43 protein-coding genes and 2 pseudogenes (1 of these 45 running past the window's edge) are annotated in these 57,671 nt (G+C 55.2%); 31 read left to right on the forward strand and 14 right to left on the reverse strand.

Translation table 11 applies throughout. From position 1 onward, the window contains the following. From NYE74_RS32555 to NYE74_RS32570, 4 genes and pseudogenes are all read left to right on the forward strand, one after another. Window positions 1–233: pseudogene (locus tag NYE74_RS32555) on the forward strand (hypothetical protein); the annotation flags it as partial. A gap of 463 nt (window positions 234–696) precedes the next feature. Further along, window positions 697–2,808 carry an amylo-alpha-1,6-glucosidase gene (locus NYE74_RS32560; RefSeq protein WP_082207952.1) on the forward strand — a complete coding sequence of 704 codons (2,112 nt, stop codon included), beginning with the start codon at window positions 697–699 and terminating at the stop codon, window positions 2,806–2,808. A gap of 6 nt (window positions 2,809–2,814) precedes the next feature. Beyond that, on the forward strand, window positions 2,815–4,776 hold the full coding sequence (pulA, locus tag NYE74_RS32565) for a type I pullulanase (RefSeq protein WP_036626562.1): 1,962 nt from the start codon (window positions 2,815–2,817) through the stop codon (window positions 4,774–4,776). Between the two features lie 390 nt (window positions 4,777–5,166). Further along, the gene (locus NYE74_RS32570) at window positions 5,167–6,525 is read left to right on the forward strand and encodes an MATE family efflux transporter (RefSeq protein ID WP_124332808.1); all 1,359 of its coding nucleotides are present in this window, start codon (window positions 5,167–5,169) and stop codon (window positions 6,523–6,525) included. A 97-nt stretch (window positions 6,526–6,622) separates the two neighbouring features. Here the strand turns inward: NYE74_RS32570 and NYE74_RS32575 are convergent, their stop codons facing one another. From NYE74_RS32575 to NYE74_RS32590, 4 genes are all read right to left on the reverse strand, one after another. After that, entirely contained in the window at window positions 6,623–8,950 is a 2,328-nt protein-coding gene (locus NYE74_RS32575) for a glycoside hydrolase family 65 protein (protein WP_036626559.1), read from the reverse strand. Window positions 8,951–8,973: 23 nt separating this feature from the next. Continuing rightward, window positions 8,974–9,624, reverse strand: coding sequence for a beta-phosphoglucomutase (pgmB, locus tag NYE74_RS32580; RefSeq protein ID WP_036626557.1), 651 nt, complete (start codon window positions 9,622–9,624; stop codon window positions 8,974–8,976). 94 nt (window positions 9,625–9,718) lie between these two features. Further along, on the reverse strand, window positions 9,719–10,753 hold the full coding sequence (locus tag NYE74_RS32585; RefSeq protein ID WP_036626553.1) for a LacI family DNA-binding transcriptional regulator: 1,035 nt from the start codon (window positions 10,751–10,753) through the stop codon (window positions 9,719–9,721). A gap of 599 nt (window positions 10,754–11,352) precedes the next feature. Further along, window positions 11,353–13,098, reverse strand: coding sequence for an alpha-glycosidase (locus NYE74_RS32590; protein WP_124332807.1), 1,746 nt, complete (start codon window positions 13,096–13,098; stop codon window positions 11,353–11,355). Window positions 13,099–13,837: 739 nt separating this feature from the next. Between NYE74_RS32590 and NYE74_RS32595 the strand changes: the two genes are divergently transcribed. The 11 genes from NYE74_RS32595 (at window position 13,838) to NYE74_RS32645 (ending at window position 29,581) form a co-directional block, all read left to right on the forward strand. Continuing rightward, window positions 13,838–15,151, forward strand: coding sequence for a sugar ABC transporter substrate-binding protein (locus tag NYE74_RS32595; RefSeq protein WP_036626551.1), 1,314 nt, complete (start codon window positions 13,838–13,840; stop codon window positions 15,149–15,151). A gap of 97 nt (window positions 15,152–15,248) precedes the next feature. Continuing rightward, the gene (locus NYE74_RS32600; RefSeq protein WP_036626550.1) at window positions 15,249–16,550 is read left to right on the forward strand and encodes a carbohydrate ABC transporter permease; all 1,302 of its coding nucleotides are present in this window, start codon (window positions 15,249–15,251) and stop codon (window positions 16,548–16,550) included. Continuing rightward, a complete protein-coding gene (locus tag NYE74_RS32605) occupies window positions 16,547–17,392 on the forward strand; it encodes a sugar ABC transporter permease (protein WP_124332806.1) in 846 nt (281 codons plus the stop codon). The genes NYE74_RS32600 and NYE74_RS32605 overlap by 4 nt, the downstream gene beginning before the upstream one ends. A gap of 203 nt (window positions 17,393–17,595) precedes the next feature. Further along, window positions 17,596–18,744, forward strand: a complete 1,149-nt coding sequence (locus tag NYE74_RS32610) for a DUF1611 domain-containing protein (protein ID WP_036626548.1) — start codon at window positions 17,596–17,598, stop codon at window positions 18,742–18,744. A 22-nt stretch (window positions 18,745–18,766) separates the two neighbouring features. Beyond that, entirely contained in the window at window positions 18,767–19,912 is a 1,146-nt protein-coding gene (locus NYE74_RS32615) for a DUF1611 domain-containing protein (protein WP_036626547.1), read from the forward strand. A 125-nt stretch (window positions 19,913–20,037) separates the two neighbouring features. Then, window positions 20,038–21,270 carry a Coenzyme F420 hydrogenase/dehydrogenase, beta subunit C-terminal domain gene (locus tag NYE74_RS32620; RefSeq protein ID WP_227872870.1) on the forward strand — a complete coding sequence of 411 codons (1,233 nt, stop codon included), beginning with the start codon at window positions 20,038–20,040 and terminating at the stop codon, window positions 21,268–21,270. Continuing rightward, a complete protein-coding gene (aroA, locus tag NYE74_RS32625; RefSeq protein ID WP_227872869.1) occupies window positions 21,233–22,615 on the forward strand; it encodes a 3-phosphoshikimate 1-carboxyvinyltransferase in 1,383 nt (460 codons plus the stop codon). The genes NYE74_RS32620 and aroA overlap by 38 nt, the downstream gene beginning before the upstream one ends. Window positions 22,616–22,699: 84 nt before the next feature. Continuing rightward, complete coding sequence (locus NYE74_RS32630) at window positions 22,700–24,073, forward strand: MATE family efflux transporter (RefSeq protein ID WP_036626544.1); 1,374 nt, start codon at window positions 22,700–22,702, stop codon at window positions 24,071–24,073. A gap of 252 nt (window positions 24,074–24,325) precedes the next feature. Continuing rightward, window positions 24,326–25,717: an L-cystine transporter gene (locus NYE74_RS32635; RefSeq protein WP_036626541.1), complete on the forward strand. Its 1,392-nt coding sequence runs from the start codon at window positions 24,326–24,328 to the stop codon at window positions 25,715–25,717. A gap of 294 nt (window positions 25,718–26,011) precedes the next feature. Further along, the gene (locus NYE74_RS32640) at window positions 26,012–27,673 is read left to right on the forward strand and encodes a GspE/PulE family protein (protein WP_124332805.1); all 1,662 of its coding nucleotides are present in this window, start codon (window positions 26,012–26,014) and stop codon (window positions 27,671–27,673) included. Window positions 27,674–28,936: 1,263 nt separating this feature from the next. Beyond that, window positions 28,937–29,581, forward strand: a complete 645-nt coding sequence (locus tag NYE74_RS32645) for a prepilin peptidase (protein ID WP_316560891.1) — start codon at window positions 28,937–28,939, stop codon at window positions 29,579–29,581. Window positions 29,582–30,168: 587 nt separating this feature from the next. On the opposite strand, the gene NYE74_RS32650 is transcribed toward NYE74_RS32645, so the two are convergent. Beyond that, entirely contained in the window at window positions 30,169–31,110 is a 942-nt protein-coding gene (locus NYE74_RS32650; protein WP_036626539.1) for a helix-turn-helix transcriptional regulator, read from the reverse strand. A 93-nt stretch (window positions 31,111–31,203) separates the two neighbouring features. On the opposite strand from NYE74_RS32650, the gene NYE74_RS32655 reads away from it, so the two are divergent. The 4 genes from NYE74_RS32655 to NYE74_RS32670 all read left to right on the forward strand — a co-directional run bounded on the left by NYE74_RS32655 (window position 31,204) and on the right by NYE74_RS32670 (window position 35,402). Further along, window positions 31,204–33,474 (forward strand): ATP-binding cassette domain-containing protein, encoded by a 2,271-nt coding sequence (locus tag NYE74_RS32655; RefSeq protein WP_036626538.1) that lies wholly within the window; start codon window positions 31,204–31,206, stop codon window positions 33,472–33,474. Between the two features lie 172 nt (window positions 33,475–33,646). Then, entirely contained in the window at window positions 33,647–34,081 is a 435-nt protein-coding gene (locus NYE74_RS32660) for an NfeD family protein (protein WP_316560892.1), read from the forward strand. Next, a complete protein-coding gene (locus tag NYE74_RS32665; RefSeq protein ID WP_036626536.1) occupies window positions 34,081–35,016 on the forward strand; it encodes an SPFH domain-containing protein in 936 nt (311 codons plus the stop codon). Before NYE74_RS32660 ends, NYE74_RS32665 begins: the two co-directional genes overlap by 1 nt. Window positions 35,017–35,018: 2 nt before the next feature. After that, a complete protein-coding gene (locus NYE74_RS32670) occupies window positions 35,019–35,402 on the forward strand; it encodes a hypothetical protein (RefSeq protein WP_278739810.1) in 384 nt (127 codons plus the stop codon). Window positions 35,403–35,407: 5 nt separating this feature from the next. Here NYE74_RS32670 and NYE74_RS32675 read toward each other — a convergent pair whose 3' ends face one another. Further along, a complete protein-coding gene (locus tag NYE74_RS32675) occupies window positions 35,408–36,085 on the reverse strand; it encodes a PspA/IM30 family protein (RefSeq protein WP_278739809.1) in 678 nt (225 codons plus the stop codon). Window positions 36,086–36,114: 29 nt separating this feature from the next. Then, on the reverse strand, window positions 36,115–36,339 hold the full coding sequence (locus tag NYE74_RS32680; protein WP_036628883.1) for a PspC domain-containing protein: 225 nt from the start codon (window positions 36,337–36,339) through the stop codon (window positions 36,115–36,117). A 407-nt stretch (window positions 36,340–36,746) separates the two neighbouring features. On the opposite strand from NYE74_RS32680, the gene NYE74_RS32685 reads away from it, so the two are divergent. The 3 genes from NYE74_RS32685 (at window position 36,747) to NYE74_RS32695 (ending at window position 39,747) form a co-directional block, all read left to right on the forward strand. After that, window positions 36,747–37,301: a flavodoxin family protein gene (locus NYE74_RS32685; RefSeq protein ID WP_036626530.1), complete on the forward strand. Its 555-nt coding sequence runs from the start codon at window positions 36,747–36,749 to the stop codon at window positions 37,299–37,301. A gap of 466 nt (window positions 37,302–37,767) precedes the next feature. Beyond that, entirely contained in the window at window positions 37,768–38,496 is a 729-nt protein-coding gene (locus tag NYE74_RS32690) for a glycerophosphodiester phosphodiesterase (protein WP_036626528.1), read from the forward strand. Between the two features lie 12 nt (window positions 38,497–38,508). Then, on the forward strand, window positions 38,509–39,747 hold the full coding sequence (locus tag NYE74_RS32695) for an SLC45 family MFS transporter (protein ID WP_036626527.1): 1,239 nt from the start codon (window positions 38,509–38,511) through the stop codon (window positions 39,745–39,747). A gap of 93 nt (window positions 39,748–39,840) precedes the next feature. On the opposite strand, the pseudogene NYE74_RS32700 reads toward NYE74_RS32695, so the two are convergent. The 4 genes and pseudogenes from NYE74_RS32700 to NYE74_RS32715 form a co-directional block, all read right to left on the reverse strand. Next, window positions 39,841–41,075: pseudogene (locus NYE74_RS32700) on the reverse strand (MFS transporter); the annotation flags it as partial. 95 nt (window positions 41,076–41,170) lie between these two features. Beyond that, window positions 41,171–41,329: a hypothetical protein gene (locus NYE74_RS32705; protein WP_155621402.1), complete on the reverse strand. Its 159-nt coding sequence runs from the start codon at window positions 41,327–41,329 to the stop codon at window positions 41,171–41,173. Window positions 41,330–41,444: 115 nt separating this feature from the next. Next, on the reverse strand, window positions 41,445–42,245 hold the full coding sequence (locus NYE74_RS32710) for a YcnI family copper-binding membrane protein (RefSeq protein ID WP_036626525.1): 801 nt from the start codon (window positions 42,243–42,245) through the stop codon (window positions 41,445–41,447). Between the two features lie 43 nt (window positions 42,246–42,288). Next, on the reverse strand, window positions 42,289–44,106 hold the full coding sequence (locus NYE74_RS32715) for a copper resistance CopC/CopD family protein (protein WP_164815283.1): 1,818 nt from the start codon (window positions 44,104–44,106) through the stop codon (window positions 42,289–42,291). 824 nt (window positions 44,107–44,930) lie between these two features. Here NYE74_RS32715 and NYE74_RS32720 point away from each other — a divergent pair. From NYE74_RS32720 to NYE74_RS32755, 8 genes are all read left to right on the forward strand, one after another. After that, window positions 44,931–45,908 carry a diaminopimelate dehydrogenase gene (locus NYE74_RS32720; RefSeq protein WP_124332802.1) on the forward strand — a complete coding sequence of 326 codons (978 nt, stop codon included), beginning with the start codon at window positions 44,931–44,933 and terminating at the stop codon, window positions 45,906–45,908. 460 nt (window positions 45,909–46,368) lie between these two features. Next, window positions 46,369–47,331: a cytochrome aa3 quinol oxidase subunit II gene (gene qoxA / locus NYE74_RS32725; protein ID WP_036626519.1), complete on the forward strand. Its 963-nt coding sequence runs from the start codon at window positions 46,369–46,371 to the stop codon at window positions 47,329–47,331. Window positions 47,332–47,355: 24 nt separating this feature from the next. After that, window positions 47,356–49,326: a cytochrome aa3 quinol oxidase subunit I gene (gene qoxB, locus NYE74_RS32730; RefSeq protein WP_036626517.1), complete on the forward strand. Its 1,971-nt coding sequence runs from the start codon at window positions 47,356–47,358 to the stop codon at window positions 49,324–49,326. After that, the gene (gene qoxC, locus NYE74_RS32735; protein ID WP_036626515.1) at window positions 49,323–49,919 is read left to right on the forward strand and encodes a cytochrome aa3 quinol oxidase subunit III; all 597 of its coding nucleotides are present in this window, start codon (window positions 49,323–49,325) and stop codon (window positions 49,917–49,919) included. The genes qoxB and qoxC overlap by 4 nt, the downstream gene beginning before the upstream one ends. A 1-nt stretch (window position 49,920) precedes the next feature. Continuing rightward, complete coding sequence (gene qoxD / locus NYE74_RS32740) at window positions 49,921–50,205, forward strand: cytochrome aa3 quinol oxidase subunit IV (protein ID WP_036626514.1); 285 nt, start codon at window positions 49,921–49,923, stop codon at window positions 50,203–50,205. A 593-nt stretch (window positions 50,206–50,798) separates the two neighbouring features. After that, a complete protein-coding gene (locus tag NYE74_RS32745) occupies window positions 50,799–51,170 on the forward strand; it encodes a metal-sensitive transcriptional regulator (protein ID WP_036626513.1) in 372 nt (123 codons plus the stop codon). 28 nt (window positions 51,171–51,198) lie between these two features. Further along, window positions 51,199–51,399, forward strand: a complete 201-nt coding sequence (gene copZ, locus NYE74_RS32750; protein WP_036626512.1) for a copper chaperone CopZ — start codon at window positions 51,199–51,201, stop codon at window positions 51,397–51,399. Window positions 51,400–51,554: 155 nt separating this feature from the next. Continuing rightward, a complete protein-coding gene (locus NYE74_RS32755; RefSeq protein ID WP_124332800.1) occupies window positions 51,555–53,780 on the forward strand; it encodes a heavy metal translocating P-type ATPase in 2,226 nt (741 codons plus the stop codon). A 277-nt stretch (window positions 53,781–54,057) separates the two neighbouring features. On the opposite strand, the gene NYE74_RS32760 is transcribed toward NYE74_RS32755, so the two are convergent. Genes NYE74_RS32760 through NYE74_RS32770 form a run of 3 tightly spaced genes read right to left on the reverse strand, consistent with a single transcriptional unit; the run spans window position 54,058 to window position 55,712 of the window. Continuing rightward, window positions 54,058–54,660, reverse strand: coding sequence for a hypothetical protein (locus NYE74_RS32760; protein ID WP_124332799.1), 603 nt, complete (start codon window positions 54,658–54,660; stop codon window positions 54,058–54,060). Continuing rightward, the gene (locus NYE74_RS32765; RefSeq protein ID WP_036626509.1) at window positions 54,647–54,841 is read right to left on the reverse strand and encodes a hypothetical protein; all 195 of its coding nucleotides are present in this window, start codon (window positions 54,839–54,841) and stop codon (window positions 54,647–54,649) included. Before NYE74_RS32765 ends, NYE74_RS32760 begins: the two co-directional genes overlap by 14 nt. A 16-nt stretch (window positions 54,842–54,857) precedes the next feature. Beyond that, window positions 54,858–55,712 (reverse strand): SPFH domain-containing protein, encoded by an 855-nt coding sequence (locus NYE74_RS32770; protein ID WP_036626508.1) that lies wholly within the window; start codon window positions 55,710–55,712, stop codon window positions 54,858–54,860. A gap of 686 nt (window positions 55,713–56,398) precedes the next feature. Here NYE74_RS32770 and NYE74_RS32775 point away from each other — a divergent pair. After that, window positions 56,399–57,671, forward strand: the 5' portion of a protein-coding gene (locus NYE74_RS32775; protein WP_051985739.1) for a cache domain-containing sensor histidine kinase. The gene runs 566 nt beyond the window's last position; only the first 1,273 of its 1,839 coding nucleotides appear in the window; its start codon is at window positions 56,399–56,401; the stop codon falls past the right edge of the window.

Consider the following 57,671-nt stretch of genomic DNA (forward strand, 5'->3'; position numbering starts at 1 on the left):
GAGAGGCGTGGGAATCGCTGAAGAGTACGTATGGAGCCTTGGGACTGAAGCATCTGCAGGCGTATCTGAACGAATACACCGGACGCCGCCGACTGCGCCTGCAAGGAGGACTGCCTGAAATGGAAGAAACGATGCGGCAGAAGTTGCTGCGCATGTGTGTGGCGATACCGGCGATTCCTTACCGCCGGCTGATCGCGCGCCAACCGAACCAGCCCCTTGCGGCTGCGGCCTAATCGTGGAGCTGGAACGGTAGGGGTTACTTGATACGGATCAACTTGATTTATGTGGGTTAGCATGAATGGTAGGGGCGTTGCTGCAGATGGAAGAGTTCAGGCTACAGCAAAATCACAGTCTTTTCGTTTCCCTCTCCGCTAAATATTTTTTTCTCTCGAGTTTGTCTTTCTCTCAGCTACCTGATTAAACGGGATAATCGTGCAAAGTCTCCGGACAGCGAGTGTTGATCTGCCGCCCCTCCCCCCCACTTCTCTATCCTCAAGCGTTCAATACCCTTCCGCGTTTCTTGCCACGATCGGTTTTCGATTTGACTGGTAAGGCATTTTTGTGCAAACGATTGCCTCCCTTAGATTTCGATGATATAATCCAGCACATAAAGATAAGGTAAACGTTTAAGCAACCGCGCAGCGGGAATAACGGGGCGGGAGGCTAAACGAAAGCGAGGCGGAAGGAGAAATCGGGATGAGTCAGGTTCGAGAGCAGGTGCAGGTACAGGTACAGGCAAAAGACAGAGGCGCTGCGGACAGAGCTTATATCCTGGGACGGAGCGCCTGGCGCACTCTTGAGGAGGGCAATGAGAAGGAGTGGCTGATCGGCAACGGGATCGGCGGATATGCCAACCATTCCGTCCCTGGCGGCGGCTTTCGGATGTCGCACGGATATTTGGTTGCGTCGGCCAGAGCGCCGGTGAACCGCATGCTGGTGTTTACCCGCATCCAGGAGCAGGTGTGTATGGGCGGGCAAACCTATGAGCTTGCCTCCCAGCAGTATATCAACTGGCGAAAAGACGGACACCGATATTTGCGGCGGTTCAAGCTGGACACGGTGCCCGAATACGACTATCAGGTCGAGGACGTGAATATCCGCAAAACGATTTCTCTGGAGTATGGGCATAATACGGCGGCGGTCTGCTACGAGATTGCCGGCGGGAAAGAGCCCGCGGAAATCAAGCTGGTCCCGCTGTTTAACTACCGCTCTCCCGGGGACGTTTCGGAAAAAGGGAGTCTGCGTTTCGAAACTAAGCTGGAGGGCAATGTACTGCGGCTGACGCCGGAGAGCGGGCCGGACGTAACGATATCGTTCATGGCGTCGGCGGGCGAATATCTGGACCGTTCCGCGCTGCCGGTAACGATGGCAACGCCGTCTCATATGTACGAGGAAGGGCATTTTTACGCTTTCGAGAACCGGAACGGTTTTTTGGGCGTGGATTGTCATTATACCCCTTATGAAATCAATGTAACGATCGAGCCTTACGAGCGGAAAGCCTTTTATTTCAAATGTTCGACGGAGCCGCTTGACGGCAAGGACGGCTTCGCTATCGTTCGCGAATACAAGGAGCGGATGAACAAACTGGTGGCGGCGGCCGGTTACGGCGACAGACTCGCGGACCGTCTGGTTGAAGCGGCGGACCATTTTATCGTGGACCGGGAGTCAACCGGACTGAAAACGGTGCTGGCCGGTTATCCGTGGTTCACCGATTGGGGCCGGGATACGATGATCGCGTTGCCCGGACTGGCTTTGGCCACCCGCAGATTCGCGGAGGCGCGCGAAATTCTGGAATCGTTTTCGCGTTATGTCCGCGGCGGGCTGATTCCGAACATGTTCCCGGACGATGGCCAAGAGCCCCTGTACAACACGGTGGACGCTTCGCTTTGGTATGTTCACGCCGTCTATGAATATTTGAAACATACCGGTGGGGAAGATGATTACAGGTTCATTCGCGCGGCGGTCTATCCAACGTTAAAAGAAATCGTCGCCGCCTACCGCGGCGGAACCGATTTTTCGATCGGGATGGACGAGGACGGGCTGATTCATGCGGGCGGCGGCCTGGATCAGGTCACCTGGATGGACGTGCGGGTAGGCGATTGGGTCGTGACCCCGCGGCACGGCAAGCCGGTGGAGATCAACGCCTTGTGGTACAACGCGCTGTGCATTATGGCCCGGCTGGCGGAACGTTTCGGGGAAACGGAGCCATATGATGAATTGGCGCGGAAAGTGCGGGAATCTTTCCGCAGCCGTTTTTGGAACGAGGCGGACCAATGTCTGTACGATGTTGTTGATGTGCCCCAAAAGGACGGGGGATTCAACAATGATCCTTCGATTCGGCCGAACCAGATTTGGGCGGTGTCGCTGCCGTTTACGATGCTGCCGCCCAACCAGGAGAAGGCCGTCGTCGGCACGGTATATAAGCATTTGTACACGCCTTACGGGCTGCGGTCGCTTTCCTTCCAGGACCCGCGCTTCCGGCCCCGCTATACCGGCAAATTGATCGACCGGGACGGCGCTTATCACATGGGGACGGTTTGGGCTTTTCCGCTAGGGGCGTTCATCACGGCCTATTGCAAAGTGAACGGGTACAGCCAACGGGCCGTCCTGGCGGCGAAAGAAATGTGCGCCGTGTTTGAGGATCACCTCCAAGATGGGGGCATCGGCGGAATCGCCGAAATTTTTGACGGGGAATTTGCCTGCACCGGGCGCGGCTGTTTTACGCAGGCCTGGAGTGTGGGGGAAATATTGCGCGCATATACGGAAGATGTGCTTCCGCATTTACGGAATTTGCGGGGAAAGGAGTGAAGCCGTTTGTCCGTTCAAAAAAAATTCGAAGGTACGATAGATTACGGCGATTTGGCGGTTACCGGGGGAATTTCCGTATTCGACGCGGAATTCGACGCGAAGTTTTATTATGAGGGCGACGACTTGGGGGCCGTCTATACGCCGGAGCAAACCCGCTTCCGCTTGTGGGCCCCTACGGCTTCGGAAGTGCGGGTCGTCCTGTACGAAACCTGGGACGGCGCGCCGGTCAAAGAACTGGCGATGCAGCGGGATGCGCAGGGGACGTGGACGCTCTTGATCCCGGAGGATTGCCATGGATTGCTGTACACTTACCGCGTAAAAGTGGGGGAGCAATGGAACGAAGCCGCCGATCCTTACGCCAAGGCGGTAGGCGTCAACGGGGATAAAGCGGCGATCCTTGATCTGCGGAGCACCGATCCGGAAGGGTGGGACGAAGACGTGAAGCCGCCGCTGGCTTCAGAGACCGACGCGGTGATCTATGAGCTGCATGTCCGCGATCTGTCGGTTCACCCGCGGAGCGGCATTCGCGAGAAAGGCAAATTCCTGGGTCTGGCCGAAGAAGGAACCCGGGGGCCGGACGGCATACCGACGGGACTCGACCATATCGCCGGGCTTGGCGTTACGCATGTGCAGCTGCTGCCGGTGTTCGACTACTCCAGGGAGAGCGTGGATGAACGCCGTTTGAATGAACCCCATTACAACTGGGGTTACGATCCGAAAAACTACAATGTGCCGGAAGGCTCCTATGCCACGGACCCTTACGATCCGGCCGCGCGCATCGCCGAACTGAAACGCCTTGTGCAAACGTTGCACGTCCGGGGACTCCGGGTCATCATGGACGTGGTTTACAACCATGTGTTCGACGGGTACCTGATTCATTTCACCAAGCTGGTGCCGGGTTATTACTTGCGCTACAAGGCGGACGGCACCTTCTCGGACGGGGCGTTCTGCGGCAACGAATGCGCCTCGGAGCGGCCGATGATGAAGAAATATATCGTCGACTCGGTGCTGCATTGGGTACGTGAATATCATATCGACGGTTTCCGGTTCGATCTGATGGGCTTGCTCGATGTCGATACGATGAACGAAATCCGCCGCCGGTTGGATGAGATCGATCCTTCCCTAATCATGGTGGGCGAAGGCTGGATGATGGACACCGTGCTGCCCGCGGAGCGGCGGGCCAATCAGGCCAACGCCGCGCGGATGCCGCGCATCGGCATGTTCAACGACGGGCTGCGGGACGCGGTCAAGGGAGATATTTTTCATCCTGAAAAAAGAGGCTTCATCAGCGGCAGCGACGGCTTCGAGAACGGAGTGAAACGGGGCGTTGCCGGGGGCATCGATTACGGCGGGGAATTCCGCCAGTTTGCCGCGGAGCCGGCGCAGTCGGTCAACTACGTGGAGTGCCACGACAATCACACGCTATGGGACAAAATCATGCTGTCCACGGACGGAGAGGCGGACGAGCGGCGGCGCGCCATGCACCGGCTGGCCTCGGCGATCGTGCTGACCAGTCAGGGCATCCCGTTTGTCCATGCCGGGCAGGAGTTCATGCGAACAAAGGGCGGCGTGGAGAACAGCTACAACGCTCCCGTCGAGATCAACTGGCTCGATTGGGAGCGCTGCGCGGCTCATCGGGATGACGTGGCCTATATGCGGAGCCTGATCGCGCTTCGCCGCGAGCACCCGGCGTTTCGCCTGCGCACGGCCCGGGACATTCGAACGCATCTGCGCTTCGAGGCGGCGCCGCCGCATACGGTGGCGTATACGCTGCGCGAGCACGCCGGCGGCGATCCGGACCGCCATCTGTACGTCTTGTACAACGCCAATCCCGGCGCGGTGACGCTCGAACTGCCTGCGCTGGGGGCGTGGGAGGTACGTTTCGGCGGCGAGTACGTTCAATCGCTGGGAGACGGCAAACTTGCCGCTAACGGCATCGGCCTGATCGTGCTGGGCGTTCGGGCTTAGCAAAGGGCTTCTAGAACGTGGAGGCGAAGCAAAAAGCGCTGGATAACTGCGCATATATTTTGTACGTTTGGCAACGCCGAAGAGGATACAAAGGCGAGCTTTCGTGACTAATCTGAAATAAGCTACAAGAGGCCCACGTAATTGCACATGGGCCTGTTTTTTAGATGCAAGCGAAGCGGAAACAAGGGAGATTCCCTGAAAGACTTGATTTTCAGTCATTTTGTGAAAATGAAGAAAGTGTTCGACAAGATTTTCCTTACTTTTACAAAAATCAGTGATATGATGGGTTTAAATGATCTGCGCAAACGTTTGAACAAATTATAATCCTGACTTTACGCTGCTTCGTTATTTAAAAGCGGTATGAGCGAGGGAAAAGAGGTATCGCAAAGGATGAACCGGCCATCAAAAGACTTCTATAAAAACGTATATCAAATCGCTCTTCCGGTCACGCTGCAAAGTCTGATTATGGCTTTGTTTACGTTGGCGGACCAGCTGATGGTCGGTCAATTGGGCGAAGTGGCCATCGCTTCGGTCGGAATGGCCGGGAAAATTTACGCGGTGATTTCCGTCGTGCTGGCCGGCCTTGCCGCAGGAGTATCCATTTACGTGGCCCAGTTCTGGGGAAAGCGGGACGGCAAGAACATCTCCCGCTTGCTGGGTATCGGGCTGATGGCGGGGTTTACGCTCTCTTTCCTGTTTACCCTGCTCGTATTTCTCAATCCGCAGCTTTGCCTTGGCGTGTTCACTACGGATAAGCGGGTCATCGGCGAGGGGGGCGTTTTTCTGCAAATCGTATCCCTCAGTTACGTTCCGGTCATGCTGACTATGCTGTATTCCGCCGTATTGCGGAGCACGACGCATGTAAAATTGCCGATGTCCGTCAGCCTGTTTGCGGTAGGCCTTAACATCTTGTTGAACTATATGCTGATTTTTGGGAAATGGGGCTTTCCGGAATTGGGGTTAGAAGGAGCGGCGATTGCGACATCGCTCTCTAGAGCGGTAGAGTGCGTAATGATCGTTGGAGCGGTATATTTGTTCAAGCTTCCGGGCCGGGCGCGCTTTGGCGATTTATTCGAAGGTTCGGGGGTTTTGTTGAAAAATTTTATTAAAACGACGTATCCCATTGTTTTGACTGAATTGATTTGGGTACTGGGGGAAACGGTGTACGCAGTCATTTACAGCCGGATGGGCACCACCGAAATGACGGCCATGACGATCACTTTTCCCTTGCAAGGGATATGTATAGGACTGCTGTCAGGTCTTTCCGGTGCAGGCGGGGTCATGGTCGGCAACAAGCTTGGAGCCGGAGAGGAGGAGACCGCGATGCAGTATGCGCTGCGCTTCCTCAAGCTGGGAACGATCGTTTCCGTTGCGGTCGGACTCCTGATCGCGGCGATATCCCCTTGGTATGTGTCAGCCTTTAATCTTTCCGGGGAAGCGCATCGTCTGGGCGTTTATCTGGTATGGGTTTTCGCGGCTTTCCTTTGGGCTAAGGTGGGAAATATGATTATGGCCGGAGGGATTTTAAATAGCGGCGGAGACAGCAAATTCGTATTTGTCATGGAATCGGCGGCAACGTGGTTGATCGGAGTGCCTTCGGGCTTGATACTTTCCTTCGTGTTCAAGCAGCCGATTTACCTGGTATACTTCGCTTTGTCTTTGGAGGAAGTCGTTCGGTTCGGCTTCGGCATCGCGCGAATCCGGTCGAGGAAATGGCTTAGAAATTTGGTGCATGACATCGCCGCATGATGGACGCATGATGACCCGGAAAAGCCCAAAAAGCTGCTCACCACGGCGTTTACGCCGGGGAGCAGCTTTTTGGGCATGGCTTGCTGGAGGTGGATCATCAGCTCAGCGCTGCCGGAGCGGCCGAACGCTGCGCTTGCACCTCGCCCATAGCGCCGACCGTAAAGCTTTGATCGTAAATCCGAATAGCCGCCGGCACATCCGTTTCGTTAACGACGATGATGCTGTCTTCGGTAACGTTCACCTGGAGGCGGGAGCCGCGGAACATCACTTTGAACGAAAACGACTTCCAATGGGACGGAATGAACGGGCGCAGCACCAGTTCGCCGCTTTGCACGCGCAGCCCGCCGAACCCTTGGACGATCGACATCCACGTCCCGGCCATGCTCGTAATATGGCAGCCGTCCTCAGTATCGTTATTGTAGTTGTCGAGATCGAGGCGGGCGGTGCGCAGGTACATTTCGTACGCTTTCTCCTGGTATCCCAGCTCGCAGGCGATGATCGCGTGCAGGCAGGGGGATAGGGAGGATTCGTGCACCGTGATCGGCTCGTAGAAATCGAAGTTGCGTTTTTTCGTTTCCAGGTCGTAGCGGTCGCCTAGGAAGTATAGGCCCTGGAGAACATCGGCCTGTTTGATGTAGCAGGAGCGCAAAATCCGGTCCCACGACCAATTCTGGTTCAGCGGCAGGTGCTCCGGAGCCAGTTCATTAACCGGAACGATCTCCTTGTCAAGGAAGCCGTCCTGCTGCAAAAATACGTCGCGTTCTTCATCGTACGGGTAGTACATGTTATCGATAATATGCTGCCATTTTTGGGCTTCCTCATCCTGCAGATTCAGCTTGCCCGCCAAGGCTTCATAGTGGTCGGGCTCGTTGTTTTTCAAATCGTTCAGCACTTCCAGCGTATATTCCAGCGTCCAAGCGGCAATCCGGTTCGTGTACCAGTTGTTGTTGACGTTGTTTTCGTATTCGTTCGGGCCGGTCACCCCAAGAATGACGTATTTGCCTTTGGCCGCCGAGAAGTTGACGCGCTCCGCCCAGAAGCGGGAGATTTCCGCCAGCACTTCAAAACCGTATTGACTGAGGTATGATTTATCCCCTGTATAATTCACGTAATTAAAAATAGCGTAAGCAATGGCGCCGTTGCGGTGGATCTCTTCAAACGTAATTTCCCATTCGTTATGGCATTCCTCGCCGTTCATCGTCACCATCGGATATAGCGCGCCTTTGGAGAAGCCCAGCTTCCGCGCGTTTTCCTTCGCTTTTTCCAGGTGCTTGTAACGGTAGATCAACAGATTGCGGGCGATGCCGGAATCGGCCGTGCTGAGGTAGAACGGCACGCAGTAGGCCTCCGTGTCCCAGTAGGTGCTGCCGCCGTATTTTTCCCCGGTGAAGCCTTTCGGACCGATGTTGAGCCGGTCGTCGTCCCCGCTGTAGGTTTGATTGAGCTGAAAAATGTTAAAGCGGATCGCCTGCTGCGCCGATACGTCGCCTTCGATGATGATGTCGCTCGTTTGCCATTTTTCCGCCCAGGCTTCGGCCTGCTCGCGCAGCAAAACGTCAAAGCCAGCCTCTTTCGCCGCCAGCAGCAGTTTTGTCCCGGCCGGGGCCAGCGCGGCCAGCCCGTGATCGCGGGAGGTCACGTTCGCGACGTATTTATAAAGCGTTACGGCTTCGCCTTGACCGGCCTGAACGGCCACCTCGGCGGCCACATATTTCTCCCGCTCGCTGAGCGCCGGGGAAAGCTCCAGCGTTTGCCCGTCCTTCAACACATCAAAAGCCATGGCGGACGTCACATGGAAGTCCAGCTTTTTCGTCTTGACCGTCAGGTAGGATAGGTCGGCCGCGGCCTTTTTTTCCACTTCGACCCAAAACTTCTCTTCATAGTTGGAATCCTTGTTTTTTACGTCGCCGTCCAGGTAAGGCATAAAACGCAGCTCCCCGCTGAAATTGAGCGGAGTTACCGTATAGCGGATCGCGCCGATTTCATGGCGGACGACGCTGACGAACCGCTTGGCCTCCACGGCGACTTCCTTTCCGCCCTCCAAAACGGCGGTAAAGCGCCGTGAGAGCCAGCCTTCCTTCATGTTCAATTCGCGGACGAAATCCTTCACTTCGCAAGCGGCCAGGTCAAGGGCGGCGCCATCCACCCAAACGTCGATCCCGATCCAGTTGGTGCTGTTCAGGACTTTGGCAAAATATTCGGGATATCCGTTTTTCCACCAGCCTACGCGGGTTTTGTCCGGATAATAGACGCCCGCCATATAACTGCCCTGCAGGGATGGGCCGCCGTACCGTTCCTCGAAATTGGCCCGCTGCCCCATATATCCGTTTCCGATGCTGAAAATGCTTTCGGAAATCTCGTGGTTTGCCGGATCGAACCCTTCCTCGATGATCGACCAAGCATCTTCTTTTAAATATTGTTTCACTATAACCGGCTCCTTTGGACATACTAATTTTGAAAGTGAAGGTTTAGCGACACGTCCCCCAGCGAAGGGACGACGAGATCGGCCGCGCCGAGCGTATCCGGCGATCCGATGCCGACGCAGCGCATGCCGGCGCGGCGCGCCGCCTCGATCCCGGCCTCGGCGTCCTCAAAGACGACGCACGCCTCCGGCGGGACGCCAAGCTCCTCCGCGCCGAGCAGGAATACCTCGGGATCGGGTTTGGCGCTGGAAGTCCGGGTGCCGTCGATAATCGCGTCAAAATACGGCGTCAGCCCCGTATTCTGCAAAATGACCGAGGCGTTTTTGCTGGCGGAGCCGAGCGCGGTTTTCAGGCCCCGCTCCCGGCATTGCTTCAAGAAATCGAGCGCGCCCGGCAAAATTTCCGAAGCGTCCATTTTGGAGATGTATTCGACATACCAGCCGTTTTTGCGTTCGGCCAGTTCCCGCTTCACGCCGTCTTCCAATTCCAGCCCGCCGACCTTCAGCAAAATATCGAGCGATGCCATGCGGCTGACGCCCTTGAGCTTCTCATTGTCCTGTGCGGTGAACTCGAAACCGAGCTCGGCGGCCAGCCGTTTCCAGGCCAGAAAATGATATTTGGCGGTGTCGACCAGTACGCCGTCCAGGTCGAATAAACATGCCTTGATTGAATCCACAAACATTCCTCCTTTGTAGCGCAAACGTTTGAATAAAACTCGAAAAATAAAAGAAGCGGTGAGCTTCCGTTATTTTTCGAAGGCGTTTCTGGTTTTACTTTTTGGGCACCGAATACATCGACGAGTCGCGGACGATCAGACGGTGCGGAATGATCTGCCGCTTCGGATACACTTTGTCGCTGCTGCCCTGAACCGCCTGGATCAACACCTGGGAAGCGGTGTAGCCCATGTTGTAAATGCCGATATCCATGCTGCTGAGCGGCGGCGTCGAGAGTTCCGACAGCGGAATATTGTTAAAGCTGACCAGACACAAATCTTCGGGAACCTTGTATTTCAGCTCGTGCAAGCCGCGAAGCACGCCGAACGCCACGACGTCGTCGATCGTGACGAGGGCCGTGGGGCGATCCGGGAGATTCATGAAAAACGACATGGCCCGATACCCGCTGTCCTGCAAAAACTCACCTTCGACAATCCATTCGGGCCGGCTTTCCAGTCCTGAATCCTTCAGCGCGTCCTGGTACCCCTTCATCCGATCCTTGGACACGACAAGCTCCGGCGGCCCGCTGACGAACCCGATGCGCTCGTGCCCCAGCGCGATCAAATGCTTCGTGGCGTCGTACGATGCCTGGATGTTATCATTATCCACCGATAAAATATCGGGATATTCCTCGCTGCGCCCGATCACAACAAACGGATGTCCGCCATTATGGAGAAAATCGATCACAGGATCGTTTTGCCGCGAATACAGCAAAATGACTCCGTCCACCCGGCGTCCGTTGATCAGTCTGGAGACGTTTTCGACTTCCTCTTTCTCGTTGGCGCCGGAGCTGATGAGCACGTCGTAACCGAGGCGGCTGGCCTGCGTCACGATCCCGCGGATCAGTTCCATGAAGAAGAAGTTGGAGAACAGTTCTTCAGCGGACTTCGGCAGCATGATGCATATGCTGTTTGTCGTTTTGGAAACCAGGCTTTTGGCCATAATGTTGGGATGATAGCCAAGCTGGTCCATAATGAGTTTTACTTTCCGCGATGTTTCCGCGCTGATTCTGGGATGATTGGACAGCACCCGGGACACGGTAGAGGGCGATACTCCGGCCTTTTTTGCAACATCCTTGATGGTGACAGCCATATAAACCTCCTCTGTGGAACCGTTTGCTTTACACTGTAATATTAATCGAAACGCAGCGGAAAGTAAATAGAAAGCGGCGCGGACAAGGCTTACCCATTACAATAGCGAGAATATAAACTTGTTGGGTGAAAAAAGAATACAGAGTTTAAAAGATAAAAAATTCGCCATGAAGCCGCGTTTTTTCTCGGATCAAAGGGAACCGCAAACGTTTTACTCGCAGAGCTGTTCATACTGTCCGGAGTGTTGCCAACTTCCGGATTTTTGCTCAGCTGACGGAAATAAGGGAATAAAAGGGCGTTATTTTCGCGGTGGTAAGGGTTCTTCGGAGAATAGAGTCCTTTTATGCCGCTATTTTGGCGCGTGCACGGTGAAAAGAAGCTTTTTCCGCGGAGGCGAGTGAAATAGGGACAAAATTTACCGTTATTTCCCCCGAAGGCTAGAAAAGCACCCGAATAACGCCCAAAAATTTCGCTATTTACTTGCCTTCTAAGTCTACACGGAGGGTCAAGGCGTGAGCATGTGCCCGGAATGAGGGCGGAAACGAGCCGGGGCCGGCCCGCCCATCCCCAAGGACAAGCCGGCCCCAATTTTATGCACAGCTATTTGTTTTCCGTAAGCACCGCGTACCCGTAGGCGGGCAGTTTCACGGTCAGCTTTCCGCTCTCCGTTTTGTAGGTTTGCCCGCTCATCCGGTCCTCCCAGGAGGCTCCGGCCGCGCTGACCTCAAACGTTTGACCGGCATCGTAATTGTTGAGCAGCACGAGCACCGTCTCCCCGTCGAGCTTGCGCTCGTAAGCCAGCTTGCTGCCGCCCGCCTCGGCAATCAGGAACCGGATCGAGCCGGTGCGGAGCGGGGCCAGCACTTTGCGGACGGCAATCAGCTCGCGGTAGAACTTAAACAGCTCCCGGTCCTGTTTGTCCGCATCCCATTCCATGCATTTGCGGGAGTCCGGGTCCATTGCTCCGTCGAGACCGATCTCGTCTCCGTAGTAAATGCAGGGCGTACCGGCGTATGTGAACTGGAACAGGGCGGCCAGCTTCATTTTGGCTTTGTTGCCTTCGCAAAGCGTCAGCAAGCGCGGCGTATCGTGGCTGTCCAGGAGATTGAAGGCGACCTCGCTTGCCTGCTGCGGATAACGGGACAGCTGCTTGCCGATCGCATGAGCGAATCCGGCGGCATCCAGCGTGCCGCGGACGACGAAATCAAGCACGGCTTCGGTGAACGGATAGTTCATGACGGCGTCGAATTGGTCGCCCTGCAGCCAGCCGGAGGATTCATGCCAAATTTCGCCGAGGATGTAAGCGTCCGGGTTCGCGGCTTTGACCGTTTTGCGGAAATCGCGCCAAAAGTGATGATCCACTTCGTTCGCCACGTCCAGCCGCCAGCCGTCGATCCCGACTTCCTTGATCCAGAACTCCGCCACCTTCAGCAAATACTCCTTGACTTCCGGGTTCTCCGTGTTGAGCTTTGGCATCAGCGGCTCAAAAGCGAACGTATCGTAGGTCGGCACCCCGTCCTTGACCTGCAGCGGATATTCGCGGACGTGAAACCAGTCTTTATAGCGGGATTTTTCGCCTTTTTCCAGCACGTCGACAAACGGGGCGAACGTTTTCCCCGAATGGTTGAACACGGCGTCGAACAGCACGCGGATTCCCCGTTCATGGCAGGCGTTGACGAGCTTCTTGACCGTGGCGATGTCGCCGAAGTGCGGATCGATTTTCATATAGTCCGCCGTATCGTATTTATGGTTGGTCGTCGCTTCAAACAGCGGCGTAAAATATATGCCCGTGATTCCAAGCTCGCTCAAATGGTCGAGATGATCGATGACGCCCTGCAAATCGCCGCCGAAAAAGTTGGTGCGCTCCGGCTTGCCGCCCCAGGGAAGAACTCCCTTCGGACTTATGCTCGGGTCGCCGTTGGCGAAGCGTTCCGGGAAGATCTGATAGAAGACCGCGTCTTTCACCCAAGCCGGAGGGGCAAACACATCGATCGGGTTAATGAACGGAAATTCAAACAAGCGTTCCGGCCCGGCAGGGCGCTCCCGGGTAAATTCGCTTTCGGTCATCCAGATTTGCTCGTCGCCGGATTTCAGCAAAAAGCCGTATCTTGTTCTGCGCAGCGGCGGCTGATAAGCGCATTCCCAGTAATCGAACAGCTCGTCGCTGACCATGCGGGACATGGGAATCAGCTCCTTGCTTTGATCCCACATGTATTTATCCCCGACAAAAGCATAAACCTCAGTAAGATCGTTTTTTTTCGAGCGCAGGCGCAGATGGAGCGTACGATAGTCGTAAGCATAGGCCCAATTGAGTTTCGGACGATGATAAATCGCTTCAAGCAGCATAAGATTCCTCCTAAAAGTTTTGTGAGCATCACTACGTCAGCACAAGCTTCGTACAAAATTGCATCGGAAGCATAAGCTCAGTTTTGTGAGCATCGCTACGTCAGCACAAGCTTCGTACAAAACCGCATCGGAAGCATAAGCTCAGTTTTGTAAGGCACGTTTCATTGACCCTGCTTCGTACAAAACCGCCTCGGAAGCAAAAAAAGCACATCCGGGCCGGAAAAAAGGGCCGAGGATGTACCTTTCGATAGCAGAGCCTTCGAATTATGAATGATGGAAAGAGGGAACAGACGTAGTATTCGTCTCATCGTCCCAGATTATAACACTGTTCAAACCGTTGCACAAGACAAAAATAAAACGCTTTAAACAAGGCGGATTCGCGCATACAAAATCCTTTGAGTGAAATGAAAAAACCCTTGATTTTAAGGGTGAAGTAGGTACGAGCAAGTACGGAATCGGGAATCAAGAAGAAATTTCGAAGAGATATTTTGTGATAACGAGAGAAAAATAAAGAAAATTAAAGATATTGGTGCATTTGCATTTAAAAATGACCTGTGCAAACGTTTTTGCAGTATCTATACCTTGTTGTATGATGATCCCTGAATAAAGCGCTTCCGAAAAGGGAAAATCTGAAATTTACCAGTTGGAAAGAGGGGATCATAAAAATTTCAGCATTTTTCAGAAAACGTTTGCGCAAGATTTATGACGGTATTCCACTAAAATTTTAGGAGGGGTTAATGTGACGAAGTCCAAAAAGATATTGACTTTGATTGCCGCGTTGACGCTGGCCGTCTCCATCACCGCTTGCGGACCAAGCAATAACGGGGGCACGGCTGCACCGCCAAACCAAACCGGAAATACGGGAAATACGGGCGCTGGCGAAAATGTGACGGCCGATACAATCGTTCCGGAAGATGGCGCCGAGCTTGTCATTTGGGAAAGTAAGGAAGAGCTGGCGTTCACGGAGGAAATCGCCAAGCAATTCACCGAAAAATACGGTGTTAACATAAAAATCGAGGAAGTGGCTCCGACCGACCAAATCGGTAAACTGACGCAGGACGGACCCGCCGGGCTGGCCGCCGACGTGCTCATTGTACCGCATGATCATTTGGGCAACGCCGCAACCTCCGGGCTTATATTGGCCAATGACGTGTTCGGCGAAGAAACGGCACAGAGCAATACGGAAGTTGCGGTTCAAGGCGCCACCTATGACGGCGTGCTTTACGGCTATCCGAGAGCGGCGGAAACGATGGCGCTGTATTATAACAAGTCGCTGGTTCCCGAAGCGCCGAAAGATTTCAAAGATGTTCTGGCCTTTGGTAAAACGTTTACGGACAAGGCAAAAAATAAATTCGCAATCATGTGGGAAACCGGCAACATGTATTTCAACTATCCGTTTATTGCCAGCGGGGGCGGTTACCTGTTCGGCGAGGGCGGCACGAACCCGGATGATATCGGATTGGCCAAAGACGGCGCGATCGAAGGCTTGAAAGTATTCCAAAGCCTGAGAGAAATTTTGCCGATCAACAGCGGGGACATCAACGCGGACGTCAAACGCAGTTTGTTTTCTGCAGGCGATATAGCCATGGATATCAACGGTCCTTGGGAACTGGCCGGATACAAAGCGGCGCTTGGCGACAATCTTGGCGTGGCTCTGTACCCGACGGTGGACGGCAAAACCGCCATTACGTTCTCCGGAGCGAAGGTATGGGTCGTCAATTCGTTTACCCAATATCCGAACGCGGCTAAGATGTTCGCGCATTTTGCTTCCACGAAGGATGCCCAGCTTCTGCTGTACGAAAAAGTAGGCGCGGTTCCGACGAATCTCGAAGCCCTGGCAAGCGATCAAATCAAAAACGATCCGTACGTGTCCGTCTTTGCGGAACAAGCGAAAAACTCGCAGCCGATGCCGTCCATTCCGGAAATGTCTAATGTTTGGGCTCCGATGAACGCGGCGCTCCCGGAAATCTGGAACAACAATGCCGACCCGAAAACGACGATGGAAAAAACGGTTGCTCAAATTACGGACTTGAACAAAGGTGTGGCCCAATAAGTCCGGGATGCTTTGGACAATGAAACCGGAACGGCCCGCCGTTTAACAGGCGGCGGACCGCTCCGGCGGTTTCTCGAGGAGAGGAGAAGGAAGGTTAATGGACCGACACAAGAGAAACGCAAGCGTACTGTCGATCGTTTGCATGGGACTTGGGCAACTCTATAACCGCCAATATATCAAGGGCTTGCTATTTTTGGCGGTGGAGGCGCTGGGACTCGCTTATTTGATCAAAAATTTGGGAACGGCGATTTGGGGGATTATTACGCTCGGTGAAGTGCCCAGAATGCTCGTGAAAGGAAAATGGGTGGACGGGGACCATTCCATTTTCATTATGATTCAAAGCTTGATTACGCTGCTGTTTCTGGCGGTTTTTATCATTGTTTATATATTGAACGTGAAGGACGCCCGTAACATTGGACAGGAAAGAGAGCGGGGCAAGAAGCCGAACAATTTCAAACAATCGGTTCGGTACGTGCTCGATTATAAATTCGCCGTCGCCTTTTTAAGTATTCCCGCCGCAGGCATTTTATTTTTTACCGTGATGCCGATCATTTTCATGGTTATGCTTGCGTTCACCAACTACTCGGCTCCCAAACACATCCCGCCGGCGATGCTTGTCGATTGGGTCGGATTCGGGACGTTTAAAGAATTGGTTGTCCTTAAAACCTGGAGCCATACTTTTTACGGCGTATTGACCTGGACGATCATCTGGGCGGTATTGTCCACGATAACCACCTATTTTGGCGGTTTGCTCGTGGCTTTGCTGATCAATCAGAAGGGCATCCGCTTTAAAGGGGTGTGGAGAACGATTTTAATTCTTCCTTATGCGGTTCCGCAGCTCATATCGCTGCTTGTTATGAAAAATATGTTTAACGGCCAGTTCGGGCCGATCAATCAGTATCTCGGTTATTTCGGACTTGGGGGATTGCCGTGGCTGACCGATCCGTTCTGGGCCAAAGTCACCGTTATCGTCGTCAACATGTGGGTAGGGATCCCGGTGTCCATGCTGCTGATTTTGGGCGTGCTGACCACCATCCCGAAAGATTTGTATGAAGCAGCCGAGGTGGACGGGGCTACCGGATTCCAAAAATTCAAGATCGTCACGCTGCCGATGATTCTGTTCACGACGGCGCCGACCTTGATCGCGCAGTTTGCCGGAAACATCAACAACTTTAACGCCATCTTCCTGCTGACGGGGGGAGATCCGGTGAAGGGCGACTATCAATACGCCGGGGCAACCGACCTGCTCGTGACTTGGCTCTATAAGCTGACGCTGAACCAGAATAAGTACAACATGGCCTCTGCTATCGGGATCATTATTTTCGTCATTATCGCCTCGTTCTCGATATACAACTACCGCAGAACCAAGTCGTTTAAAGAGGAGGATATGATCCAATGAGCACACGGAAAATAAGAAACGGGATTCGGCTTGGCGCCAGCTATCTAGTGCTTGTCCTGCTGTGTATCGCCGCGGTATACCCCGTGCTCTGGGTCGTATTCGGCTCGTTGCGGCCGGGCAAATCGCTCTACAGCAAAACGCTGATTCCGGAAAAATTTACATTAGTTCATTATGCTGAGCTCTTTACTTCGAAAACGTATCTGTTCGGCACCTGGTATTTGAACACGTTGAAAATTGCCGCCTGCTCCATGGTGCTGGGTGTGCTTCTGGTATTGCTGACCAGCTACGCGCTGTCCCGCTTCCGCTTCCGCGGCCGCAAAACGGCGCTGTCCGGCCTGCTCGTGCTCGGCATGTTCCCGGGATTCATGAGCATGATTGCGATTTATCTGCTGCTGCGGGAGCTGCATCTGCTCGATACGCATTTTGCATTGATTATCGTGTACGCGGCGGGGGCGCCGCTCGGCGGGACGTTTATCGCCAAAGGATTCCTCGATACGATTCCCCGCTCGCTGGACGAAGCGGCGCGGATCGACGGGGCCAGCAATTTTACCATTTTCTCACGCATCATTCTACCGCTGTCCAAGCCAATGCTGACGTACATTGCGTTGACTCAGTTCGTCGGTCCTTGGGTCGATTTTATCTTTGCCCGGCTCGTTTTGCGGACGAAGGAAAACTGGACGCTGGCCGTAGGGATGTGGGACATGGTAAGCAGCATCCAAAATAGCAATTTCACGCTGTTTGCCGCGGGCGCGGTTCTGATCGCGCTCCCGATCACAATATTGTTTATGTTCCTGCAGCGGCTGCTTGTCGACGGCTTGACTTCGGGCGCCAGCAAAGGGTAACGGCGTTTATCTTCTTACGAATATCGACACCTGGGTATAGCCTCAGTTTTTTTCTGAGCGTCTGTACCTTTTTTTGTATCGGGTTTTCCAATAAAAGGCGTTGCATCCATGAAATTTCATGCCCGAAATCGGCCAAACTCAGTCAGCGTGAACTATCCATGAAATAACATCAATAGAAAATTAAATTAAAAGGAGGAAAAAACGTGAAAAAAGTTGCGCTGTATCCGTACAACAAAATTACGCAAGGCATTGTGAGATTTAGGGATTTAACCGATTTTTCGATCCAGGCCGTCATTGACTTTGTTGTTCACCGCGGTGAAGATGTCGGCCAGGTCATGGAAGGGAAACCGTACGGTATTCCGATCACGGACAATTTGGAACAGGCCCTTGGTTCCGTCAGCACGCTGATTTTGAACGACCCCGGGACTGCCTTCGGGAACAACGAGGGGGTTTACAGCCGGTATAATCTGAAGGATCTTTGGAAACTTCTGGTGCAAACGGCTTACGAGAACAACATCCGGGTGGTTAGTGTTCACGAGATTATCGACCAGGACACTCTGGCCTGGCTGAAAGAAAAACAAATTAACATCCATGTTGACCCGCAAATTCCCGCTTCTTTGGAACAACGCCTCGATGAAGAATACGCTATTCCTCCAAACGATGAGGTTTCCGTCTATTTAAACTACTTTGCTCTCGATCACAAAATATTGAATTTTAACCGGAACATATGCAAGATCGGCATTTTTGCCACCAGGGGCTGCTTGGGCAAATTTACGACTCAGATGACCCTGCTTCGCGAATTGCGGCGGCTGGGCCAAAAGACAAAAGCCATGATCACCGAGCCGACCGCGACGCTGTTCAATCAGCCGGGCGGCGATATTATGAAATTCATCGCCAAGCGCCGCCTGGCGCAATATCCCTACTACATCCACGCCGCCGTTCGCGAGGCGGAGCTGGCGGGAAACGACTTCTTTCTGCTGGCCGGGCAAGGTTCGCTGCTTCCGAACGAGAATTTCGTCATTGCCTCCACAAAAGTCTCTTATTTACGGGCCTTCCAGCCGGATGCGGCCCTCTTGATCGCAGGTTATGACGATGACGAGCAAATCCGGGATTGTATGGATCTGCTCCGTATCTACGGAAACGGGTCCCGGCCTTTTGCCCTGTTGATTCCCAATAAGGTTGAAGTTGGTTATGACAAATATCTGGTCAAGACGGAAGAGGAGATTTCCCTGCGCAAGGAACAACTCAAGCGCAAATTCGGGATTGAGCATGTCGAATGCGTGCTGGACGCCCATAAATTGGCGGGGCCATTGATACAATTCCGTGCGTTGTCCGAAGCCAAAAGCCGTTAGCGGCACGAAAGGAGGTAGCTCCATGAAAAAGGTCGCCTTGTACCCTTTTAACAAAATTACGCAAGGGCTGATCCGTTTCCGCGATTTATTGGACTTCCAAATTGTGTCCGTAATCGATTTCGTGTTTCATTCCGGTGAAGACGCGGGCCAGGTTGTGGAAGGGCAGGCTTGCGGCATTCCTATTCATCGTTCTATGGAAGAGGGGTTGGATCAGGCCGACACCTTGATCCTGAATGATCCGGGGACCTCCTTTGGGGGGAACAAAGGCGTGTTGGAGGAGCATAACCTGGCGGTGCGGTGGAGGGAACTCGTGCGCAGCGCTGCCGCCAAAGGGATTAAGGTCGTCAGCGTCCACGAAATTTACGATGCCGATACCATTGACTGGATCCATGATCAACGGATCAGCATTGAAGTAGGGGATGGCTTTAGCCGGCAGCTTTTAGACGAGCTCGACCGCAAATTCGACACCAGCGGTACGCGGATCGAAAATTATTTGAAGCAGTTCAAGAATGAAGCGCTGATGTTTGCCGCGCCGAAGCGGATTAAGCGCGTTGGCGTTTTTGCTACGAGAGGCTGTATCGGCAAGTTTACGGCGCAGATGAATTTATACCGGGAATTCAGAAAATCCGGGATTCCTGCCGCGGCTCTGATCACCGAACCGACAGGTTTTCTCTTCGGGCAGCCGGAAGGGGATATTTTCAAATTTTTGGCGCATCAATCTTTGGAGAAATACCCGTATTACATCGATGCGGTGGCGCATCAGGCGGAGCGGGACGGGATGGAATGGATCGTCATGGCCGGGCAAAGCTCGATTTTGCCGACGACGAATCTCGTCTTTAACTCGGTACGCTTTGCGATGCTGCAGGCCTTTGATCCGCAATACAATTTGCTGATTGTCGGTTACGAAGACGATGCGCAAATCGAAGCGGCGATCCAGCTTTTGTCGATTTACTCCACTCCCCCCGCAGCCCTGCTGCTGCCGGACAAAATGGAGACATCCTACGGGCGGTACCAAGTGTTCGACCGGGAATTACGGGAGCGGCGCAAGGACGGCCTGCGGAGCAAATTCGCCGTTTGGACGGAGTTCATCGAGGATGCGGCCCGAATCAAAGAATGGCTGCTGAAGTTGGACAGAGCGAGGGGTCAATGGGAACATGCCGGATTTTGAAACCAATAAACAGTTTGGCGTAAAGCGCCTTCGTCCAACCCGAGCGGATTGCCGCGAAAATATCCGGAGATGGTCGTCCGCTCACCTTTTTGTGCAAACGTTTGCTGGTTATAGGAGGAATGTACATGGCATCATTCTTAAATTTAAAGGAGAACATTCTCGATCAGGATCTGTGCACCTCATGCAGCCTTTGCGTCGCGGCGTGTCCCCGTGAACTGCTGGCCATGAGCGATAGCGCCGCTCCCCTGCCCGTATTCCGGGCGAATCCGGGGGAGGCCGCGGACATTTGCCGGGATTGCAATTTATGCTCCGAGGTTTGCCCGGGATACGACACCGGGACGAAGCAATCGGAGCTGCGGATTTTCGGAAGAAACCGGACGGAGGAGGAGCGCTGGGTAGGCATTCATCAAGGAGTCTACCAGTTGGCTGCGACTGACCGCGAGATCGTCGGCAAAGCGGCGGCCGGGGGAGCGGGAACTGTACTGGCCATTACGGCTTTGGAAGAGCGGCTGGCGGATGCGGTAATTGTTGCGGGACGGGACGAAGAGCGTCCCTGGATCCCAAAGGCATATATTACGGATTCGATAGACAAGGTGCTCGAATGCGCCCAGTCCAGTTACTGCTTGACTCCTAACCTCGAGCTATTGAAGGACCCGCGATTCGAAAAAATCGGCGTGATCGGAATGCCTTGCCAGATCCAGGGGGTGCAAAAATTGCTGAATCTCGAAGGGAATGCGGAGGCCGCCCGGCTGGCCGGCAAAATCGCCTTCACGCTGGAATTGGGTTGCGCATCCAGCACGACCAGGGCCGGTACCGAACATCTGATCACCGACATATTGAACCTGGATTTGGAGGACGTGGTTTACATGCGTTACCGCGACGGCGAATATCCGGGGAAATTCGTCGTGAAGACCAAAGACGGGACAACGCATGCTTTGCCGTTTTACCGGCTTGTGGAAGAGTTTAAGAAATTTAAAACCTTCCGGTGCCTGACCTGTCCGGATTGGTGGTCGGGGATCGCCGACATTTCGATTGCCGATGGAGATCCCAATATATTCGATTCCAGCAAAACGGGGAAACCTTCAAAACCGGCCTCGACGGTCATGATTCGCACGGAAACGGGGAGCAGGCTGATTCGGCTGGCGCGGGAGAAAAGCTATATCGAACTGTATCCTTACGTTTTCGAGAATAATCTGGGCCTTGAACGCAAACGCCAGCGCTACCGCAGCTACGCGGCAACGAGTACCCGCATCATCCCCTTGCCCTCCGGAGCGGATGCCGGATACTCCAAAATCATGTCGGACGATGAGGTGATCGCGCGTGGGATCGGAATGGAAAATGCCAATCGGCTTAAATAAGTATCCGCGAAACTTCGATATTCGGGTCAAGTCCAACCGCAAGCGGCAAGATTTTGTATTTGCCAAGCTGCCGGGCGACAAGTCGATTTCCCAGCGGGCCATCGTTTTAAACGCTATAGCCGAGGGCAGAGGAGTGGTCCGCAATATATTAAGGTCGGCCGATACATGGAGCTGTATACGTGCCTTGCGGCTTCTCGGCGTGAAGCTGGTCTGGGACGGTGAAGACTTGTGGATTGACGGCGTGGGGTTGACCGGCTTGCGGCCGCCGGGCGGGAAACTTGATATCGGCAATACGGCTACGTCGGCGCGATTATTAATGTCGCTGCTTGCAGGCAGCGCATTTTCGGCGGAATTGTCGGGGAACCGGCTGCTGTCAAAGCGGCCGATGGATTGGGTGGTGAAACCTCTGATGGAGATGGGGGCTGAAATCAAATATCTCGAGCGGGAGGGAACCCTTCCGATCAAAATTACCGGAACCTATCCTTTAAGAGCGATCGAAGTTGACGCAACCGTGCCAAGCGCTCAGGAAAAATCCGCCGTTCTGTTCGCCGGCCTGTTTGCCGACGGAACGACCCAGTATCGGCAGCAATGCCAAAGCCGCGACCATACGGAGAGACTGATGCGGTATTTCGGCATCGATATCGTCACCAATGGTCAGGTTACCTCCATTACGGGCGGTAGGCCTTTTGCCGGCAAGGAGGTGCAGGTCCCCGGGGACATTTCGTCAGCCGCTTACTTATTAACCGCCTATGCAATCCGCCGGAATGAGGAGAAGGGGGACTTGAAGATCAACGATGTCGGAGCAAACCCGACCAGGCTGGGCTATGTGAACGTTCTAAGGGAGCGAGGAGTTCATGTAACCCTGGAGAACTGCCGGATGCTGGCTTCAAATGAGCCTGTGGCCGATATTTGCTGCCGTCCGGGGCCCCTCCCCGCTGCGGGACAAACCGAAGGAGTGGAGCTCATCCAAAGCCTGATCGATGAAGTGCCCTTGCTGGCGGCCATTTCCGCCTTTGCCTCCGGGGTCTCCATCATTAAGGATTGCGGCGACTTAAAGGATAAAGATACCAACCGGCTGGATACTACAGCCAAAGCCTTGGTGCAATTTGGAGTGGACGCCGCGTCTGACCGCGATCAAATCAAGGTGGTCGGGGCCGGGAGCGGGCCGCTGCAGCCAGCGGTCGTGGACAGCTGTGGAGACCATCGCATCGCGATGATGGCGGCGGTGTTGGCCAGCAGTCTGGAAGCACCCTCCGTCATCCGGAATTGCGGCTGCATTTCCGTTTCTTATCCAAGCTTCTTGAAGGACTTGTCCCAATTTGCCGACATCGAGATACTGGTTTAGCCGAGAGAACGTTTGGGGTTCGGCAGCCTGGCTCGTACGATCGGATTATGAATACATTCAATGCGAAAGACGCGGGTGAGAGGGTTGGAGAAGAAGAAAGCAAACAAGCTTACGTTATTTGCTTTGACCTGGCCTATTTTTATCGAAATGCTGCTCGGCATGCTGATGGGGAACATCGATACGTTGATGCTGAGCCGGTTTTCCGAAGAAGCGATGACGGCTGTCGGCGTGGCGAATCAAATTCTGTTTTTTGTGAATTTGATGTTCAATGTTGTGTCCGCGGGTACGAGCGTGCTGATCTCCCAGAGCCTGGGGGCGGGCCGGAATAAGTCCGCGCTGGAGGTGGTTTCGGTAGCCATCGTGCTCAATTTGCTGTTTGGGCTGCTGGTCAGTTTGCTGCTGCTGGGAGGCGGCCGCCTGATCTTTGGATGGATGAATCTCCCGAAGGAGCTTGCGCCTTCGGCATGGACGTACCTGATGATCACCGGAGGATTTGTGTTTGCCGAGGCGGTCCGGCTCACTTTATCGACCATTATGCGGAGCTACGGATTTACGCGCGTCACCATGTACGTCGCCTTGGGAGTGAACGCCGTTAATTTGGGCGGAAATTTCGCCGTCCTGTACGGCTCCCTCGGCTCGCCTTTTTCGGGAGTTTCGGGGGTAGCCTTGTCAACTGTGCTGTCGCGGATGGCCGGCCTGGCGCTTCTCTTCATCATGTTAAAGGCCAGGACGGATTTCAAGTGGCGGATAAAGGGAATGCGGATAGAGGACGTTCGGGCACATGCCGGAGGATTGTTTAAAATCGGCATCCCGACGGCGGGGGAAAGCTTCTTTTCCACCATGGCGCAAATCTGCATCACTTCGTTTATCGCCCTTTTGGGAACCCAGGCCTTATCGGCCAAAATATACGCGCAAAATCTCGGGATGTTCAACAATTTGTTTACGTTGTCTTTGGCTTTAGGCACGGAGATCATGATCGGCAGATACATCGGCGGCAAGCTTTATGATGAAGCCTACAAACGCGGAAAAAATTACGCCTGGCTCGCTGCGCTCGTTTCCGCGGGTTCGGCCCTGCTGATCGCTTCATGCTCGGGTTTTCTGGTCGGTTTGTTCACCAGCCATGGGGACACGATCCGGCTTACGGTTCATTTATTATGGCTTGCGGTGTTGCTGGAGGCCGGGCGCGCCGGGAACCTTATTCTTATCAATGCGCTGCGCGCCGCGGGCGATGTCAAGGTTCCGGTCTATATCAGCGTCGCGTCGGTCTGGCTCGTCAGTGTTTCCCTCTCCTATGTGCTGGGCGTGTATTGGGGCTGGGGCATGGTCGGCGTGTATGCCGCGTTTATCGCGGATGAGTGGGTGAAAACAATTTTGCTCCGGCTGAGGTGGAAATCGCGCCGCTGGGAAAGCATGAGCCTCATTGAGCGGGAAAAGCCGCCGGGATATGTACCCTTTTAGAGATGCTAGAAGTTGAAAAAGAAAGGAGAGAGGCAAGAGGGGGAAATGATTCAGGACCACATTGAATGCATATACTATGCCTGTCCGCCTTTGTAAGCGGACTGAATTTAATTGATAACATTACCTGGAAAAATTATTCCTATCAAAATAGTCGTGTTTATGATATTATAACGTCTGTAAATTGTTGCCGGCTCCATATCTTCCGGACGGTATTACGATACTTTGTACTATTTTGAGGAGGAGAGACGTTGTATGGATACCTTGCGTATCATCATTAACGTAGTTGTTATGCTGGTTCTGATCGGCCTATTGGTCTGGATGCAGAAGAAGCATGTTTCTTTTACAAAACGGGTGTTTACCGGACTTGGGCTCGGGCTTGTGTTCGGGGTCATCCTCCAGTGGGCGTACGGGGCGGGCTCGGACGTTATTTCCGGGTCCAGCGACTGGTTTAACCTGGTGGGCCGCGGTTATGTCGGGCTGCTGCAAATGGTGGTCATCCCGCTGATCATGGTGTCGATCATTTCCGCCATCATGAAATTGAAAGGGAGACAAAACCTCGGGAAAATGAGCGCCCTGATTATCGCCGTGCTGCTGATTACAACGGCGATCGCCGCCACGGTCAGCATCGTGACGAGCCTTAGTTTCGATCTGAAGGCGATCGAAATTCAGGCCGGCGAACGCGAACAACAACGCGGCGCGGCGCTTGAGGAGCGTCTCGGCGATGTGGCGGATAAAACGATTCCGCAGCAGATGCTGGACTTTATCCCGACAAACCCGTTTGCGGACATGACCGGAGCGCGCAGCACTTCAACGCTGGCGGTCGTCATTTTCTCCGCTTTCATCGGGGTGGCCGTACTTGGTTTGGATAAGAAAAAACCGGAGCAGGCCGATACATTCCGCAAAATGGTGGATGCCGTTTACGCGGTCGTCATGCGGATCGTTACGCTGGTGCTGCGATTGACCCCGTACGGGATTTTGGCGTTAATCACGAACGTGACGGCAACGACCAGCGCGGAGGAAATCCTCAAGCTGATCAAGTTCGTGGGCGCGTCTTACGTAGCTCTTATCGTCATGTTCATCATCCATTTGATCCTGCTGGCCCTGTTCGGGTACAACCCGGTACAGTATGTGCGCAAGGTGCTGCCAACGCTGGTGTTCGCCTTCACGTCGCGCTCCAGCGCCGCCACGATTCCGCTTAACGTCGAGACGCAAACGAAGCGCCTGGGCGTACCGGAAGGGGTGGCCAACCTGTCGGCCTCTTTCGGAGCGACGATCGGGCAAAACGGCTGCGCCGGAATTTATCCGGCGATGCTGGCCGTCATGATCGCCCCGACCGTCGGGATTAATCCGGCGAGCTGGGATTTCATCCTGACGCTGATCCTGGTCGTCGTCATCAGTTCGTTCGGCGTTGCCGGCGTCGGCGGGGGCGCGACCTTCGCTTCGCTCATCGTGCTATCGACGATGAACTTGCCGGTCGCCCTGGCGGGTCTGCTGATCTCCGTCGAACCGCTCATCGATATGGGACGGACGGCGCTGAACGTCAACGACTCCATCGCCGCCGGCGTCATCACCGGCAAAATTCTTGGCGAAAACGACCCCGAAGCGTTCAAGCGCTCGGTTGATCTGGATGCCGTGCAGGCGTAATATAGCGCTGATAAAAGCCGCTCCCGGTTTGTGAACAGGCCCCTTTTGATGGGGCGGTTCCATTCCGGGGGCGGCTTTTTTTAAGCCACTGCCGTACGTTGCAATATGCCCTTGTTTACTAGGAACGATGCCATCGGAAATAGGTATAATATACTATCGAATGATAGCGCCCGATAATTGAAAGGTTTATAATCGTAACTATTAGGACTTAAGGACTGGTTTTGCTGCGGAATTTCGTGCATGCAGCTCATAAAGAAAAAACATAATAAATTTTCCATGGAGATGGGGTAAGCCATGTACACAATCAAAAAAAGATTGGGTGAACTTCTTCTGGAATCCGGCATGATTACGGAAGCGCAGCTGCAAACCGCGCTGGAAGAGCAGCGGCGTTCCCGCAAAAAGCTCGGCGATGTGCTGCTGGAGCAGGGGGTCCTGACCGAGCATCAGCTCATCGAGGCGCTGGAATTTCAGCTTGGCATCCCGCACGCCACCTTGGCAAGGCTTGAGACCGACCCCAAATTGACCGAGGTCGTTTCGGAGCAGATGGCCAAGCGGCACCAGGTGCTGCCGATTCGCGTGGACGGCCGGAAGCTAATGGTCGCCATGGCCGATCCCCTGGATTTATTCGTTATTGAAGACTTGCGGATAAGCACTGGTTTTACGATCGAACCGGCTATTATTTCAAGGGGGGAACTGCAGCGGGGGATCGCCCGGCTGTACGGGCAGCAGGATTCCGGGCACGAAGGGGCGGGGAGCAGCCAGATCGAGGTGGAAGACTCGATGATACTGGACGAAGACTCCCCGGTAGTCCGCCTCGTTCAGCAAATGATCGAACAGGCGGTGCGCCTTGGCGCCAGCGATATCCATGTCGATCCGATGGACGCCCAACTGACGGTCCGCTACCGCGTGGACGGACAACTGCGCAAAGGGCGCTCCATTCCGAAATCGATGCAGAGCGTCATCACCGCCCGGCTGAAAATTTTGGCCCATTTGAACATTGAAGAACACAGGTTGCCTCAAAGCGGACGCATCAAGCTGTCGGTCGGCGGCAAACCGATCGATGTCCGCCTGTCATCGCTGCCGACGGTACACGGGGAACAAATCGTGATGCGGCTGTTTGACCCATCCGGAGGGATACAAAGTCTGGACAAGCTGGGCATGACCGGGGAAAATCTCGAATTGTTCCGGCGCATGGCCGGAAAGCGGCGTGGCATGATTTTGCTGGCGGGGCCGGCGGGGAGCGGGAAAACGGCGACCCTTTACTCCGTGTTGCAGCATCTGAACCGCGAAGAGACGAGCGTGATCACGCTCGAAGACCCTGTGGAATACATACTTGACGGCGTTAATCAGATGCAGGTTTATCCCGCGGCCGGATTAACGTTCGCCAAAGGCCTTCGCTCGATTTTGCGGCAGGATCCGAACGTTATCATGGTTGGGGAGATCCCCGATCCGGAAACCGCGGAAATCGCCATCCGCGCTTCATTAACCGGCCAGCTCGTGTTATCGGCGCTGCATACAAGCGATACGGTCGGCGCGGTCGTCCGGCTGCGGGAGATGGGGATCGAGCCGCACTTGATCGCCTCCTCGCTGATCGGAGTCGTCGCCCAACGGCTGGTCCGCTGCGTTTGCCCCGATTGCAAAACCGGATACGCGCCGGATATGCAGGAGCTTCTATACCTTGAGCGTTTGGGCTTCAAAGCGGACAAGCTGTATCGCGGAACGGGCTGCGCCGCTTGCGGAAAAAGCGGTTACCGGGGCCGGATGGCAGTGCATGAAGTGCTGTTTGTCGGCGACGAGCTGCGCTCCGGGATCGCAAGCGGACAATCCGCAAAGGAACTGCGGAGGCTGGCGCGGGAAACGGGCATGACCACCTTGTTGGCGGACGGTATTGGAAAAGTGCTGAAGGGACACACCACCCTTCAGGAAATTATCCGCGAAGCGGAAGAAGAGAGATGACAATGGGCCGATTGAGGCGGAGAGTGAATTGGTTGTGACTCGACTTGACTTGACTCGACCTGACTTAACTTAACTTAACTTGACTTGACTTGACTTGACTTGTTGCCTTCGTTTGCCGTGCTGCTGTATGATCATACTGTTTATACCGATGTTTAACTTATAGGGAATTTCGGCTCAAAACCACCAACGGTGCTTGACGATCAGGAAGGCGCAGCCGCGGGGGGGAGGCAAACCGTCGAACCGTCGAACCGTCGAACCGTTAACACCAGGCGAATGTGGTGGCCTAATTGCTGAACCTAGAAATCGGTGCTTGATAGGCGGCTACTGGTGCGAACAAAGCGTCGGCCTTCCAAAATAGCGGCACTTTATGTACTTATAATCCAAAGCCAGCCATGTTCATCCCCAATAGCGGCATTTTTTGTCCCTATATTCCTAGGAATTGTTTGGAACGCGGGCATTTCTTAGCGATTGGAGAAAATAGCGACATAAATTACCTCTATTTTTCTCAAGAGGATGGATATCGCCGGAATAAAGACATTTTTTGTCCTTATATTTTTCACTGGAGGATTTAATGATGGTGTGGACGAGCTACGTTTTTTGGTTTGAGCCTATTTTAGGGGGTTAGTAAAATATGCTGGCAGCCATGGCGCATACGGCACTGTTTTGGGAGAGGTTATGGAAACGATAATATTGGCGGCGCTTAACTTTATCGCCGGGCTGGCCGCGGGCGTTGGACTGGCGCGGCTCGGGCGCCGCTTGGTGGCGCGGCGGGGCTTGCTGCCCGCCGGCGGAGGCATCGCTGGCGGAATCGTCGCGAGCGGAAGCAGCGCGAGCGGAGGCGGCGCGAGTGGAGGCAGCGTGAGCGGAGGCGTCGCGAGCGGAAGCAGCGCGAGCGGAGGCAGCGTGAGCGGAGGCGTCGCGGGTGGAGGCAGCGCGAGCGGAGGCGTCGCGGGTGGAGGCAGCGCGAGCGGAGGCGTCGCGGGTGGAAGCGTCGCGGGTGGAGGCAGCGCGAGCGGAGGCGTCGCGAGCGGAAGTGGCGCGAGCGGAAGCAGCGCGAGCGGAGGCGTCGCGGGCGGAAGTGGCGCGAGCGGAAGCAGCGCGAGCGGAGGCAGCGTGAGCGGAGGCGTCGCGGGTGGAGGCAGCGTGAGCGGAGGCGTCGCGAGCGGAAGCAGCGCGAGCGGAGGCAGCGTGAGCGGAGGCGTCGCGGGTGGAGGCAGCGCGAGCGGAGGCGTCGCGGGTGGAAGCGTCGCGAGCGGAGGCAGCGTGAGCGGAGGCAGCGTGCGTGAAAGCGGAAGCGCACGCGTGAGCGCTGCGGCAGTGGCCGGCGGCGGCGCCACCCCCTCCGGCCGGCTGCGCCGGGCCGGAGACATCGCCGCCGCCCTCGCCACGGCGGCGATGTTCGCCCTGATGCACCTGCGTTTCGGTGCGTCGGGCGCATGGGCGGTCGGCCTGCTGCTGACCGCCCTGGCCGTGCTGATCGCGGTCACCGACCTGACCGCGAGAATCATCCCCAACGGCGCCCTGCTGTGCTTTGGCGCCGCTCTGCTCGCCGCCGTGCCGCTGGCCGGCGGCGGCCCGCTGTGGAGCCATGCGCTGGGCGCGCTTGGCGGCAGCGGCCTGCTGCTGCTTGTCGGTGCCCTCACCCCCGGCCGGGGGATGGGGATGGGCGACGTCAAGCTGCTGGCCGTGTTCGGCTGGGCCGTCGGTTTCCCCGGCGTGCTCCTCGCTTTATTGGCGGCGGCTGTCACCGGCGCCGTGGCGATTCTGCTGCAGCAGGCCTTGGGCCGCAGGCAGCGCGGGCAGACGTTGGCATTTGGCCCCTATCTGGCCTTCGGTACCTTGCTCGTGTACTTGTATGGCAACGAGATCATCCATTGGTATGCCGCCAACGCCGTTTTTTCCGGGTAGACGGGAGGGCGAGCTTCACCGCGAAGAGGCTGGTTTTCCCGTCAGGGAGCCGGCCTTTATTTACCTTTATCTGTCTTTAACAGCACTAGCGCTGCATTAACTTTCGAACAAGACAGCTTGTAGCCCTGAAACTCCAGATTTTCCGCAAAAGCTCAGGTATCGAGTTGGCATTTGGGCCCGCTGGAAATCTAACGGTTGTGGCAGCCGCTATTTTGCGAAAAAAGGCCTTTTCCAAATTCTAACGGTTGTGAACGCCGCTATTTGCCTTAATATAGGTGGAAATAGCCGGTTTTAAGTGAAATAAGCTATGGCAACCGTTAAAAGTTGAAATCAACCTTTTTGGCACAAATAGCGGTTGTGGCAACCGTTAAAATTCGATTTGTGGTTGGAAATGTTATCATGTCAGATATCAGATGTCAGATTTGAAGCAGCGCTAGTGCTTTACCCGCCATTACCGGCCTTACCGACTTCACCGTCTTCATCCATCGATATCCATCCATATCCATCGATATCCATCCTTATCCATCCTTATCCATCCTTATCCATCCTTATCCATCTTCATCCTCATTATCTGCTTTTAGCCGTCCTTATCCGTAATGACGGACCAGCGCCCCCGCCCGCTCGCGGATTCGCTCGACGATTTCGCGCGGCTCCAGCACTTTGGCCTCAGGGCCCAACTGGAAAAAATACGCGGCGGTGAACTCCACTTCGCTCTCGTCGATCACAGCATAGATATAGCCGTGGTCCGGAGCGGCCGCCGTGATATACGGTTCCAGCCAAGGCTGGCTGCGGCACTGCCGCATGCCTTCCCGGGTCAGCTCGACGTATAGCCGCACCGGCGTTTTCAAAGGCTGGCCGGAGAGCTGCTCCAACCAGTCGGCCAGACTAACCGGCGGGTCGAACGTTTCCGGCAGCACTTCGGCAAACAAAAGGCGATCTGTCCGAAACTGGCGGATATCGGCGGTGCTCCGGTCGACGGCGGGCATGTACCAGAAGCCGTCGTGGGCGTAAATCCCTAACGGCTCAACCTCTCGCTCCGTGTCCCCCTTCTTCGAAGCATACCCGATTTTCAGCACATGCCGGTCCGCGGCCGCCTCGATGATTTCCTTCAAAAACGGCGAAGCGACGCTGCGCCTATGGTTCCAAATCGCGGTCACCGCCTCCAGGCGGTCCACTTTGCGCTTCATGTCATCGGCCAGGTTCGCGTACAGTTTGCGGGAAACGGATTTCACATTGATGTCGAACGGCAGCGATGGGTAATACTTCAACGTTTGGAATGCGAAAAAAACGGCAAACGCTTCGTCTTCGTCGAACATCACGGGCGGCAGCATTCTGCCGCGGAGCAGTCGGTACCCTCCGGTTCGGCCCGGCTCGGTGTAGAGCGGGACGCCCATCTCGCTCAGTTCGCTCAAATACCGGTGCGCCGTCCGCACGGAAACCCGGAATTCGTCGGCGACCTCCTGCGCCGTAAAGCTGCGCTTGGCGTTCACATACATGATCAGGTCGAACAACAGCCTTGTCTTGGACATCCAATCTCCTCCATTTGCAAAACCATGACAGTTTTTGTCATGGTTTTAATTTATTCTATTTTAAGCGAATCATTCAGAGGAGGGAAAGGAAATATGCACAAGGACGATTTCATTCATGTCATCGGAGCCAGAGAAAAAAATTTGCGGGACGTTTGCGTCTCCATTCCCAAAAAGCGGATAACGGTGTTTGCCGGCGTATCCGGTTCGGGCAAGTCGGCGCTCGTGTTCGATACGATTGCGGCCGAATCGCAGCGGCAGCTGAACGAAACTTACTCCAGCTTCATCCGCAACCGGCTGCCCCATTACGGGCAGCCCAAGGTGGAGAGCATCACCAATTTGCCGGTATCGATTGTGATCAATCAGAAGCGGCTCGGCGGCAACGCCAGATCGACCGTCGGCACGGCCACGGACATCTATGCGCTGCTGCGTTTGCTGTTTTCCCGGCAGGGAGAGCCTTTCGTCGGCTATTCCGACGTTTTTTCCTTCAATAATCCGCAGGGGATGTGCCCCGAATGCGAAGGGCTGGGCAAAGCGAAAACGATTCTAATCGACCGCTTGATCGACAAGGAAAAATCGCTGAACGAGGGAGCGATCCTGTTTCCCACCTTTCAGCCCGGCGATTTCCGCTGGAAAAGATATACCGCCACCGGCCTGTTCGACAACGACAAAAAGTTAAAGGATTACACCGAGGAAGAAATGGATACGCTGCTGTACAAAACGGGGTTCAAACCGGCGAATCCGACGAAAGAGTGGCCGCCGACTTCGCTGTACGAGGGCGTCGTCCCCCGTATCAAACGGTCTTTCCTGGACAAGGATGGCCGGGATAACGCCCTTTACAAGGATGCGATCAAACGGATCGCGTCCGAGGGGATATGCCCGGCGTGCCGCGGGGGCCGACTTAAGCCCGATGTGCTGACATGCCGAATCAACGGCAAAAACATTGCGGACTGCGCGAACATGCCGGTCAGCGAGCTGATTGATTTTGTGCGTACTGTCCGCGAACCGCTGGTCCGCACGGTGACCGAGGCGATCGTCAAACGGCTGGCCGACATGATCGAAATCGGGCTCGGGTATTTGAGTTTGAACCGGGAAACGTCCAGCCTGTCGGGCGGGGAATCGCAGCGGATCAAGCTGGTACGCCAACTCGGCAACAGCCTGAGCGATTTGCTTTATATTTTGGATGAGCCGAGCAGCGGTCTGCATCCCCGCGATGTCGGCCGGATCAACCGGCTGCTGCGGCAATTAAGGGATAAAGGCAACACGGTGCTGATCGTGGAGCATGACCCGGACGTGATCCGGATCGCCGATCATATCGTGGAAATGGGGCCGGGCGCCGGAACGGGCGGGGGAAGGATCGTCTACGAGGGAGAACTCGGCGGGCTGATGTCGGCGGATACGCTGACCTCCCGGTTGCTGAAGCGCCGGCTTTCATTCAAAAGCGAGGTCCGGCAGCCTGCCGGATGGCTGGAAATTCCGCGCACGAGCCTCAACAATTTGAAAGAGGTAAGCGTCCGGGTCCCCGCAGGGGTGATGACCGCCGTTACCGGAGTGGCCGGATCGGGCAAAAGCACATTGATCCGCCGTGCGTTTGCGCAGGCTTATCCCGAAGCGATCGTTGTCGATCAAGGGGCGATCGGCGCTTCGAACAGGTCCAATATCGCCACCTTTACGGGCATATTCGATGCGATCCGGGAGCGGTTCGCCAAAGCGAATCGGGTCAGTCCCTCGCTTTTCAGCTTTAATTCGCAAGGGGCCTGCCCGGCCTGCAAGGGGCTCGGAACCATTTACACCGATTTCGCTTTTATGGATACGGTGGCGACCGTGTGCGAAGCTTGCGGGGGGAGACGCTTCAGCGAGGAAGTGCTGTCCTACCTGCTGCGCGGCCGGAATATCGGCGACATCTTGGCTATGACCGTCGCCGAGGCGCTGTCTTTTTTTCAAGAAAAAGAGATCTTGCCGGCGCTGGAAAGGCTGCGGGAAACCGGGATCGATTACGTTGCGCTGGGACAACCCCTCAGCACTTTGTCGGGCGGAGAACTGCAGCGGGTCAAGTTGGCGGCTGAACTGGAGGAACGGGGCAATATTTACGTATTGGATGAACCGACCACCGGGCTGCATCTGGCGGACGTCGACCGGCTTATCCGCGTGATGAATCGCCTTGCCGACCAGGGCAACACGCTGATCGTCATCGAACATCACCCGGAAGTGATCTGCCAGGCCGATTGGATCATCGACCTGGGCCCCGGCGCGGGAGCGGAGGGAGGCAGGGTATTGTTTGAAGGCGTGCCCAGGGATATTGCGGCTTGCGGCGAATCTTTAACCGGACAGTATCTCAGAACCTCCACAGCACCTGACGGGAATTAGACTTAGGAAGCGGCACGGCGTATTATGACAAAAAAGCAACAATTTCCTCCAAAAAACCGGAAATTTCCTCGATTATGCGCAAAATTGCTAAATAACCATTCCATTTCTTGATACTTTTTGGTATGGTCGCCGTATATATAATTATAATGCGGAAAGGTGGTGCAACAGGGGGATGGAAATGTGGGCCATTTGGCTGATCGCCGCCGGAGCTTTGCTGGTGTTCGAGATGATGACGCTGACGTTTTATTTGCTGTGGTTATGCATCGGGGCGCTGGTGGCGGAGATTGTGGCTTGGATAGCCCCCGAGGCTTATGTTTTGCAGGTGGTGGCCGGCTGTCTGGTCGCTTTAGGGTTGACCATATTTACCAAGCCGCTGTCGCGAAAGTTTCGCGCATCGAAAGGGTTTAAAGATGTCGGCACCGAGCTGGTAGGCAAACAAGGCATCGTCGTGGAACCGATTGAAGAGGGGCAATACGGCATCGTCAAGGTTGGAGGAGACACGTGGAGCGCCAAGTCTGCCGTGCCGATCGGCAGGGATGAGCGGGTGCGGGTGCTGAAGCGCAGCAGTACGATTATCGAGGTAGAACGATGGGAGGAAATTTCTTAATGCCGTGGGTTATTCTTGTAATTATTGTTGTCGTCGTGGTCGTTTTTATTTCGCTAACGATCAAAATTGTGCCGCAGCAGCGGGTGGGCGTCGTCGAACGGCTCGGTAAATTCCACCGGCTGTTGACGCCGGGGTTGAACATCCTGATTCCGGTGATCGACCAGGTTCGCCTGTATCATGATTTGCGGATTCAACAGACGAATGTGCCGCCGCAAACCGTGATTACGAAGGACAACGTTCAGGTGGAAATCGATACGATCATTTTCTATCAGGTGGTCGATCCGGAACAAGCTACGTACGGAATTTCCGACTACGTATACGGGGTTCGGAACATCACCACCGCCACGATGCGGCAAATTATCGGTAAGTTGGAGCTCGATGAAACGTTGTCCGGCCGGGAAAAAATTTCGACGGAAATCCGCATTGCGCTGGATGAAGCGACGGAAAAGTGGGGCGTGCGGATCGAGCGCGTCGAAGTGATCGACATCAAGCCGCCGATCGACATTCAGGAAGCGATGGACAAACAAATGAAGGCGGAGCGGAACAAACGGGCGATCGTGCTCGAAGCCGAGGCTGCCAAGCAGGACATGATTTTGCGCGCCGAAGGCGACAAGCAGAGCAAGATTCTCAAGGCGGAAGGCGACAAGGAAGCGCGCATTCGCGAAGCCGAAGGCTTGCGGCAGGCGCAGGAACTGGAAGCGCTGGGGGAAGCGAAGGCGATTCAGGCGGTTGCGGAAGCCGAAAAAGCGCGGATCGAAATGCTCCGCGACGCCGCATTGACGGAAGAGGTGCTGGCTTACCAGTCCTTCGACGCTTTGAAGGAAGTGGCCAAAGGACCGGCGAACAAAGTGTTCATCCCGTCCAACGCGATCGAAACGCTTGGCAGTCTGGGCGCGATCGGCGAAGTGTTCAAGTCCGGCAAAGAAGGGAAATAATCTTGCAGGCGCCGAATCGAAAAAAAACTGGCAGGCATTCAAGCCTTGCCGTTTTTTTTCTTTTAAGGCAGCGCGTTTTGCCTCCCGCTTGTTTCTTTGGCGGTAACGCTGCTTTACTGGATCAATACGGGATCAACCGCAAAAGTGCAGTTGATTTTCCCGACATACGCCATTTTGGAGCGGTTGAGATGCAAAAGTGCATCTGTTTTCGGGCCGTGGGATATAAAAGCATCTTTTGGCCGGAAATGAACTGCAGTTTTGCATTTGGCGAACCATTTTCGGGGGAGTTCGACGAAATTCGCATGCCTTTTTGCATTTCGCGGGAGTTGGCTTGTCCAACGCGCAAAAACCGCCCGGGTGATTTCACCGGGCGGTTTTCTATATGAACGGCTCAGGAGTGCCGGGCCGATAGCTGCTGCTTGAGACGTTCCAGCTCCGCGTTGACGGCGGGGGAAGGAATGCCGGCGTCCGTGCCGGCGGCAGGGGAGGTTCCGGAACCGGAACCGGAAAGCTGGCCGCTTGCTTCCCATTCCAGGATCTTCTCTTCCATGCGTTCGAAGCCGCGGGCCGCTGTGCCGCTTTCGATGCCGCGGCTGCTGCTGGGCTGCTGCTCCGCTTTCCGCTCCTGCGCTTTGCGGGCCCGTGCGGCCAACTCGTTGCGCTTCTCCTTCAGGCGGGCGTATTCCGCCTTGCCTTCCTCCAGGCGAAACTCCAGTTCCTTCACGCGCTCGCGGGCTTCGCTGGCGGCGGCGGCGTATTGCTGCGCCTGCTCCTCGTAGCGCAGCTTCTCCGCCGCGGCGTGCTGCGCCGTAGCTTCGTCGCCGCTCTCCAGCGCGGTCAGCGCGCGGATTTCACTTTGCTTGGCCAAATGGGCGATGTCCGCGCTTTTTCTTTCCTGCACGGCAGCGTTCATTTGCTGCTCCTTGATCATTTTTTCCATATTGTTCAGGTCGTCTTCCAGGTTGCGCAGGTACTGTCCGGTCATGACCACCGGGTCTTCCATTTTGTTTAACACTTCGTGTATGGATGCTTTGGCTAAGTTGGCGATTCTGTCAAAAATGCTGCTCATGATCATCTCTCCTTTTGATTAGTTGTCGTTTAGTAGTTGGTGAACGGTTCGTCGTATCCTAGTCCGGCAAACGGTTCTCGCGGCACGATTAGGCTGGCGATCAGGTACAGGGCGACGACGGTTCCGGCGCTGAAAAAGACCGTGATCAGGGCGACGAGCCGCACGACCGTTGCGTCGACCCCCAGCCATTGGGCGATGCCGCCGCACAAGCCGCTAATTTGTCTGTCCGTGGAGGAACGGTAAAGTTTTCTCATAAATAACCACTCGCTTTCTTTTATTTGAGGGGATTCAAAAAGTCGGCTTTGGATCACGAAAGCAGTAAGGCTGCAAGCCGGCTTTTTGAACATTAATTTTAAAATCGGGTTGGCGGTTCGTGTTGCTTCCGCTGTTCATGCTTTTATTCTAGCGGGATTTGCGGCCGGACATAACGGGCCTGAGACGGTTTGTGAACTGGACCTTGGTCGGGTTGGCTCCTCGGCGCAAGGTCGGGGATTATATTGCGGAACGGGGCGGACATCCTTCATTCAGAATTCGTGAAAAAGCGCCAGCAATTGCAACTCAATGTCATAAAGATGTAAAACATCGTATAAAAATAGGGTGGGCGTTTATTCGGAAAATGAGCGGATAGGCTGAAAAGTAGATAGGGAAAGGAAGTGTGGGCATGCGCATCGCTGTTTTGCAGGGCAGCACCAGGAGTGGGGGCAATACGGAGCAATTAACGAACAAGGTATTAGAGGGGATTCCCTATACGAATATCGTTTTGCGCGCCAAACAGATCAAACCGATTCACGATCAACGGCATACGGAGGGCGGGTTCGATCCGGTCGACGATGATTATGAAGAGGTGATCCGAGAAGCGCTGGAACACGACGTGCTTGTGTTTGCCAGCCCGGTGTATTGGTACGGCGTTTCCGGCATTTTGAAAAACTTCATCGACCGCTGGTCGCAAAGCCTGCGCGATCCGCGCTACGATTTCAAAGCGGCCCTCGCGGGCAAAACGGCTTACGCCGTCGTGGTCGGCGGGGATAACCCGCGAATCAAGGCGCTGCCGGTCATCCAACAGCTGCAGTATACGTTCGACTTCGTCGGCATGCCGTTTGTGGGGTACATCATCGGCCAAGGCAGCAAGCCGGGAGACATACTGAACGATCAGCGGGCGCTCCGCGACGCCGAGGCGCTGAACGCCGAATTGCGGGCGTGGGTGAACGGGCAATAGAACATGCGGGCGAGGGCATATCATGCCCGGAACGAAAACCGGAGAAGGGCTGTTGATTGGAAGGCGGCGGGGTTCTCCGGTTTTTTCGTCGCTGGTGTTGGCGCCGGTACCCTTTGTTTCGCATCGTCATTGGAAAAATCCAATAGATCGCCGGATATCAAACGCAATTTGGCACTCTCATTGGAAAAATCCAATAGATTTCGCTCAAGCTGCCCATTTTGTATCCTGCTGAGCCGTATCTATTGGAAATATCCAATCAAACCGCTGCAGTTGCCATTGAATCTCCATTCTATTGGATATACCCAATCAGGCCGCGCATCTATGCCAAATTTTCAACTTTAGTTGGATATTTCCAATCGGATCGCCATGGGTGGCGCCCATTTTAATATAGGTATAACAATGCAGGATTATATTGGGAGGATGGATTATAATAATTTTAAGTTAATATCCCAAGGAGGAATCACCATTGGCCGAGATCATCAACTTTGCGCACCGCGGGGCGGCGGGGCATTGCCCGGAGAACACGATGGCGTCTTTTGCCCGGGCGCTTGAACTGGGGGCTACCGGAATCGAAACGGATGTGCAAATGACCCGGGACGGGAAGCTCGTGCTCATTCACGACGAATCGCTGCAGCGGACGGCGGGGACGCCGGAGTGGATCAAGGACATCACGCTGGAGGAAGCGAGGCAATGCGAGGTGGGCTCCTGGTTCCACAAGAACTACGCGGGGGAAAGCATCCCGACGCTGGAGGAGCTGCTGGAACTGGTGCGCGGTACGGATACGATCATCAATCTGGAATTGAAAACAGGCGTTGTGCTGTATCCCGGCATCGAACAAAAAGTCATCGACGCCGTGCGGCGTTTTGGCCTTGCCGAGCGGACGATCATTTCCAGCTTCAATCATTATTCTTTGGTCGAGTGCAAAAAAATCGCTCCGGACATCCGCACCGGCATTTTGTATATGGAAGGGTTGTACGAGCCTTGGGATTACGCGAAGCGGATCGGGGCGGACGCGCTGCATGCGTACCAGTATGCGCTCACGCCGGAGCTGGTTGCGGCGGCCAAAGAAGCCGGGGTCGCTTATCACCCGTTTACGGTGAACGATCCCAAAGTGATGCGCGCGCTGATTCAGGCCGGGGTGGCGGGCATCATTACGGACTATCCCGATGTCCTGGCCGAACTGCTGCCAAACTAGGAGTGTGAGCGGATGAAAAAAACATGGCTGCTGGGACTGGGCTTCTTCAGCATCAGCTTGACCTGGGCGCTGTATAACGCATTTGTGCCGCTGTTTTTGGACGATTATGCGAAAAGCGCCGCTTTGATCGGGTTCATGATGACGATCGACAACTATTTCGCCATCGTGCTGCAGCCATGGATTGGACACCGCAGCGACAAAACGATTACCAGGTTCGGGCGCAGAATGCCTTATCTGTTGATCGGCATGCCGCTCGGCGCCGTATTTGCGGCTTTGATACCGCTGCATACCGGCTTTGTTACGCTCGTTTTGTTTATGGTGCTGATGAACTTGTCGATGAGCTTGTTTCGAGCCCCGACGGTCGCTTTGATGCCGGACATCACGCCGGAGCATTTGCGGACGAAAGCGAACGGGATCATCAACTTGATGGGCGGCATCGGTTCGGTGCTCGCTTTTGGCCTCGGCTCCAAGTTGTACGGAATCGGCTCTTACGTGCCCTTTTTGTTTGCCGGGATCGTGATGCTCATCTGCCTGGCGGTGCTGAAAGGGGTGATTCGGGAGCCGGCGGTTTATGGCTTGGGGACCGGGGCTGGGGATGGGGCCATATCTGCCGTATCCGCCGACTCAAAACGCCCTGTGCGGATCAAGGACCAGCTGGACAAAACGACCGTCCTGATCCTGGCGGCGATTTTTTTCTGGTTTGTGGCGTATCAAGGCGTGGAAGCGCTGTTTACGCTGTACGGCACCAAGCAGCTCGGCATGAGCGACAGCGAAGCGTCGTTTTCGCTTACGTTTTTCTCGCTGGCGTTCCTGGCGTTTGCGCTGCCGAGCGGCTGGCTGGGCGCCAGGTTCGGTAAGAAGCCGGTCATTTCGCTGGGGGTGGCCGGGCTGTTCGTCGTTTTCGGTGCGGTCGTTTTCGTGGAGTCCGTGTTTTGGCTGCGGATACTGCTGATCGTCGGGGGGATTTTTTGGGCGTGCATTAACATCAACTCGTATCCGTGGGTGGTGGCGACCGGCTCGGAGGAGAGCATCGGCACCCGCACGGGGATTTATTATTTCGTATCATCGCTGGCCGCCATCACCTCGCCGCCGCTGCTCGGCTGGCTGATCGACGCGTTTGGTTACCCGGCGCTGTTCGTCAGCGCTTCGCTGGGGATGCTGCTTGCGTTGCTCTGTCTGCTGGGTGTGGCGCCGGAACGAAAATCCGCCGGAGGCGGGCCGGTGGACAAGAGGCCGCTTGGCGTGAAGTAACGCGGTGGTTTGCCGGATTATCGCCCTTTGCCACCAAAGAACAGCGGCATCCAGGCTTCGGGCATGAAGTCTTGGAATACCGCAGTTTTTGCTTTATTTACCGTGATGCAAGCCGAGGGCGGCTATCCAGGCAATAAACAGGCTGGCGGTCGCCGCCAAAAAGGCGTCCGAATAAGAGACGGTGTCCAGCAGGTACAGGGGATTCAGAGCATACACGGCTTCCCGGCGGGCGGAAATAAAAGCCCCGATCATGCCGGCTCCCACACCTGCCCCAAGGTATACAGCCCCCTGGAATATGCCCATGCCCACACCGGCCTGTTCTTTGGCCAGCGCGGATAGGACCGTGTCATTGGCGGGGGAATTCGTAAGCGCAAAGGCGATTCCCACGCCCATAACGCCGAGACAAACCCAAACGGAAGAAGCACCTGCGGCAAAGGCGGACAAGTAAAAGGTTGAAATCCCCATCACCGTCACCCCGGAAATAATCACCCGTTTGTTGCCCCAGATAGCTGAAAGACGGCCCGCTAACGGCGATAGAACCGCCACGGCCGCCCCTCCAGGCAATAGGATCATCCCCGCTTGTCCCGGAGAAAGTCCGTTTACCTCCACAACCAACAGCGGAACGAAAACCAGTACGGCAAAATAAGCGAACATCGCAAAGAAAATCACAATTACCGCGCTGACATAAAACCTGTTTTTAAACAAGGCCGGCGGTACAAATGGATGCTCTGCGGCGGCAATGCGCCGGATAAATCCCGCTAAAGCCAGAAGCGATCCCCCCCCAGGCTGCCGAAGGAAGAAAACGAAGCAAAACCGGCAGCTTCACCTTGGGTCACGCCAAAAAGAAGCAATCCGGCCGAAAGTCCAAGCCATATTCCTCCGATCAGGTCAAAATTTCGCCGCGGTGCGGCTTCCGTCTCCGGTTGGATCGCCGGGAATACGCGGAGCGTACCGATCACGATCATTGCGGATAGCAGAAACGTAAACCAGAACAGCGACTGCCAGCCTAGCCATTGACCGACGACGCCGCCGAAAATCGGGCCTCCCGCGGTGCCGACCCCAATGGATCCGGCTATGACGCCAAGCGCCGCCCCTCGTTTTGCCGGTGAAAACACTTTTGAAATGGTGATGGCGGACAGAACCGGGATAGCCGACATCCCGGTGCCTTGAACCATCCGCCCCAAAACGAGGAGGGGCAGGTTCGGGGCGAGAGCGCAAAGCAAACTTCCCAACGACAGGACCGATACGGCGAAAGCAAACAGCTTCTTGAGCTCGAAGTAATCCGACATTCGCCCGTAAAATGGCACTCCGATCGCCAGTATTAGCGCTTTTTTTGCTCAGGTCTCTCACTCCAATATGTTAATATGCATACAAAAAGGCGCCGTAAGCCGGCGCCTGGTTTTGCTTCCGCGTTTATTCGGATTTACAGCAAGGCGGCAAAAAGCGATCCTGGCCCGGGCTTGGTATAAGGTTGGACGTAAAAACGCTGCTGGAAAATGGGCAGACGGGTCCCGTTAAAGCCCGATTTGCCGGATTTTTTTACAGATAATTCCGTATAAGCAGGTGCAAATACCGTTCTCATCGCTTTTCGCCTCCTCTCCATATTGTTAATACAAAATTATAGTGACTGCTTCATGAGAATACAACTAAATTATCTGGCCGTGAAGCAGCAAAGGTTCATGGCGCAGCGCCAACGGTCAAGCCGGTTTCCGCTTAGAGCGGAGGGTGAGCCACAATGCGGCCAGCGATACGAGCAGGGCGGCGATGGAGACCACCAGAGTTGCCGTTTCAAGCCCGGACGTGCCGGAGTTTTGCGCCGCGGCGGAGTTGGCGGCGGCTGCGTCCGCGTTGGTGCTGCCGCTTTGGGCGCCAGCTTTCCCGGCGTTCGCGTTCCCGGCACCGTTTGCACCGTCGCCGCTTGCCCCAGTGCCTGCGCCTTCAGGCGCGCCGCTCGCGCTGCCCGCGTTGCTGTCGTGGCCGTGACCGGCATCGGCGTTCGCCGCGCCTCTAGCTTCCGCGCTGATTACCGTCAGCGAATGCGGATAATCGGCGCCTTCGCCGCCGGTCCATTCCACCACGCTGCCGTCGCTATAATACTGGAAGGCGTCCCAAGCCACTTCGGCCGCCTTGTCGGGGTTTTTGGCCACGAAGTCGAATTGCTGGAATTCACCGGGCCCGATTCCGCCGTCCTCGGCGGACCAGGTGACCGCCGTCACGGCGCCGGCATCGTTTTTGGTCAGTTCAACGTCCCAATCCGGAATTGGCCGGTATTGCTTGAACTCAACGCCGTCCGGTATTTTTAGCGCAACCTTGACCGTGGGGATGTCCTTTTCGACGGGGACCTTGATGGTGTAGGTTTGCCAGGCCCCGGGGGCGGATGCTCCGGGACTGACGGTCACATGCGCGCTGGCGACGCCGCCGAAAAGCAGGGTGGCCGCGGCCGCTGAAGCGACAGCGAACCATAGACGGTTTATACGTAATGGAATGGCTCTAAACATGTTGATCCTCTCCTTTTGTTCATTGCATTAATGATTTAGTGGATTATTTACTACCGACCCGCAGCTCCGTATCGTAATCCAGGGTGTCCAGCGATTTCAGCAGGATATGGACGCGGACATTCCAGCGGCCGCCCATCGTAATGATCCCGTCAGCCTGAGCTTGGGGCGGATCGCTGCCAAGCTGCTGGCCGGAGAATCTGATTTCCCGGGCGCCCATATCCATTTCTTTGGAGGTTAACGTCAGCGTAACTTGTTCAATATCCCGGCGGGGCTGGCCGTCAGACCCGACGATTTCCGCACGGAACGTATTGGCTCCCACAAGATTGGGCGTAATGTTGATCGTCACGCGCGACCCGTCCGGGAACTGGTTCGTCAGCTTGGCCGGTCCGGGGTTGGCCGCGGCGGTCGGCAGATTGGCCAGCAGCGCCGCCAGCACGAGAACGGCCAAGCCGAGGGCGAATTCCGTCCAAACCCCGGCTCCCAGCGGCCGGGAGGGCTTGCGTCCGCGCAGAAAGGCCGACAGCCCCAGCGCCAGGCAAACCAGGGTCAGCAGTATTTTCGCCAGCAGCACCTTGCCGTAGTCCGTATGAAAAAGCGCGTACCAGGTAGGCACATGAAGCAGGCTTCCGTATACGGCGGTAACTATCAGGACGGCGACGCAGCCGGCGGCCAGCATTGAGAAGCGCCGGACCGCGCGCCAATAAAGCGGTTGTTGCGGCGAATCCGCGGCGGTAGCCGAGGGCGGGGCGTCCGACCTGCCGAACAAGCCGCCGGTTGCCGCGCCCGGGTCCGGCGCTGGCGCAGGTTCGCGTGCCGTTCCGGCGAGGGCCTCCGCCGGCAGCGGCTTCGGCCGGGCGGCAGCGGCCGGCAGCAAAAACGCCAGCGCGCCCACGCCGCCGAGCCAGATCAGCCCGGCGGCCAAGTGCAGAAAGTCCGCCGTGACGGCGGCGGACTTCACCGAGGCCGTGGCCGCATGGCCGATAAAAGCCTTGGCGAGCAGCAGGCCAAGGCCGGCCGCGAAAGCGAGGGCAAGGAGCAGCCTGCCCGGGCAGGCCTTGTTGCTGAAGGTGCGCAGGAGGAGTATAGTTGCCGCAAGCAATACGGCGAGCAGCACGGCCTGGTACTCCCAGATCTCGCCAAAGCTCGTGTAAGTCAGCGCCTCCCGCAGTCTGTCGGGATCGAACGCATTGCTCCAGCCGCCACCGGCATCGCTGGCGGTTTGCTGCGGCAGGCTAAGCAGAACGCCGGCCGCGGCCGCGGCGTATCCGAGCAGCAGTGCCATACGGCTGCGCCGTTTTAGCCGTTCCGGCACCACACTTGTTCGTTTTCCGGCTGGCAGCAGCCATAAGTGGAACGCAAGAGTTCCCAAATACAAGGCCATGCCGCCGTAAAACAGCCAACGGACCGCCAGCAGGCTCCAGCCGGGAAAGCTGCGCTGATCGGCTGCGCTGTGCTGGGGTACGCTGTTTGCAGCCCCTTGCCCGATTTGAAAAGAAATCGTCCCGGAGACGGGGTGTCCATCGCCGGAAACGACTCTCCATTTGGCCGCGTACACTCCCTCCGGCAGATCCGGCTTCAGCTCAACGCTTAGCCGAGTCGGCTGCTCCGGATCGAACACAGGCTCGCCCGCCGCCTCGCTAATGCCGGACGGCCCGATCACGTCCAACTCGTAAAAGCTTGCTTCGATCGGCTCGTTAAACTCGATCCGGACGGAGCTTGGCGCCTCGTCCAGCGTCTCATCCGCCGCAGGCGCCGAGGAAACGACGTAGGCATGGGCCAGCACGGCGGAAGGGCGGATGCCCAGCACAACGAAACACGCCAACCCCATAAGCAAGGCCCATTTGCACCATCGTGATTTCAACTTCATCCCCCTGCCTTTATCAAAAAAAGTCAATGATAAATTTCACAATAAATACTATTTTACAATAGTTGTCAAAACTTGAATATGACTATAACGGGCTATATGGGACTAACCCTGACCTGATTTTTTGTCGATTGTGTGAAGGTTCAAGTGGGCCTGTTCTCCAGTCTAAACGATGGGTCAAGCTCCAAATCAGCGTTTACCAGCCTGACTGCCTGCTAATTGGAACGGCTAACCGTCCCCCTGCAAAATAGGGGCACTTAAAATAGCGACACTTTATGTGCTTATTATCCGAAACCTAGCATGTGTATCCCCATTAGCGGAATTTTATGTACTTATTTTCCTATACATGGTCCATAATGCGGGCATTCCTTGCGATCTTAAGAAAATAGCGACATAAAATGCCTCTATTTCTCTCAAATGGACGGGATCGCCGAAATAAAGACACTTAATGTCCTTATTTTTTTGTTGGAGTTACTTTCTGGCAACCTGGTTGTTGCGGATACTCTTGCGTAATGCCACGTAATACTTTGCAATACGGCAAAATACGGCGCAAAACAAGAGCACCGCCGGCTGATCGGCGGACTCTTGTTTTGGTGTTCGGCGGCGGCCCGCTGGCCTGTGGAAGTTCGGTCCAAGTTTCACCCGTGCCGTAAGGCTGAACGGATCAAGGGCGAGGAATTACGCCCGATTGTTTTGTGAAGCGCCGTTTTAGTTTTGAGCCGGAACAATAAATTACATGCTAACTTTACGTGTTAACTATTTAAAATAGGCCAAGGGTAAGCTACAATGGGTAAGAGTCTACATTTGGAGGAGGAAGGCAAGTGGCAACGAAGATCAAAGCGGGTATCGTAGGATACGGAAATTTGGGACGGGGTGTGGAACTGGCGCTAAAGCAGAATCCCGATTTCCAACTGCAGGCTATTTTTTCAAGAAGAAAACCGGATGAGGTGTCGGCGGCCGGCGGCGTCGTGCACATTTCCGAAATCGAAAAATATAAAGGCGACATTGACGTGCTCATTCTTTGCGGCGGTTCGGCCACGGATTTGCCGGAGCAAGGACCGGAACTGGCGGCCTTGTTCAATACGGTCGACAGCTTTGACACGCATGCCAAAATCCCTGAATATTTCGAAAAAGTCAACGAAGCGGCGACGAAGGCCGGAACGGTCAGCGTGATTTCCACGGGATGGGATCCGGGCTTGTTCTCCTTGAACCGGCTGCTTGCCGAAGCCGTGCTGCCGGAAGGCAAAGAGTACACGTTCTGGGGCAAAGGGGTTAGCCAAGGCCACTCCGATGCGATCCGGCGCGTTGCGGGCGTCAAAGATGGCAAGCAATACACGATCCCGGTAGAAGCGGCGGTCGAACGTGTCCGCAAAGGCGAGAATCCGGAACTGACCACGCGCGAGAAGCATTTGCGCGAATGCTATGTCGTTGCCGAAGCAGGGGCCGACCTGGCCAAAATCGAGCATGAGATCAAAACGATGCCGAACTATTTTTCGGATTATGACACTACCGTTCATTTCATCAGCGAAGAAGAGCTTAAAGCAAACCATTCCACGATGCCGCATGGAGGTATGGTGCTGAGAAGCGGACGGACGGGCAAGGACAGCACCCAGCTGATTGAGTTCGGTCTGAAGCTGGACAGCAACCCGGAGTTTACGGCCAGCGTGCTCGTAGCATATGCCCGCGCGGTGTACAAGCTGTCGCAAGCCGGGGAGTCGGGAGCGAAAACCGTATTCGATATCCCGTTCGGTCTGCTGTCGCCGAAATCGCCGGAGCAGCTTCGCAAAGAATTGCTGTAGTGCGTTAAACAAAAAAAGTACGAAAAATAAGAACAGGCTGTCCTTGCGGATCTTGAAAGATCCTGAGGGCGGCCTTTTTTTGCGGCGTTAGCAAAGAAGGCAAAAGCGAGAATAATGTGAATAAAATCACGAATAATCAAAACTATTATGACAATTTTGCGAACTATTCGAGAACAAGCCCCCATTGTGAACATTTATCAAAATCGCGTTTTTTGCCGGAATTTAGCCGAAAACTAGCTTTAATTGGGATTGCTAGAGGTGTAAAGGACTATTATCACACTCAAAAATAGAAATATTTTACATAATTGACTATCTCTATGAATTGTTATTCGCTGTTCCCTTCCCTAACATTAAATTAGCTGAAAGACGATAGCTGTCACGGTTTGTTCGTGATGGCGTTCACAACGTTCAAAACGTTCATAACGAAGGTTCACAATGAAGAAAGGGGTATCGGTGTCCTATGAAAAGGAAAGGGTTGCTGCTCGTAGTATTTTCAGCCCTTCTTGCGCTGCTGACCGGATGCGATTCGTTAACGGTTTTGAATCCGAAAGGGCCGGTGGCCAAGACCCAATCTGACGTCATTATTTTCTCTATTATTACGATGGCGTTTATTTTGCTTGTTGTTTATGTTCTGTACATCTACATGCTGTCGAAATACCGTGCTTCCAAATTGCCTGCGGATTATGAGCCGCCGCATGAGGAAGGCAGCAAATGGCTGGAAATCACCTGGATCACCATCCCGATCATCATCGTTGCGGTGTTGTCGGTCGTGACGGTCCGCAGTACGGCCGCCGTGGAAAAGGTGCCGGCAGGCTATGAGGATCAGAAACCGCTGGTGATCTACGCGGCGTCCTCCAACTGGAAATGGCATTTCAGTTATCCGGAGGAAGGCATTGAAACGGTAAACTACGTGAATATCCCGACGCACCGTCCGGTGGAATTCCGCCTGTATTCTTACGGGCCGATTACAAGCTTCTGGGTTCCGCAGCTGGGCGGCCAGAAATACGCGATGAGCGACATGGTCAACAAGCTTAACCTCGTTGCCGAGCATGAGGGCTCTTATATGGGCAAAAACTCCAACTTCTCCGGCGAAGGCTTCGCCCATATGGAATTTGAAGCATTGGCGATGTCTCCTTCCGAGTACGACAAATGGGTGGAGGAAGTAAAAACGACGGCACCTGCGCTGACGGAACAGGAATTTGATTCCTTGCTGAACACGGAATTTGTCGGCCGCAAATCGTATTCGTCCACGCATCTGTCGTTCAAACCGGCTCCGGAGGGCGAAAACGCCGGGCATCATCACGGCGGCTCGGAGGAAGGTGCGACGGGTTCCGAAGAAATGGACCACTCCGGGATGGATATGCCCGGCATGGACATGTCGGACATGAACGACTCTTCGATGGATCATTCGACGCATAACTAATCAACGGGAAGGGAGTAGCTTATCATGAAATGGGACGAATTTTTCGTCACTGGGGAACCGATGATTTACGGCGCCATGGTCAGCATCGTTGTCGCGTCGCTGGCAATTCTCATCGGGTTAACCTATTTTAAAAAGTGGGGCTACCTGTGGCGCGAATGGTTGACGACCGTGGACCACAAGCGCATCGGGATCATGTATATCATCTGCGCCCTGCTGATGCTGTTCCGCGGCGGCGTGGACGCGCTCCTGATGCGGGGGCAGCTGGCAGTCCCGGAAAACGGACTTCTTGACGCGCAGCACTACAATGAAATTTTTACGACGCACGGGGTTATCATGATCCTGTTTATGGCGATGCCGTTTGTCATCGGGCTGATGAACGTCGTGATACCGCTGCAAATCGGCGCCCGCGACGTCGCGTTCCCGCGGCTGAACGCCGTCAGTTTTTGGCTGTTTTTCGCCGGAGCGATGCTGTTTAACATCTCCTTCGTCATCGGGGGCTCCCCGGATGCCGGCTGGACCGCTTATTTCCCGCTGGCCAGCATCGAGTTCAGCCCGACGGTAGGGAATAACTACTACGCGATCGCCTTGCAGATTGCCGGTATCGGTACGCTGGCAACCGGTGTCAATTTTGTCGCCACGATTTTGAAAATGCGCGCCCCAGGCATGACGCTGATGAAAATGCCGATGTTTACCTGGTCGGTTCTGGTTACCTGCGTCATTATTATGTTCGCTTTCCCGGTGCTGACCGTGGCGCTGGCGCTCATGATGTTCGACCGGCTGTTCGGCTCGCAGTTCTTTACGATGGCCAACGGCGGGATGGATATGCTCTGGGCCAACCTGTTCTGGGTCTGGGGCCATCCGGAAGTATATATCGTTATTCTGCCCGCATTCGGGATTTATAGTGAAATCATTTCGACGTTTTCGCGTAAAAACCTGTACGGCTACAAATCGATGGTCTTCAGTATGGTCGTCATTTCGCTGCTGTCGTTTATCGTATGGGCGCACCACTTCTATACGATGGGCCATGGCGTGATGGTCAACGGCGTGTTTTCGATTACGACAATGGCGATTGCGGTTCCGACCGGGGTCAAAATCTTCAACTGGCTGTTTACGCTCCGCAAAGGGCGGATCGAATTTACGACGCCGATGCTGTATTCGCTCGCCTTTATTCCGATCTTTACGATCGGCGGCGTCACCGGCGTCATGCTGGCGATGGCGAGCGCCGACTATCAATACCATAACACGATGTTCCTGGTGGCCCACTTCCACTACGTGCTGATTCCGGGTACCGTGTTTGCCGTGATCGCGGGCTTCTACTACTGGTTCCCGAAATTGTTCGGGTTCCGGCTGAACGAACGCCAGGGCAAGCTGGCCTTCTGGATTATCGCGATCAGCTTCAACGTCACTTTTATGCCGCTGTTCTTCCTGGGACTCAAAGGCATGACGCGGCGGATGTACACGTATTCGGAAAGCACCGGCTTCGGTCCGCTGAACTTGATCGCCTCGATCGGCGCCGTCGGTTTGGCGATTGGCTTCATCGTGCTGGTCTACAACATTTACTGGAGCTTCCGGTACGCCGAAAGAGACAAAACCGGCGACCCTTGGAACGCGCGCACTTTGGAATGGAGCACGCACAGTCCGGTGCCGGAGTACAACTTTGCGGTGGTGCCTGAAGTGGACGATCTTGATCCGTTCTGGAAAGCGAAGAAAACCGGCAAGCCGCTGTACAACGGTAAAATTGAAGAGATTCATATGCCGAACAACAGCGGGCAGCCGATTATTTTGGGGATTATCTTCTTCTTCTTCGGATTTTTCATGGTATTCAGCTGGTGGATTCCGGCGATCATTGCCGGCCTTGGCGTAATCGTCATGCTGGCGGTGCGTTCGTTCGAGCGCGATCATGGACGCCACATTCCGGTCAAGGAAATCAAAAAAACCGAAGAAGCCTTGATGCGAAAAGAATCGGAAGCAGGATTGCGGGGTGAACACGCATGAAAATAGATCATTCTTTGCCGCTTGAATACCAGACGGAAGAGAACAGCAATCGGATCTTCGGCTTCTGGCTGTTCCTGGGCGCGGAAATCGTGCTGTTCTGTACGTTGTTTGCCGTTTACCTCACGCTGTGGAACCGTACGGGCAGCGGCCCGGACGGGAAAGAAATTTTCGAAATTGGGCCGGTGCTCGCCGAAACGTTCCTGCTGCTGACCAGCAGCTTCACCTGCGGGCTGGCGGTACACAGCATGCGGCTCGGGATGAAAAAGGCGTTTATGTCCTTCTTCATCATCACGCTGCTGCTAGGCCTCGGCTTCCTCGGCGTGGAAATTACCGAGTTCGTGACGTACGTTGGTGAAGGGGCGACGCTGCAAACGAGCGCCTTCCTGTCCAGCTTGTTCGTTCTGCTCGGCACGCACGGCGCCCACGTGACGCTGGGCCTCTTGTGGGGCACCGGGTTGATGATTCAGGTGAAACGCGAAGGCTTTACGCTGGATACTGCGAACAAATCGTTTATTTTCTCGCTGTATTGGCACTTCCTCGACGTCGTCTGGATCTTCATCTTCAGCTTCGTTTATTTGAAAGGAATGATGTGACATGAAAAAGCTCTTTCCTGTTCAGCACGTCATGGGATATGTATTTTCGCTGATTCTGTCCGTTGTGGCGTTGTCGGTAGTTTTCTGGGATATGCCGATGGCGGTGGGACTCACGATCCTGCTCATTTGCGCGGCGATCCAAATGTCACTGCAGCTGTTCCTGTTCATGCATATCAGCGAGGGCGGCACAAAAACCGCGCTGTTCACCAACATCGGTTACGCCCTGTTCGTCGGCCTGGTCACCGTTTTCGGCACCTTGTTTGCGATGATTTGGGGTTATCAATAAAAAGATGAATGAAGAAAAACCCGTTTGCCGCTTTACAAGTGGCGGCGGGTTTTTTGCTTGTTATTGCGGGAATAGTAAGCGCAGGCGAAAACGCGGGACGGGTTTAGCCGGGGCGTCGTCAAGCGGTTGGCGATGATAAGGAGCGCTTAGTGATGGTGAGAAACGCTAATGATGATAAGAAGTCTTTGCCGTGACAAGAGTCGCGTTACGAGGTTCAAGTGCAAAAGTGCACTTCATATTGCGCATGATCTTGCTACCAAGGCGCATGAGATGCAAAAATGCAGTTGGTTAAAGTGAATATGGTAAAATATGGTTGTATAGCTGGGGATGAACTGCACTTTTACATTTGAGCCGCCTGTTTCGTGGAGTTTCGACGAAATTCGCCTGCACTTTTGCATTTCGTGAAGCTTTGATCGAACGTCCCCTTTTTGCCGGTAGCAGGCTTGAATTATGAACAAACTAGGAAATGAGCGTGAAGTGCAGCGGAACAGGGCAAGCCGGAAAATTTGCAACCACCTCTTTACATACCCCGTGGGGGTATATTATAATGAGTTTGCCACAACAAGTTATGCTGGTTTGAAAGGAGAAGACGTATGGCGGACAATGTTCAGGAACATACACACCATTGTGAAGACCACGGAGTGCAGAACGAGGGCAAAGCTGAGGGCAAAACCGCGGGCAAAACGGTTCGGCGAAGCCACCATTCCGAAGCCTTGAAAAGCAACCTGACCAGCCGATTGAACCGGATCGAAGGGCAAATTCGCGGAATCAAAGGGCTGATCGAAAGAGATACTTACTGTGACGATGTTCTGAATCAGATTGCCGCCGTCCAGTCCGCGCTCAACAGCGTCGGCCGGCTGTTGCTCGAGGGACATATGAGAAGCTGCGTCATCGAACGGATTCAAGCCGGCGAGACGGAAGTGGTGGATGAGCTGCTGGTGACGGTCAATAAGTTAATGAAGTAAATTATCAAAAATTTAGGAGGCAGGAATCATGCAAAATATTACGTTGAACGTGGAAGGCATGTCGTGCAATCATTGCGTCAAGTCGGTGGAAGGAGCCGTTGCGGGATTGGGCGCCACAGGCAAGGTCGATCTGGCGGGCAAAAAAGTCGAAGTTTCTTTTGATGAAAGCAAAGTGACGGTGGATCAAATCAAGGAAGCGATTGAAGAACAGGGATACGACGTTGTTTAATTCAAAAGTCTAAGTTGAAGCAAACCGCTGCGAGTCTGATGCGGAAAACCCGTACGATCAGGCTCGGAATGGGCGGGACACTTTTCTGTCGTCCGGAATATACCCCATGGGGGTATTTCGAAGGCGAAAATGCAAACAAACATGGAGGAATCGCTATGGAAAAAGCACTGTCGGCCCCAAACGATCAAGCGACGCTGCAAATCACCGGCATGACCTGCGCCGCCTGCGCGGCCCGGATCGAAAAAGGGCTAAACCGGCTTCCCGGCGTGGAGCAGGCGAACGTGAACCTGGCGCTGGAGACGGCCCAGGTGACATATGAGCCGGGGGAAGTATCGCTGGAGCAAATCATCGATAAAGTTAGCAAACTCGGATACGGAGCCATTCCCAAACCTTCGGAGCAGGAGTCGGAGGACATCCGGGCCCGGGAGATCCGCAAGCAGAGAAACAAGCTGATCGTGTCGGCAGTGCTGGCCTTACCGCTGCTGTGGGCGATGGCCGGGCATTTTTCCTTCACCTCGTGGATCTGGACGCCGGAGCTGTTCATGAACCCCTGGTTCCAGCTGGCGCTGGCAACTCCGGTACAGTTCATTATTGGGCGAGGTTTTTACGTCGGCGCGTACAAGGCGCTGCGCAGCCGCAGCGCCAACATGGATGTGCTGGTCGCGCTCGGCACGTCGGCGGCGTATTTTTACAGTCTATATTTGAGCCTGGACGCCTTGAGTATGCCGCACGGGCATACCCCCCAGCTGTATTATGAGACGAGTTCGATCCTGATCACGCTGATCTTGCTCGGCAAATGGTTCGAAGCGCTGGCTAAAGGGCGTTCCTCGCAGGCGATCAAAACGCTGATGGGGCTGCAGGCCAAGACAGCGCTTGTCGTCAAAGACGGCGTGGAGACGGTCGTGCCGATCGAGGCGGTTGTTCCGGGCGACCTGCTGATCGTAAAGCCGGGCGAAAAAATACCCGTAGACGGTATCGTGGCCGGCGGCTCGTCCGCGGTGGACGAATCGATGCTGACGGGGGAGAGCATTCCGGTCGAGAAAAAAGCAGGCGATCCGGTTATCGGGGCAACCGTGAACAAACACGGCGTGCTGCGTGTTGAGGCCTCCAAGGTCGGCAGGGATACGGCGCTGGCGCAAATCATCCGCGTCGTCGAAGAGGCCCAAGGGTCGAAGGCGCCGATCCAGCGGGTGGCGGACGTGATCTCCGGGATTTTCGTGCCGATCGTCGTCGGGATCGCCGTGGTAACGTTTTTGGTGTGGTTCTTCCTGGTGGCGCCGGGCAGCTTTGCGGAAGCGCTGGAAAAAGCGATCGCCGTGCTCGTGATCGCCTGCCCTTGCGCGCTCGGACTGGCGACGCCGACGTCGATTATGGCCGGTTCCGGGCGGGCCGCGGAGTACGGCATCCTGTTCAAGGGCGGCGAGCATCTCGAGACCGCCCAAGGGCTCGACGCGATCGTGCTGGATAAGACCGGCACGATCACGCGGGGGCAGCCGGAGCTGCGGCAAATCGTCCCGGCCGGGGGCTGGGACGAGGCGGAACTGCTCCGGCTCGTGGGCGCCGCCGAGCGCAGCTCCGAGCATCCGCTCGCGGATGCGGTCGTTGCCGGGGCGCGGGCGCGCGGCCTGGATCTGCCCGAGGCGACCGCCTTTGAGGCGGTGCCGGGGCATGGCATTACGGCGGCCGTACTTGGCCGCCGGGTGCTCGCCGGCACGCGCCGTCTGATGGCGCGGGAAGGCGTCGATGTCTCCGCCGCGCTGCCGGAGATGGCGGCGCTCGAAGCCGCCGGCAACACCGTGCTGCTCATCGCGGCGGACGGCGTCTACGCCGGCATGGTCGCCGTGAGCGATACCGTGAAGGACACGTCCAAAGCCGCGGTGGCGCGGCTGAAGGCGATGGGGCTTCACGTGGTCATGATCACCGGCGACAATGAACGCACGGCGAAGGCGATCGCCGCCGAGGTCGGCATCGACGAGGTGCTCGCCGAGGTGCTGCCGGAAGGCAAAGCCGCCGAAGTCAAAAAGCTGCAGGAGCGCGGCCTGAAGGTGGCGATGGTCGGCGACGGCATCAACGACGCTCCGGCGCTGGCCGTGGCCGATGTCGGTATCGCCATCGGCACGGGCACCGATGTGGCCATGGAGGCGGCCGACGTGACGCTGATGCGCGGCGACCTTGAGGGCGTGCCGGACGCGATCGCGATGAGCAAGCGCACGATGGGCAATATCAAGCAGAACCTGTTCTGGGCGCTCGCTTACAACACGATCGGCATCCCGGTGGCGGCCGCGGGCTTCCTCGCTCCTTGGCTCGCCGGCGCGGCGATGGCCCTCAGCTCGGTCTCCGTGGTGCTGAACGCGCTGCGCCTGCAAAGAGTGAAGCTGTAAGCCTGGGCAGTTGGCTGGGCCAAAGCAGGAAACTGAAGGAGATTGGTATTAACAAGCCCCAAGCGATAGCCGTTCCATATCGGCTTCGCCTGGGGCTTGTTGTTCAGTATCCGCCAATCTATTGGAATTTCTCCAATGAGAGGGGCGCGGGTAATAAGCTTATGCCGCTTAGATCGCTGGAATCTAGCGAATACGGTGAACAAGCTGCTATAAAACATGAAGACATGCAACCGGGGGAGCGGAGGCGCCGCCGGCGTTATTTTCTATGGTAATCAGGTTATGGTTTTTCATAAATGACCCCTTGCTCATAAAGCCCTTGGATAAGCAGTTTCATGAGCTGCACACTGCTGGCGAGCGCAGGCACATCGGGGTGTTTGACACTTTCCGAAAAACTTAGCGACGCTTCGTGCGCTTTGAGCCGGAGCTTGATGTGCGTACCCGGATGCAGTTCCAGCGCCTCGGCCAGGCCGTCCTGCTTGAGGACGGGGCGCAGCAGGCCGGGGTGCGACGCCCGCGCGCGGAACCGCTTGTTCAAGGCGGAATCGGGCAGCGCGGCAGGCCGCAAACGCCCGGAAAGCAAGCCGGGCGCCGGGCGTTTGGCGGAGCAAAGATCGAACTCCAGCTTGCGGCGGGGCCGGTAGCTGTATTTTATGCCGATAACATGCGCTTGGCCGGAGGAACTGGAGCTGGGGGCGGCCAAGGTGACGATGCATTGCCCAAGCTCGTGGGGAAGTCTAACGCGCACATGCTGTCTCGTATATTTCAGCCCATGAAGTTTCGCGGCCGCGTACGTGCCTCCGCCGGTTTTGGCAAATTCCTTCAAAAGCGCTGCCGATTTGGACTCCCACCACGGTTTGCGAATCTGTTTAGTCTGCGTCATGCTTCTCCTCCTCTTTGCCCGGCGCCCGGTTTGAGGGCAGCCTGCCTTCACGGCGCAACGCTTCCCGCAGCAGGTATTCGATATGACCGTTTACGCTTCGGAATTCGTCCGCTGCCCAGCGTTCCAAAGCTTGATACAGGATCGGGTCAAGGCGAAGAGGGAAGCTTTTTTTGCTGGCCATTATGATTGGCGCCCTTTTAGTAAAGCGTGCTTGTGTTGATGACCGGCTGGGCGGAACGGTCGGAAACGACGGCAACGAGCAGGTTGTTGATCATCGCGGCTTTGCGCTCATCGTCCAGCTCCACGACCTGGCCCGCCTGCAGGCGTTCGATCGCCATCTGCACCATCGTGACGGCGCCGTCGACGATTTTCTCGCGCGCGGCGATGATGGCTTCGGCCTGCTGCCGCTGCAGCATGGCGCTGGCGATTTCGGTCGAATACGCCAAATGGGTGAGGCGCGTTTCAATCACTTTAACGCCGGCGATCGCCAGCCGGTTTTGCAGTTCATCGGTCAGCTCCACCGCGATTTCTTCGGTATTGCCGCGCAGGGAGAAGCTTGCCGTGTCCGGCTGGTCGTAAGGGTACTTGCTGGCGACGTGGCGCAGGGCCGCTTCGCTCTGAATTTCCACGAACGTTTCGTATTCATCGACCTCAAACAAGGCTTTCGCCGAATCGACGACCGCAAAAACAACGACGGTTGCGATTTCGATCGGGTTGCCGTTCACGTCGTTGACCTTCAGCTTCGCGCTATTGAAATTGCGTACGCGCAGCGAAACCTTCCGGCGGCTTGAGAGCGGGACGGCCAGGTATAATCCGCTTTTGCGAATGACGCCGAGATAACGTCCGAAAAAAGTCACGACGGCCGCCTGGTTCGGCTGTACAATCGTAAGGCCGGTGAGCAGCACGAAGGCGATGGCGCAGGCGGCGATTCCGCCAATCACGGGCAGCGCGCCGGAAAGCGAGATCAAATAGACGCCGGCGGCCGCGAGTGCCAGGATAAACAGCAAGGCGGCAAAACCGTTCAAATAAGACATTTCTTTTTCCTTATACATACGGGAACACTCCTTCAAAATAATAGAGTCATATTGTATCGATATTGTTATGATATCACTTTTGCAATAAAATGTAAATTGCGCATTTTAAAAAAGGGCTGATAACAACAAGTATCCCTGATAATTTCCAGAATTCCCGAAAAGTTCTGGTTTTCGAGCGATACTATCGCCCGCCGAAAATCTAAGGGTTGTACAGCGGCTATTTGCCGAAAAAAGACCTTTTCTAAATTCTAACGGTTGTGATCGCCGGTATTTGCCTGATTCTAAGCAAAAATAGCCGGATTTCAGTGAAATAAACGCTATGGCATCCGTTACAATTTGAAATCAATGCTTCTGGAACAAATAGTGGTTATGGCAACCGTTAGAATCGCTAGTTTTATCAACGCCTGCTTGTCAATCTCATGCCGTAAAAGTTGGGCCGCTAAACTATTTAGTTGTTTATCCTTGTATATATACTTAAATTAAGGAATAATGATTGACTAATCGTCGTATTAATTGTATTTTTAGGTCGTAATTATGTTTTGAACTAAAATATGTGGTTTTGTTTAGTGTTGAATGGGCTGTTTGGTTTAGCTTTTTAGCCCTCAGCATGGGGGATAACATGCTGGAGGGATCGGCTCGGGAGTATCGTTGTTCCTTTTCTATGATAAGATCGGGATATCTTTTGACAGCTGGGGGTTGAAGTCATGTTTTGGAAGCGCTTATCTTATCAAAGAAAATTGTTGCTCGTGCTTATCGTCGTCAGCAGCCTGCCGGTGCTTCTGGTGGGAACGATCGCCTACCGGAAGTCTTCGGAAACCTTGATGATGCGGACGGAGCAGGATCTGCAGGTTATTGCCGGACAGTTGATTTCGGCGATTCAGAAACAAGTCAGCGATTTCGACCGTTTCAGCATTTTGCCTTACTATATGCCGGAAGCGTTTACAATTTTTAATCGGCCTTACGTTCCCGAAGAGGACTGGGGGTCGGCCGAGCTGAACGCGCAGCGGCAGCTGATTCGTTTAATGAGCGCGTATCCTTCGATTAACAAATCGATTAAAGCGATGGTTCTGTACGGCAACAACGGCCGGATCAGCGGGTATCAGCTCAGTGGAAGTTCCTCGATCAACCGGGCCTACGACGTGAAGCAGGAAGACTGGTATCAAGAGGCGTTGGAGAAGAAAGGCGGCTTCGTCGTTTCGGGCTTGCATGAGGTGGGGCAATTCGAAGGGGGATCGTTCGAGGCCGTCACCGTATCGAGAATGCTGCTGGACGAGGAAATGCGTCCGCTCGCGGTGATCGCCATTCATATTTCTCCCGATTTCATCGAAAATATCATCGATTCCTCCGGGCTGCAGGATACCGCTGTGACCGTCGTCGACGCGAATCATCGGCTGATCTACGCTTCGGATGAACAAGTTGCCGCGCGTCTGCTGGAACGTCCGCTTGACGCAGGCGCGAGCGGCGGCGTCTGGACGGCGGAGAGCAAGGTCGATAACCGGAGGGTAAAATACAGCGGTGTGGTGAGAAAAAACAATTATTTGGGCTGGACGATCTACGTGGGCAAAAACCAGCAGGTGATCCTGCAGGGCAGCAACACCATACGCAAATATACGCTTGTGATCGCCGCCCTTTTGACGGTGGCCTCGGCGCTCGTATCCTGGCTGCTTGCCGGCAATCTTTCGCGCCCGATCAACCGGCTGATCCGCTCCATGCGGAGCGTCGAGACCGGGAAATTCGAGGTTCTGGAAGCGCCGACCCGGTATGACGAAATCGGGCAGCTGCACTTGAGTTACGCGCGTATGGTCAGGCGGCTGGACGAGCTGGTCCAATCGATCGCGGAGAAGGAGCGGCAGAAGCGAAAGGCCGAGCTGTACGCGCTGCGGGTGAGGATTCAGCCGCATTTTTTGTACAACACGCTCAATTCGATCCGGATGCTGGCCATGTTGCAGCAGTCCCCGCAAATCGCCAAGCTGATCC

Source organism: Paenibacillus sp. FSL P4-0127 (assembly GCF_038007325.1).
GTDB lineage: Bacteria > Bacillota > Bacilli > Paenibacillales > Paenibacillaceae > Fontibacillus > Fontibacillus macerans.

Bases quoted from the DNA above. Each gene is read 5' to 3' on its own strand.
- NYE74_RS32560 (WP_082207952.1), top strand. From the start codon at position 697: ATGAGTCAGGTTCGAGAGCAGGTGCAGGTACAGGTACAGGCAAAAGAC.
- NYE74_RS32570 (WP_124332808.1), top strand. From the start codon at position 5,167: ATGAACCGGCCATCAAAAGACTTCTATAAAAACGTATATCAAATCGCT.
- NYE74_RS32585 (WP_036626553.1), bottom strand. From the start codon at position 10,753: ATGGCTGTCACCATCAAGGATGTTGCAAAAAAGGCCGGAGTATCGCCC.
- NYE74_RS32590 (WP_124332807.1), bottom strand. From the start codon at position 13,098: ATGCTGCTTGAAGCGATTTATCATCGTCCGAAACTCAATTGGGCCTAT.
- NYE74_RS32600 (WP_036626550.1), top strand. From the start codon at position 15,249: ATGGACCGACACAAGAGAAACGCAAGCGTACTGTCGATCGTTTGCATG.
- NYE74_RS32605 (WP_124332806.1), top strand. From the start codon at position 16,547: ATGAGCACACGGAAAATAAGAAACGGGATTCGGCTTGGCGCCAGCTAT.
- NYE74_RS32615 (WP_036626547.1), top strand. From the start codon at position 18,767: ATGAAAAAGGTCGCCTTGTACCCTTTTAACAAAATTACGCAAGGGCTG.
- NYE74_RS32620 (WP_227872870.1), top strand. From the start codon at position 20,038: ATGGCATCATTCTTAAATTTAAAGGAGAACATTCTCGATCAGGATCTG.
- NYE74_RS32635 (WP_036626541.1), top strand. From the start codon at position 24,326: ATGGATACCTTGCGTATCATCATTAACGTAGTTGTTATGCTGGTTCTG.
- NYE74_RS32640 (WP_124332805.1), top strand. From the start codon at position 26,012: ATGTACACAATCAAAAAAAGATTGGGTGAACTTCTTCTGGAATCCGGC.
- NYE74_RS32650 (WP_036626539.1), bottom strand. From the start codon at position 31,110: ATGTCCAAGACAAGGCTGTTGTTCGACCTGATCATGTATGTGAACGCC.
- NYE74_RS32655 (WP_036626538.1), top strand. From the start codon at position 31,204: ATGCACAAGGACGATTTCATTCATGTCATCGGAGCCAGAGAAAAAAAT.
- NYE74_RS32660 (WP_316560892.1), top strand. From the start codon at position 33,647: ATGGAAATGTGGGCCATTTGGCTGATCGCCGCCGGAGCTTTGCTGGTG.
- NYE74_RS32665 (WP_036626536.1), top strand. From the start codon at position 34,081: ATGCCGTGGGTTATTCTTGTAATTATTGTTGTCGTCGTGGTCGTTTTT.
- NYE74_RS32675 (WP_278739809.1), bottom strand. From the start codon at position 36,085: ATGAGCAGCATTTTTGACAGAATCGCCAACTTAGCCAAAGCATCCATA.
- NYE74_RS32680 (WP_036628883.1), bottom strand. From the start codon at position 36,339: ATGAGAAAACTTTACCGTTCCTCCACGGACAGACAAATTAGCGGCTTG.
- NYE74_RS32685 (WP_036626530.1), top strand. From the start codon at position 36,747: ATGCGCATCGCTGTTTTGCAGGGCAGCACCAGGAGTGGGGGCAATACG.
- NYE74_RS32695 (WP_036626527.1), top strand. From the start codon at position 38,509: ATGAAAAAAACATGGCTGCTGGGACTGGGCTTCTTCAGCATCAGCTTG.
- NYE74_RS32705 (WP_155621402.1), bottom strand. From the start codon at position 41,329: ATGAGAACGGTATTTGCACCTGCTTATACGGAATTATCTGTAAAAAAA.
- NYE74_RS32710 (WP_036626525.1), bottom strand. From the start codon at position 42,245: ATGTTTAGAGCCATTCCATTACGTATAAACCGTCTATGGTTCGCTGTC.
- qoxA (WP_036626519.1), top strand. From the start codon at position 46,369: ATGAAAAGGAAAGGGTTGCTGCTCGTAGTATTTTCAGCCCTTCTTGCG.
- qoxB (WP_036626517.1), top strand. From the start codon at position 47,356: ATGAAATGGGACGAATTTTTCGTCACTGGGGAACCGATGATTTACGGC.
- qoxC (WP_036626515.1), top strand. From the start codon at position 49,323: ATGAAAATAGATCATTCTTTGCCGCTTGAATACCAGACGGAAGAGAAC.
- qoxD (WP_036626514.1), top strand. From the start codon at position 49,921: ATGAAAAAGCTCTTTCCTGTTCAGCACGTCATGGGATATGTATTTTCG.
- NYE74_RS32745 (WP_036626513.1), top strand. From the start codon at position 50,799: ATGGCGGACAATGTTCAGGAACATACACACCATTGTGAAGACCACGGA.
- copZ (WP_036626512.1), top strand. From the start codon at position 51,199: ATGCAAAATATTACGTTGAACGTGGAAGGCATGTCGTGCAATCATTGC.
- NYE74_RS32755 (WP_124332800.1), top strand. From the start codon at position 51,555: ATGGAAAAAGCACTGTCGGCCCCAAACGATCAAGCGACGCTGCAAATC.
- NYE74_RS32760 (WP_124332799.1), bottom strand. From the start codon at position 54,660: ATGACGCAGACTAAACAGATTCGCAAACCGTGGTGGGAGTCCAAATCG.
- NYE74_RS32765 (WP_036626509.1), bottom strand. From the start codon at position 54,841: ATGGCCAGCAAAAAAAGCTTCCCTCTTCGCCTTGACCCGATCCTGTAT.
- NYE74_RS32770 (WP_036626508.1), bottom strand. From the start codon at position 55,712: ATGTATAAGGAAAAAGAAATGTCTTATTTGAACGGTTTTGCCGCCTTG.